Raw genomic sequence first — 55,539 nt, forward strand, 5'->3', positions numbered from 1 at the left:
CCTGCGTCCCCAAACGCGCCTCCTGCGCGCAACGCGGCGGATGCGTCTCCGGGGTGTCGATGTCGGCGAGGCGGTATTTCTAGCCCTCGAACCAGAAGGTGTCGCCATCGACGACGCAATTGCGCCCGCCTCCGGTATGACAAAATCCGAAATGCGCCGAATGCGGTTCCGGCGCGGCAGTGGGCCATGACAGCTCGGCGTGGGCCGGCGCGGATGCCTGCATCTGCAAGCCGCCAAAGTTCCCGCAAAGGCTCCGGCTGCCGCCACCAGCACCCACATCCCCCCAGATCGGCGGGCGCGGATACGGCGACGACACGAAGCGGAACGGATATCTGTCGGGTGCGGCATGCAGGCGAATTTGCCAGCGCAGGCATACCAAAGTAATGACGAGTGCGGTCCGAACCGCCAGCGACGACCGGCAGACGCCGCCACTGCGGCGCCACATTGATCAGGATCAATGCCGCCGCGCCGCCGCTCATTCATGTCAGGGCTTCCGAACCACCAAGGAGCCCCAGACATGACCGATCCCTTGACCCAAACCCCCGTTCTTCTTTTCGCGCTGATGATGGTGAGCTTCATCGTCGTCGTCGGCGGCCTCGCGACGGCGGATATGATGCGCAAACGGCGCGATTGACGGGCTCGCGGGCTGGTGCAGCCTGAAGCGGAACGGTAGGCTGCGCCATCAATCCCGATCCGAGAGGAACCTCACGATGTCACCGTCCCGCCCGCTCGCGCTTGCCTTCGCTGTTGCCGGCCTTGCCCTTCTGTCGCCGTTGCATGCCGCTGATATGGGTAAGGCGTCGCCCGACCCGATGGCATCTTTTCATAGCGGTACGGCCATCCCGGCGTTCGGCAAGGTCGCAAGTGTCACCGACGCCGATATGCGCATTCCCGCCGGAACCGAATTTCACATCGCGTTCGACGTTGCCACGGCGAAAGAGGCGACACTCAATCGCACGCTGGAATCGGCCGCCCGCTTTCTCAACATGCAGGTCGAAGCCGGGGTACTGGCGGAACGCATCCATCTCGCAATTGTCGTGCATGGCCCCGCAACCTTCGATGTGGCGGGCGCCGAAGCCTATGGGCGTAAGTATCCCAGCGCAGAAAATCCCAACGCCGCGCTTGTCGATGCCCTGATCAAGGCCGGTGTCCGTATTATCGTGTGCGGCCAAAGCGCGGCGGGACAGGGCGTCAAAAAGACCGATCTGCTCCCGGGCGTCGAACTGGCATTATCGGCGATGACCGCCCACGCGCTGCTTCAGCAGCAGGGCTATACGCTCAATCCCTTTTAGTACCGCCGATATTCAGGGAGCGCCGCGCGGTTCGTCGTCTTCTACCCCGCCCGGTCCCAATTCGTCATCCTCGTCATCGTCGCTGCGTTCGCCGCGATAGGCGTCCATGTCGATGCGGCCCGATCGTTCCATCTGCCGCATATGATCGACCAGATCCTGCGCGTCGTCGCCCTCGTCGCGCGCGGGCACTTTCCGGCTGTCTTCGAGGGGACGCGCCTGCCGCGCCGCCGCGGCGACAGTTTGCGCCTGTGCGGGTTCGTCATCCTGTTCGCGGTTGACCATTTCGGGGGCATCTTCGTCGGGGGAAGCGGGCATCGAACCATCTCCTTGATTGCGCCTATCGGCCCCAATAGCCTGTGCGGCGGGAATGGATCGAAAACGCCCGTGCGGCGGGGACAGTTCCTCAGGCGGCGCTCGCCAGAACCTTGTTTTCGATGACCCGAATGAAGGCTTCGGGATCCTGTGCACCAGGGATCAGCATGCGGCCGCCAAGGATGAAGGCCGGAACGCCGGTGACATTATTGTCTGCCCAATAAGCCTCTTCCATCCGCACCATCTCGGCATAGTCGTCGCCGTCCAGAATCGCGGCGGCGCGAGCCGCGTCGAGTCCGACCGAGGCCGCGACATCGATCAGGACGGCGGGATCGCCGACGTCGCGATTGTCGGTGAAATGGGCGCGGAACAGCGCGAGTTTCAGCGCGGTCTGAACGCCGGTCGCTGCCGCCTGATCGGACTCTTCCAACGCTCCGGCCCAGGTGAGCAAACGATGCGCATCGAAGCTGTTGCGCATCCGAAAACCCGGCCCCCGATTGAATGCAAAGCCGAGGTCGGCCGCAATCGCCGCCAGTCGCCCGCTATTGGCCCGGCTCTGTGCTTGGGTAATCCCGTATTTCCGGATGACGTGTTCGACCGCGTCTTCGCCCTCGGGGGGCATGTGCGGATTGAGTTCGAAAGGGTGCCATTGGACACGGAAGGCCAACCGTCCCTCAAAATGCGCCATGACCTTCTGAAACTTCAGCCAGCCGATAATGCACCAGGGGCACATCACGTCGGACACGATATCAACGCTGAGGCGCGGCAATTCTGTTCGGGTCACGGTCATTCTCCTGAACCGTGCCGCCAGCCTGCCCGATCGGTCAGCCCCCGGTACGGCGTTCCTTGCCCGACCGCCGGTCGCCCTGACGGCGCTCGGGGCCATTGTAGTCGGGATCGTCCGCGACGCGCCGATCGCTCTGGCGCCGGTCCGAACGGTCCCGCTTGTCGTCATCGGATGTCATGTGCGGCCCCTTTCACACAGGAAACAGAAGCGCGACCCGATATTAATTTACGCATAAACCGGCCCGCAACACAACAGGACCGAATTTCTCGTTACCGATCAGCTCATTATGACGAAATCTCGACCCCCGAAGCCGCAGCCGAGGCGCGCGAGAGCATATAATAGGCCGTGATCATCAGGCCGACCGACAAGGCTTCGATAATCATCGCCTGCACGATGCCGCCATTGACCATGTCGCCGCTCGCCACCCCGATCAGGCGGCCGACTAGCGCAGTGCCGTAAAGCGCAGCGGGAACCAGCAGCGCGCGCGACCAGCCGCGCAGCAGCCCCCCGAGCGCCGCGCCACCGGCGGCCACGAGGAAAAAGGCCGACATGTCGGCACGCACCGTGTTCGCGGCGACGCCATCGGCAATGATTCCGAAGGTTTCGGTAAAGCTGGCAGGGTTCAACACGCCGCGAATGCCGACGATGAAAAAGAGCAGCGCCCAGAGCAGGACCGCGCCGCGCAACACCCAATTGACCATGATCGTCTCTCCCCTTGCTTAGCGCCGAAGCTGCGGCATCGGGACAGAAAGTGCAATCTATTCCGTCGGCTCGGCCGCGAAGCTTTCCTCTATCCAGCCGCCGCCGAGTACGCGCGTGGGTTCGGCTGCATCATAGAGCACCGCCGCCTGGCCGGGCGCAACGCCATATTCGGGCGCGGCGAAGACCAGCCGGTCGCCGTTCATCTGCGCCGGCACGGGCTTCGCCATGCTGCGCACCTTTGCCAGAACCGGGCGACGATCGACCTCGGCAAGCCAGTTCGCTTCGCCGATCCGCGCGCCTGCGACGGCCAGCGCGCGGCGCGGCCCCACGATGACGCGCTTTGTCGCCGCATCGAGGCGTATGACATAAAGCGGTTCGGTCTGCCCGCCGATGTCGATGCCGCGGCGTTGGCCGACCGTATAATGGATAAGCCCCTTGTGTGCGCCCAGCACCGTGCCGTCGATATGCACGATCTCGCCGCGATCTTCCGCCTCCGGACGCAGCTTGCGCACCAGCGTCGCATAGTCGCCGTCGGGGACGAAACAGATATCCTGGCTGTCGGGTTTGCCCGCGACGCCAAGGCCGAGATCTCGGGCGATTTCGCGCACCACGCTCTTTTCGAGCCCGCCGAGCGGGAAACGCAGAAAGTCGAGCTGCTCCTGCGTGGTGGCGAAGAGGAAATAGCTTTGGTCGCGGGCGGGATCGACCGCCCGGTGCAGCTCGGCTCCGGCCGACCCCATGATGCGGCGGACATAATGGCCGGTCGCAAGGCAATCGGCACCCAGATCTCGCGCGAGCTGGAAAAGATCGGTGAATTTCACACCCATGTTGCAACGGACGCACGGGATCGGAGTCCGGCCCGCGAGATATTCGTCGGCGAACTGATCGATCACCGTATCGCGGAAGCGGCTTTCATGGTCGTGGACATAATGGGCGAAGCCAAGCCGGTCGGCGACCGCGCGGGCGTCACGAATATCCTGCCCCGCGCAGCAAGCCCCGACGCGCTTGGCCTTGGCGCCATGGTCGTAAAGTTGCAGCGTCACGCCGATCACCTCGGCGCCCGACCGCGCGGCAAGCGCGGCGACGACGCTCGAATCGACTCCGCCCGACATCGCGACCATGATTCGCCGATCCTTTAACGGACCGGCGAGCTGGAAGTCGGCCTGGGCGAGGCCCGCGGGTGAAATTACGGTTGCCATGATGCGCGCCATCTAGGGAGCGATCAGGCAAAATGCCAGCTTTTCCGCGGCGGGTGTCAAGATATTGACGCGAGTTAAGCTTCGCTAACAAGCGATGAAATGGGCATTTACTGGACCTTAGGCCGCACGCGCTAGACAGGCAGCATGAACTTGCTTCCCTCCGACCTTCCGCATCCAGCCGATGCGACGAGCCTGTCGAAGCCCGGCTTCGACATTTTGCTCGCGGTGTCGCGGGCGCGGCAGGCAGCGCTTCCGACCGTTCGCTTGCTGCGCGAGCGCGAGACCGACGAATCGCATGCCGCAGCGGTCGGCGCGGTGCGCGAAATGCTGGGCGGCGGGGTGCAGGCACTGGACGACGGAATGCTTCGTCCCGCGCGCTTCTTCGACTTGTCCGACGAAGCGAACGGGCTGCCCGAAACTGTGAACAGCGCGTTTACCAGAGGGTTTCAGCCGATGTTGAACCCCTCTTCTATAAAAGCACGGACGTCGGCTTTGCCGATCCCCCACGACGAAGATTTTATGGAATGAGCATGATCGAGAATCAGAAAATCCGGCCCGCCCAGGTCATCGGCCCCCTTGGGGAACCGCTGACGCTGGACAGTCTGCCGCCTGCGAACACCACGCGCTGGGTCGTTCGCCGCAAGGCGGAAGTGGTTGCAGCCGTCAATGGCGGCCTGTTGACCGTGGACGAAGCGTGCGAGCGCTATTCGCTGACGCTCGAGGAGTTTGCCGGCTGGCAGCGGTCGATCGACCGCAGCGGCATGCCGGGCCTGCGCGTCACGCGTATCCAGCACTACCGCGATCTTTACGAGCGCCAGCAGCGCTTCTGATCGCATCGCGTGCGATACATGATGAAGGGGGCGCCTGCGGGCGCCCCCTTTTTTGCGTCGGAGCGGGACAGGAGCGGCGTGGAATCAAAAAATAGCATTGCGAAAGCATAGGCTTGCAAATTTTGTTGCAACCGATGCCAGCGGCGCGGCGTTGCCCCCCCTGTAACAAGGGAGAACTGTTATAATGCGCAAGATTGCTCTTACCCTCACCGCCGCTTCGGCTCTCGCGCTCGGCGCTTGCCAGAGCCCCGCCGCCGACAGTGTCGAGGATCAGGCCGAATCGCGGGCCGACGCCATTGATGATCAGGCCGACACCATGCCCGATGGCCCCGCCAAGGAAGCCATGGAAAACAAGGCCGACCGGGTCGAAGAAATGGGCGAGGAAAAAGCCAACGCGATGGACGACAATGGCGAGGTTGCCCCGTCCGAAACCGGCGTCGGCGACACGCAGAAGAAGTAAGACTGTCCCCGACCTGCGCCCCCCGCGGGTCACGGACAGCCTGGAAAGGGCGCCAGCGCATGCCGCTGGCGCCCTTTCGCTTGTTCGCGACATAAAAGATTGGCCCCTGTGACGCCGGTCACGGTGACGTCATGGCAGCGCCGCTAGAGCGATGTGCGTGGGACACGGGAGCTCCGACACCCGCGTTCTTCACCTTCCCGCCGCCGGTCGCGACCCCCGGCGGCGGGGAGGACCACCGGCCTATCCGGCACCGAGCTGCTTCAGCACATCCTGAACCCCGCGTGCGTCCGCGTCGCTGCGCAGCGCCTCCAGCGCCGCCGCGACGTCGATCACATATTCGGCGACGCCGCGCGATTCCTCCTTGCGCGTGCCGCCCATCGCCTTGATCAGCCCCAGTGCGGCGTGATTTTCGGACAGGATATTGACGTCGAGCGTCGTCAACCCTTCGGCGAGACAATCGACGAGCAGCGCCGCGGTCATCATCCGGGCGAGGCCCTGGCCGTGAAAGGCGTCGAGGATTGCGATCGAATATTCGCCGACACGCATCTCGCCCCCGCCGGCCCCTGCCTTGTGCCGAACGGCATGAACCGCACCGATCGCCGGTTCGCCCTCGCATTCGGTGCAAATCGCGCCCCAGGCGATATGGTCGTGGCCATCGACATCGACCAGCCGCTCGATCACCGCATCGGGCATGGCCGGCGCAGGCGAAAAGAAGCGCAGATAGCGCGATTCGGCCGAGAGTTTCTGGATTCCGGCGCGGAGCAGGCCGGCGTCGTCGGGCCGGATCGTCCGCAGGCATACCGCGGTTCCGTCGTTGAGCACGCTGTGCACGACGATGTCGTCGATCGGCCTTGCGGGAGCGTGCACGCTTCGTCCTTTCCCGGCTGTCGTCGGTGTTCGGCAAGCTATCGCCGCCCGGGCCGAAAGACAATCGCTCCTGCCGGAGGGTGCAGCCCCTTATTTTTGCGTGAGAAGTTGAAAGTAGCCGGTGGCGGGCTTTGATATTCGGGGCGGCCAAAAAGCAAAAAAGGCCGGGTCGTGTATATTATGGATCTCAATCCCCTCAAAACGTCGGGGGCGGCAGCCTTTCCCGAAACGCTTGGCGGGCGGCTGGCGCAGTTGCGCAAGGCGCGGCAGCTGACGCAGCGGGATATTGCCCGCCAGCTTGGCGTTGCGGTGACGTCGGTCTGCTATTGGGAGCAGGACCGGTCGCGCCCCAAGCCGGCGCGGCTGCGCCGGCTCGCCGATGTGCTCGGCACCCCGCTTGCAGACCTGAACGGCCTCGGCGGTCCGCCTCAGTCGGCGCATCTTGGCCAGTTGGTCGCGCAGGCGCGCCGCGAGATCGCCGAGGCCGCCGGCACGACGCCGGCGAAGGTCAAGATCATCATCGAGATGTAGCGCGCACCCTCAGGCGTCGTCGCCCATTCGCAGCGCCGCGATGAACGCCTCCTGCGGGATGTTGACGTTGCCATATTCGCGCATCCGCTTCTTGCCCTCCTTCTGCTTTTCGAGGAGCTTTTTCTTGCGGGTCGCGTCGCCGCCATAGCATTTGGCGGTGACGTCCTTGCGCAGCGCCGCGATGGTTTCGCGCGCGATCACCTTGCCGCCGATCGCCGCCTGGATCGGGATCTTGAACATGTGGCGCGGGATCAGATCCTTGAGCCGCTCGCACATCCCGCGCCCGCGTGCCTCGGCGCTGCCCCGGTGGACGATCATGCTGAGCGCATCGACCGGCTCATTGTTGACGAGGATGCTCATCTTGACGAGATCGCCGGGGCGGTGGCCGATCTGGTGATAGTCGAACGAGGCATAGCCGCGGCTGATGCTCTTCAACCGGTCGTAGAAATCGAACACGACTTCGTTGAGCGGCAGTTCATAGGTGATCTGTGCGCGGCCGCCGACATAGGTCAGATTCTTCTGGATGCCGCGGCGGTCCTGACAGAGCTTGAGGATCGAACCCAGATATTCGTCGGGGACATAGATAACCGCCTCGATCCACGGCTCCTCGATTTCCTCGATCCGGTTCGGATCGGGCATGTCGGCCGGATTGTGGAGCTCCATCTCGGTGGGGCCGCCTTCCTTCGACCGGGTGAGCTTGAGCTTGTAGACCACCGACGGCGCCGTGGTGATCAGGTCGAGGTCATATTCGCGGGTCAGCCGCTCCTGAATGATCTCGAGGTGGAGAAGACCCAGAAAACCGCAGCGAAAGCCGAAGCCCAATGCGGCGCTCGTCTCCATTTCGAAGCTGAACGACGCATCGTTGAGCCGCAGCTTCTGGATGCTTTCGCGCAGCTTCTCGAAATCATTGGCATCGGTCGGGAAGAGGCCGCAGAAGACGACCGGCTGAACCTCCTTGAACCCCGGTAGCGGCGCCGCGGCGGGCCTTTTGGCGTCGGTGACCGTATCGCCGACACGCGCCTGCGCAACGTCCTTAATCTGTGCGGTGATGAAACCGATCTCGCCCGGGCCGATCTCGACAAGGTCGGTCCGCTTCGGGGTGAAACACCCGACGCGGTCGATCAGATGGGTCGTCCCCGCCTGCATGAACTTGATCTGCTGACCCTTTTTCAGCACCCCGTCGACGACGCGGACGAGAATCACGACGCCGAGATAAGGGTCGTACCAGCTGTCGACGAGCATCGCGACGAGCGGCGCCGCGGCATCGCCCTTCGGCGGCGGAATCCTGGCGACGATGGCTTCGAGCGTTTCTTCGATGCCGATCCCCGACTTGGCGCTGGCCAGCACCGCATCGTCGGCGGGCAGGCCGATGATATCCTCGATCTCCGCCTTCACCTTGTCGGTGTCGGCGGCGGGCAGGTCGATCTTGTTGATGACCGGCACGATTTCATGGTCATGCTCGATCGACTGATAGACGTTGGCGAGTGTCTGCGCCTCGACCCCCTGCGCCGCGTCGACGACGAGCAGCGCGCCCTCGCACGCCGCCAGGCTGCGCGAGACTTCATAGGCGAAGTCGACGTGGCCGGGCGTGTCCATCAGATTGAGCTGATAGGTTTCGCCGTCGTGCGCCTTGTACGTCAGGCGCACCGTCTGCGCCTTGATCGTGATCCCGCGCTCCTTCTCGATGTCCATATTGTCGAGAACCTGCGCCGACATTTCGCGCTCGGTCAGCCCGCCAGTGAACTGGATCAGCCGGTCGGCGAGCGTCGACTTGCCATGGTCGATATGCGCGATGATCGAGAAATTACGGATATGCGAGAGAGGAGTCGTCATCGCGCGCCGTTAGCAGGGGAATTGCGCGCTGTCAGCACCGCCGCGCAGCCGCGCGCAGCCACCGGCGCGAAAGGCGCAGAAAAGCGTGTAACTTCACACGCGATTGCAGCGCTCGCAGCGTCCCGAAGGCGCCGCAGGACCGGGCGATGCCCGCGGCGCGGTGCCATTCGAAAAATGGCGGAAAATTGCGCTACTTCACGCGCGATTGCACCGGGCAGGCCGTTTCGGGGCGGAGACGCTGCGGCAGTGCGTAGGGCGCGAAGCCGCAGCCGCCGCGATGGTCGCGCAGGAAAGGATGGCACGGAAGGCATGCGGCGAGGCTGACACGCCGGAACAATGCAGGAAAGCGATTTCAGGCCGCCGGGTGCGGCGGTTCAGCCCGTCGTGCCGCGGTTCAGGCGGTGCAAAGTGCTGAGCGCGGCTTCGAGCGCGAAGTCGATTTCTTCGTCGGCATCTTCGTTGGCGGCGACATCGGGCACCGGGACTGCGGCGGTTGCCGTCCTGGTTTCGCGGCGCCGGGCGAGCCCTGCCTCGAAGCGCGCAACCATCGCGCCGAGCGATTTGTCGGCGGGATCGGGCATCGCCGGTCCAGCAATCTTCGCGGGCTGAAGCCAGGGTTCGTCACCGGGTGTTTCAACCTCGACGGGCGCAAGATCGGCGAGGATCAGTTCATCCTCTTCGTCCGGCGCAGCGTCGGCTGCGGGCGGCGTGTAGGGTGCCACGGCCGCTTCGACGATCTCGACAGCGTCCACATCCTCGACGACATCGGCACCGGCGAGCGCGTCGGGTTCATATTCAAGAAGATAGTCCGCCGCGACCTCGGGCGCCGCATCGACCGGCCCCAGCCCCTGTTCGGGAAGGTCGCGTCCGGCGCGCAGCGGCGCGCGCGGCAGATCATCGGGGTGGAGGTCGGCGCGGCGGCGCACCGGAATATCATCGTCGACAGCCTCCTGGCGGCGGCGCAGACGGCGCCCGAGCGCGGCAAGGCCCGACGCCTCGGGCTCGGCGATCAGCAGCGCGACAAAGGCCGCAACCAGCGCGGCGACAAGCGCCATGCCAAGCGCCAGCGCGAGACGGGCGCCATTGCCGACCGGCGGCACGAACAGGTCCGACAGACGGTCGAGATAGAGATTCCAGCCAATGCCGAATACCCAGGCCATCGGCATGATCGCGGCGAAGAGGAAGGTCAGCGCCGCGGCGCCGATGACCGCCGGCATCGCCGGGCGTAGCGCGCGCATCCAGGCGGCGGCGCGGGCCTTGCGATGCGAAACCTTGTCGGAGCCGTCGGCGCTATCGTCCATATCGTCCAAATCCGTCGCTCCCGAAGAGGAGCCTGTCCTATATCATCAAGCCGCGAGCGATGCAGCGCCGCGGCGCAACAATCTCTGGTAAACGGGCTCGTAACGCAAAATGTTTGACGACCAGTTACGATCGGCCTCGACGAACGCCCGCGCGGTCCGGCGGCGTTCATCCCAGATGTCGCGATCGCGCAGCAGCCCGGCAAGGGCCGCGGCGATTGCCGGTGGGTCGTCGGGCGCGAACAGCGTGCCCGTGACGCCGTCGGCGATCAGTTCACGGTGGCCGCCGACATCGGATGCGGCGACGAGCTTGCCCTGCGCCATTGCCTCAAGCGGTTTCAGCGGCGTGACGAGATCGGTAAGCCGCATCTTCTTGCGCGGATAGGCCAGGATGTCGATCAGCGAATAATAGCGCTCGACCGCCTGGTGCGGCACCCGTCCGACGAACAGGATGCGGTCGGCGACGGGCGACGCCGCGGCCTGAGCCTTGAGCGCCGCCTCCATCGGCCCGCCGCCGACGAGCAGCAGCCGCGCGCCGGGTTCGGCAGCGACGAGCGCGGGCATCGCGGCGATCAGATCGTCGATCCCCTCATAATCATAGAAGCTGCCGATGAAGCCGATCACCGCGTCGCCCGGCATGAGGCCGAGGTCGGCGGCGAGCGCATCGTCGCGCGGCGGCGGGTCGCCGAACAGGTCAAGGTCGACGCCGTTGGGCGACACGACGATCTTGGCGGGATCCACCCCGCGCGCGATGAGGTCGCCGCGCAGCCCTTCGCAGATCACCGCGACGGCGTCGGCGGCGCGGACGGCATGACTTTCGAGCTGACGGGTCAGAAAATAGCGCGCGCTGCCCTCGCGGCCCGTGCCGTTACCGACCGCGGCATCCTCCCAGAAGGCGCGAATTTCGTAGATCACCGGAATTCCGAGCCGTTTGCCGACGCGCAGCGCCGCGAGCCCGTCGAGGACCGGTGAGTGGGCGTGGAGCAGATCGGGGCGCCATTCGTCGACCAGCGCCGCGACGCGGTCCGCCAGCGCGCCGATTTCGCGCCATTCGCGCCACGGCGAGCGCGCGGGCGCGATCGGCGGCGTGCGATAGAAGGTCAGCCCGTCGACTGTTTCGACGGGCGGTCCGGGGTCGGGATGGCGGACCCCCGTCACCCCAGCGACCGCCCACCCCTTCGCCGCCTGCGCCTTCATCAGCGCCCGGGTACGAAAGGTGTAGCCGCTGTGCGCCGGCAGGCTATGGTCAAGGACGTGCAGGATCCGGGTCATCGGCCAAGCCTTTGCCATACAAGCCTTAACGCCGCGTCAACCCCGATCGGGTAAAGCCGCCGAAACGGGCCTGCGGGCCGGAGGGGAAGCCAGGTGCGCAGCAGATGATCGACAATTTTGCGATTGCCCTGACGCATGTGCTGATGGCGATCGCCCTCTGGCGCCTGCTGCACCGCGACGACCTCGACCGTGAGGTCGGCCCGCGCATGCTGTGGCAGCAACAGCGCGACGCCGAACGCATGGCGGCGATGGCGGCCGAGGCCGCGGAGGATCGCCGATCCGATGCGTGACCTTGCCTTCGTCGCCTTTCTGTTCGCCTTCATCGGGGTCGGCTTTCGCAAGCCGTTCCTGTTCGTGCTGTGCTTTTGCTACATCGACATCGTCGCACCGCAGCGGCTCAGCTATTTCCTGATCAATTCGATTCCGATCTCGCTGATCGTCTTCATCCTCGCGATCATCGGCTGGCTCGCCTTCGACGACAAGCGCGACACGCGCTGGTCGGGGCGGCAGACGTTGATGCTAATCCTGCTCTTTTATTGCTGGATGACGACGATGAGCGCCGACTTTCCGGTCGAGGCGCTCGATAAATGGGGATGGGTTTGGAAGGCGCTGGTCTGGGCGATCTTCCTGCCGCTGACGCTGCGCACGAAGCTGCGCATCGAATCGCTGTTGCTCTTCATGCTGCTGTCGGCCGCGACGATCGCGATCGCGGGCGGGATCAAGACCGCGGCGGGCGGCGGCGGCTATGGCGAACTGCAACTGCTGCTGTCCGAAAATTACGGCCTGTACGAAGGCAGCACCATGTCGACGGTCGCGGTGTCGATCATCCCCGCGATCCTGTGGTTCCGCCGCCACGGCACCGTCTTTCCGCCCGACTGGCGCGTCTCGCTGTTCTGCTTCGCGCTCTGCTTTGCCTGCATGCTGCTGCCGGTCGGGACGCAGGCGCGCACGGGGCTGATCTGCCTCGGCGTGCTCGCGCTGCTGTCGCTGCGCGCAGTCAAGCACCGGCTGCTATATATCATGGGGGCGGTGCTGCTCGTCGCCGCGGCGATCCCCTTCCTGCCGCAAAGCTATACCCAGCGCATGGAAACGCTGCAGGATTATCGCACCGACCAGTCGGCATCGACGCGCGTCGCGGTGTGGGCGTGGACGTGGGACTATGCGAAGGACCATCCGTTCGGCGGCGGGTTCGAGGCCTATATGCAGAACCGTCTGCGCGTCGAAACCACCGGGTCGAACGCCGATGCGGGTCGTCCGGGCGCGGGCGATCCGGTGATCCATGACGAACAGTCGCGCGCCTATCATTCGGCCTATTTCGAAATGCTGGGCGAACAGGGCTATCCCGGCACGCTGCTGTGGCTGCTGCTCCACATCACCGGCATCGTCCAGATGGAGCGGGTGCGCCGCCGTTACCTCAAGACACGCCGCGCCGAGGAGCAATGGATCGCGCCGCTCGCGACCGCGCTCCAGCACGGCCATATCGTCTATATGGTCGGGTCGCTGTTCGTCGGAATCGCGTTCCAGCCTTTCATCTACATGATGCTGGCGCTCGAAATCGGGCTGTCGACCTATTGCCGCCGCCGCGAGCAGGAATCGGGACGCAACTGGATGCGGCCGCGCGCGCAGGGATTTGCCGCATGATCGCGGCGCAAAAGCCCCGCATGCTGCCGACGCTGACCGGGGTGCGCGGCTTTGCGGCGCTCGCGGTGCTGTTCTATCATATCCGGGGCGGCATGGCGGGCTATCTGCACGGCGCGGTCATCGACGGTTTCGCGCACGGCTATCTTGCGGTCGATCTCTTTTTCGTCCTGTCGGGCTTCGTGCTGTGGTGGAATTACGGTCCGGCGTTCGTTGCCGAGGGGACGCGCGCCGCGCCGCGCTTTCTGGTCCGCCGCATCGCGCGTATCTTTCCGCTGCATCTCGCGATCCTGGCGGCGATGGCGCTGTTCGCGGTCGCGCTGCTCGCCAGCGGGCGCGATCCGGGGCCGCATTACGGCTTTGCCACGCTGCCCGCGCACGCGCTGCTGGTCCAGAATTGGGGCTTCACCGCCGATCTGCGCTGGAACGACCCGGCCTGGTCGATCTCGACCGAATGGGCGGCCTATCTGCTGCTCGCCGCGACCGGCGGCTGGGCGGCGCGATTGCCCGCGGGGCGGTGGAGCTTTCCGCTCTTCGCGCTGCTGCTCGCGGCAGCGCTCGGCGGCTGGTTCGCCGCGACGGGGCGCGCGGGGATCGGCGACGATATCGCGGCGACCGGCCTCGTCCGCTGCCTCGCCGAATTCTTCCTCGGGGTCGCGCTCTGCCAGTGGTGGACGGCGCAGCGCGCGCGCGGCGACGGGAGCCGGGTCATATATGCGACCGCGGCGATCTTCGCGCTGCTCGCGGCGCTGATCCTGTTCGCCGGCCTGCCCCAGCCTGCGGCGATCCCGCTGGCGATGGCGGCGGTCGTCATCACCGCGCTCCAGGCGTCGCTCGCACCGCATCCGCTGCTGTCGGGACGGCTCGCCCAGTGGCTCGGCGACATCAGCTACGCTGTCTATCTGTCGCACTTCTTCCTGTGGATCCTGTTCAAGCTGGTCCTTGTCGACGATCCGGCGATGGTCGCGCCGATAAAGATCGCCGCCTTCGTCGCGCTGACGCTCGCCGTCTCACACCTGCTCCACCGCTGGCTGGAAGTCCCGGCGCGGCGGATCGTCCAGCGCGGCGGCGACGCTCTCTTGTCGCGGCTGGCGGCCGGGCGGCAGGCGCAAACCCGCCAAAGCTGACGCCTGCCCGCTGCGCCGGCGGAGGGAACCATCGCCCGGCCAGGACGCTTAACAAGGCATGCCGTCGCCGCGTGCCGCCCCCCGCCTGATCCATGTCGACGACAGCCTGCCCGGCATCCGCCGCGAACGGGCCGCATCGGGCTGGCGCTATCGCGACGCCGCGGGCAAGGTGATCCGCGACCGCGCCGAGATCGAGCGCCTCAACGCGATCGCGCTGCCCCCCGCCTATGAGGATGCCTGGTTCTGCCCGGCCGCGAACGGGCATATCCTTGCGACCGGCTATGACGCGCGCGGGCGCAAGCAATATCGCTACCACCCCGATTTCCGGGCCGCGCGCGAGGCGGACAAATATGATCGCTGCGCCAGCTTCGGCCAGGCCCTGCCGCTGCTCCGCGCGCGGCTGGAAAGCGATTTGCGCCGCCGATCGCTGTGCGCGGATCGCGTCGTCGCGGCCGTCGTCCGCCTGCTCGACCTCGCCGCGCTGCGCGTCGGCAACGAACAATATGTCGCCGCAAACAAGAGCTTCGGCGCGACGACGCTGCGCCGGCGTCACGCGCGACTGGAGGGGCAGCGCCTCCGGCTCCGCTACCGCGCCAAGGGCGGCGCGCGGCGCGAGGTGACGATCAGCGACCGCAGCCTGGCGACCCTGGTGCGCCGGTTGCAGGACCTGCCCGGCCAGCATCTTTTCCAATATGAGGATGCGGATGGCCCGTGCGCGGTCGGGTCCGACGAGGTCAACGCCTATATCCGCGAGGCGATGGGCGCCGATTTCAGCGCCAAGCATTTCCGCACCTGGTGGGCGAGCGTCGAGGCGTTCGCCTGTCTGTACGACGCCGAAGAGCCACCCTCGCTCAAGGCGATGCTGACGCGCGTCTCCGACCGGCTCGGCAACACGCCCGCCGTTGCGCGGCGCGCCTATGTCCACCCGGCGATGATCGCCGCTGCGCAGGATCGCGGAGATTTTGCCGCGGTCGCGGGGCGCCTGCCGCGCGCGACCAAATATCTTTCGCGTTACGAACGCGGATTTTTGACCTATCTGGAGCGCGCGCCCGATGCCGGCGCGCTGCTCCGTTCCGCCTGACCGACCGACCAGACCAAGAGGACCGACGTGACTTTGCCTTTCCTTGCCACCGCGACCGCCAACCCCGCCGCGCAGATCCGCGCCTGGTGGACCAGCAGCGTCGCGTGGGTCGATACGCACTGGCTGCAGATCGGCATCGCGATCGGCGCCGGGCTCCTCATCTATTTTGCGCTGTCGCTGATCCGCGGTTTCGCGCTCAAGAAAGCGCAGTCGGCGCCGGGGCAATTCACGCTGACCGACATTGTCGGGCGGGTGATCCACAAGACCAAGTCGCTGGTGCTGGCGATCGTCTCGGTCCGACTGGTCGCGGCATCGGCCAATCCGCCGGTCGTCGTCCTGCATATCATCCAGTTGGTCTTCACCGTCGCGGTGGTGCTGCAAGTCGCGATCTGGGCGCGCGAGATCGTCCTCGGGCTGATCCAGCGCCGCGCCGCCGATGGGCATAACGAGACGCTGGTCAACGCGATGGGCATCATCCGCCTGCTCATCAGCATCGCGCTGTTCGCGGTCGCGGCGATCGTCATCCTCGACAATATGGGGGTCAATGTCACCGGCCTGATCGCCGGCCTGGGCATCGGCGGCATCGCGATCGGCCTTGCCGCGCAGGGCATTTTTTCCGACCTGTTCGCGTCGCTGTCGATCATCTTCGACCGGCCTTTCCGCGTCGGCGAAGCGATCAAATATGACAATAGCGTCGCGACCGTCGAGCGCATCGGGCTGAAAAGCACGCATCTGCGGTCGGTCAACGGCGAGCTGCTGGTCATTTCCAACACCAATTTGCTATCGAAGGAAATCACCAACTATGCCCATCTCGAACGCCGCCGCGTCCAGTTCGCGATCGGTGTAATCTATCAGACCACGCCCGCGATGCTGCGCGCGCTGCCCGACCTGCTGAAGGCGCAGGTCGAAGCCGAGGGGCATGAGTTCATCCGGTCGAGTTTCATCGGCTTCGGCGCCTCTAGCCTCGACTTCGAACTGGTCGCCGACATTCCGAGCGCAGACTATAACGAGGTCATCGCGGCCCGCACCGCGATCGGCATCCGCGTCTTCGAAGAGATGATCAACGCCGGCTACGACTTCGCCTATCCGACGCAGACGACCTTCACCGCGGCGCCCGACGGGACGATGATTCTCCCCTATGCCGAAAGCGTCACGATGAAGACGCCGAAGTCCGCACAGTCCTGACGCTACGGCGCCGTAGCGCAAAGCCCTAGGCTCTTGTGCTACCCCGCCCCGCGGGCCTAGAACGCGCCCCTCGACAGACATAGAGGGGATAAAGGATGAGCGCGATGACGCCGCAGGAAATGAAGGAACTGGTCGGCAAGCCGCTCGGCACGTCGGAATGGGTGCTGGTCGATCAGGAGATGATCAACAAGTTCGCCGACGCGACCGGCGATCATCAGTTCATCCATATCGACGAAGAAAAGGCTAAGCTGACGCCCTTCGGCGGCACCATCGCGCACGGCTTTCTGACCCTCTCTCTTTTCCCCATGTTGATGGCCAAATCCGACTGCCCGCGCCCCGCAGGCGTCAAGATGGGCGTCAACTATGGCGGCAACAAAGTGCGCTTCCTTGCCCCCGTGCGCTCGGGCAAGCGCGTGCGCGGCCATTTCAAGCTGCTCGAGCTCGACGAAAAGCGTCCGGGCCAGTGGCAGCAGACGCTGGAATTCACGGTTGAGATCGAGGGCGAAGAAAAGCCCGCGCTGATGGCCGAATGGATCAGCCAGTTCTTCGTCTGACATATAAACCGGCATTCCGGCCGAACCTCCCCCGAAAAGACAACCGGAACCAAGCAGAAGGAAGTTTATCATGCGTGACGCCGTCATCGTTTCCACCGCCCGCACCCCGCTGACCAAGGCGGCGCGCGGATCGTTCAACAACACGACCTCGCCGACGCTGGGCGCCTATTCGGTCGCCGCCGCGGTCGAACGCGCCGGGGTTGAAGGAGGCGAGATCGACGACGTCCTGTTCGGCGCCGCAATGCAGCAGGGATCGCAGACGATGAACGTCGCGCGCCTGATCGGCCTGCGCGCCGGCCTGCCCGTCACCGTCCCCGGCATGTCGATCGACCGCCAGTGCTCGTCGGGCCTGATGACGATTGCGACCGCCGCGAAGCAGATCATCGTCGACCGCCAGGACATTTGCGTCGCCGGCGGCGTCGAAAGCATCTCGAAAGTCAGCGGCAGCGGCAAGACCTTCTTCGAGGCCGACCAGGAACTGCTGGCGATGCACAAAGACATCTACATGCCGATGATCGGCACGGCAGAAGTCGTTGCAAAGCGTTACAATATCAGCCGTGAAGCGCAGGACGAATATTCGCTCCAGTCGCAGCAGCGCACCGCCGCGGCCCAGGCCGCTGGCAAGTTCGACGACGAAATCGTCCCCTGCAAGGCGACGATGGCGGTGGTGAACAAGGAAACGAAGGAAGTCACCTTCAAGGATGTCGTCGCCGACAAGGACGAGTGCAACCGTCCCGACACCACGCTCGAAGGTCTGCAGAGCCTGAAGCCGGTGATGGGCGAAGGCCACACGATCACGGCAGGCAACGCCAGCCAGCTTTCGGATGGCTCGTCGGCCTGCGTCGTCATGGAGGCCAAGGTCGCCGAAAAGCGCGGGCTTCAGCCGCTGGGCCGCTATGTCGGCATGGCCGTTGCCGGCACCGAGCCCGACGAAATGGGCATCGGCCCCGTTTTCGCCATCCCGAAGCTGCTCGAACGCTTCGAGCTCAAGATGGACGACATCGGCCTTTGGGAACTCAACGAAGCCTTTGCCGTGCAGGTGCTCTACTGCCGCGACAAGCTCGGCATTCCGAACGACCTGCTCAACGTCAACGGCGGTTCGATCTCGATCGGCCACCCCTTCGGCATGACCGGCGCGCGCTGCGTCGGCCACGCGCTGCTCGAAGGCAAGCGCCGCGGCGTCAAATATGCCGTCGTCACCATGTGCATCGGTGGCGGCCAGGGCGCAGCAGGCCTGTTCGAGGTCTTCTGATTTGCGGCTGAAAGCTCCGCGTGTCGAGCCGGTCGATCTCGACCGGCTCGATGCCGACCAGCGCGCGGCGCTTGAACCCTTTCTTGCCTCCGATGGCGGCAAGGTGGGCGGCGGCAGGATCCTCAATATCTTCCGCACGCTGGCGCAGGCGCCCAAGGCGCTGACCGCTTTCCTCGGCTGGGGCAATTATATCCTGTCGAAGCGCAATGCGCTTACCCCGCGGGATCGCGAGCTCGTCATCCTGCGCACCGGTTATAATTGCCGGTCGGGCTATGAATGGACGCAGCATAAGCGCATCGGACTCGACTGCGGCCTGACCGAAGACGAGATCGAGCGGATCAAGGCCGGACCCGACGCTGCGGTCTGGAGCGATATCGACCGCGCGATGCTGCGCGCGGCCGACGAGTTGACCGCGAACCATTTCGTTGCCGACGCGACCTGGGCGGCGCTGGCGCCGCTCGGCGACAAGGGACGCATGGATCTGGTGATGACCGTCGGTCAGTACACACAGGTTTCGATGATGCTTAACAGCTTCGGCATCCAGGTCGAGGCGGGCTGGGAGGTCGATCCCGACCTGCACGCCTAACCATTTGAGCCTGACTATTTTCTGGGGAGAGACGATATGAGCGGAATCGGCATTATCGCCACGCTGCGCGTGCAGCCGGGCAAGGAAGCGGAATTCGAAGGCGTGTTTGCGGAGCTGGCCCCCGCGGTGCGCGCGAACGAGAAGGGTAACAGCTTCTACAAGCTCTTCCGTACCGCGGAAGCCGGCGTTTACAAGGTGCTCGAATGCTATGACGACGAGGCCGCGGTCGCCGCGCACCGCGCGTCGGACCATTTCCGCACCCTCGGCGCGAAACTCGGCCCCTGCCTCGCCGGAGCACCTGAAATCGAAAGCCTGCCGGGGGTCTGATCGCTCAGGGTCAGAGCGTCAGCCATCGTTCGCAATCGTCCCTGACCCGCGCATCGGCGTCGCGCCGGCCGAGCTCGAGCGCCGCCGTTCGCCCCCTTATCGTCTGCGACAGCAGCGAGCGCGGCGATGGCGCTGGCGCGCGCCCGCGGAACCGGATGGCTGACCGCCATATGGTCGGCGATGTCGCGGGCATTGTCGGTCAGGCGGATTGCGCAGCGGAGCAACGCTTTGGGGGGCGTCAGCGTCGGCCGGCTGGCGATCGTGCCCCACCGCGCGGCGTCGCGCCGGCGGCGGCGCGAACTTCGGGGCGCGGATCGGCGTCGGCCATCGCAGCGGCGTGCAGGGTGGCCGGTTCGAGCGCGACATGGCGTGCGATCCGGGCCGACGCAGAGACAGTACACCGCGTCAGCGCGCGGACAGTTGCAGCCGACCGTCGCGATGGTCACGGCGATGTCAAAGACCGACCCGTCGGCCGTCGATCCGTACAGGCCCGCCGCGGTGTCGAGCAGCGGGAGCGCGTCGATGGCAATGGGCGGAAATTCCATAACCTCTCCTGGCTGAAACGGCGGCGACGATGCCGCCGGCGACAGGGCTAGGAAGGCGACTGAGCGAAGCCCAATTAGCTTCGCGTAATCGCCGATGCGAGCCAGAGCGACAGGCCGGGGGGCGGATCGGCGGGCGGCGTTTCGGTGCAGTGTCGCACCGCATCGGCTCGCGCGCGGGCCAGGATCGCGGGCGGAGTCGCAGCGGGGTGGAAGATATGATCGGCCTCGCCCAGCAGGCGCGCCGCGCGCAGCGTCAGATCGTCGGGATCGTCGCTGGCGAGCGCGATCATTTCAAGGCGCGCGGGCGCCGCCAGATGATCGGCGGCGAGCCAGGCAGCGACAGCGCCTTGGTCCGGCCCGGCAACCGGATCTAGCGCGCCGCCGGGCGCAAGCGCGGCATCGATGGCGCGGCGGCGGTCGGCGGCATCGGGCCAGCGCGCTTTCATCGCACCGCGCGCCGCGAACAGGGCGGCGGCGAGATTGCCGAGGGTGGCGGGCAGCAACGCCTCAATCCGCTGGCGCACCGCCTTGGCAAGCCCGGCGGACGCGCCGCCGGTGCCGACCGCGATCGTCACCGGCGCGCGATCAACGATCGCGGGGGTGGTGAAATCGCAAAGATCGGGCCGGTCGACGACATTGACGAGGAGGCCGCGCGCGCGCAGCTCCGCCGCCGCTTCTTCAGCTCCCTCGTCCAGCGCAACAAAGGCGATCGCCGCGCCGTCTTCCCACTGCGGCACGATCCGCCCGCCGGCGCGCGCAATCAGCCGCGCCTTCGCATCCGCAGCCTCCCCCTCCCCGACCAGCACGACCGTGCGGCCTGCAAGGTTCAGGAAGAGAGGAAACTGGCGCATCAGTCGATCCAGTCGGGGACGCGTTCGGCCGCCATGATCGTACCGGCGGCGATGCGATCGGCGACGACGATATAGCGGTCGCCGTCGACGAGCACTTCGGGAACCAGGCTGCGGCTGTTGTAGGTCGATGCCATCGTCGCGCCATAGGCGCCCGCGGTACGGAAAACGGCGAGATCGCCCGCCGCAACCTTGTCGATCACGCGGTCGCGCGCGAAGGTGTCGCCGGTTTCGCACACCGGGCCGACGATCGAGGCGGTCATCGTCTCGCCGCTCGGACGCACTGCCTGGAAATCGTGCCACGCATCGTAGAGCGCCGGACGTGCCAGATCGTTCATGGCTGCGTCGACGATGACGAAATCGCTCTGCGCTCCCGGCTTGACCCACAGCACTTCGGTGAGCAGCACGCCCGCGTTGCCGGCGATGACGCGCCCGGGTTCGAACATCAAGGTGACGTCCCAGTCGCGGGTGACGCGCGCGACCATCGCGCCATAATCGGCGGGGCTCGGCGGGTTGTCGCCCTCCTTGTAAGGAACCCCGAGCCCGCCGCCGAGATCGACATGGGTGATGTCGTGTCCCGCCGCTCGCAGATCGGCGATCAGCCGCCCGACGCGGACGAACGCCGCCTCGAGCGGGTCGAGGCTGGTGAGCTGACTGCCGATATGGAGTGCAATGCCGCGCAGCTTGAGGCCAGGTAGCCGCGCAAGGCGGTCGAATATTTCGGGCGCGACGTCGATGCCGACGCCGAACTTGTTTTCGGCCTTGCCGGTCGAGATCTTGGCGTGGGTGCCCGCATCGACGTCGGGATTGACGCGCAGCACTGCCTGCGCGGTCATTTCCTTTCGTGCGGCGATCTCTGCGAGCGCGACACCTTCGGGTTCATGTTCGATGTTGAACTGGCCGATGCCGCGGTCGAGACCGAGCGCCAGTTCGGCCCGCGTCTTTCCGACGCCCGAAAAGACGATATCTTCGGGCGCCATCCCCGACGCGATCGCGCGTTCGAGCTCGCCGCCCGACACGACGTCGGCGCCATAGCCCTGCCGCGCGAGGACACGCAGCACGCCGAGGTTGGGGTTGCACTTGATCGCAAAGGCAATGTGCTTGCGCGGAATGTCGGCAAGCGCGTCGCGAAACACCTGCGCATGGCGTTCAAGCGTCGCGCGCGAATAGACATAGACGGGGGTGCCGATTTCCTCGGCAATGCGCGGCAAGGCGATGTCTTCGGCGTAGAGAACGCCGTCACGATAAGCAAAATGATCCATGGAAAAGGTCCTGAACTCAGCCCGGAGGCGGCAAGTCGAAATCGTCGGGTTCGCGCTTTTCGGATCGTTTAAGAAGGTCGTCGCTGCGCGCGGGCCGGGCCTGCGCGTCAGGCGTCGTGAGCTCCTCCGTGGTCGGCTGGCGCTGTGCCCCGATGGGTAGCGCGGGCGGGGCCGAACCCGCCACCGGCTTCAGATCTTCCTTCTTGCCGCACGCGCCAAGCGCCACGAGCGCAGCGCCCGAGGCGGCCAGCAAAATCGTCGTGCGGATCTTTGCCATCACCTAAATCTCCAGCGCCGCGCGCGCCGCGGCAACAGCCTGCCTTACCCGTTCGGGCGCGGTGCCGCCATAGCTCATGCGGCTGGCGACCGACGCCTCGACGGTCAGCGCCGCGAGCGCGGCGGGCGTGACCGCGGCATGGATCGCCGCCGCTTCGTCCGCCGGAAGCGCCGACAGTTCAACGCCGAGCTCTTCTGATCGTTTCACGCAGGCACCGACGATATGGTGCGCGTCGCGGAACGGCACCCCCGCCTCGCGCACCAGCCAGTCGGCCAGATCGGTCGCGGTCGAAAAGCCCGATGCGGCGAGCGCGCGCATCCGGTCGGTGCGAAAGGCCAGCGCGTCGACCATGCCGGTCATCGCGGCGAGCGAAAGCGCTAGCGCGTCGAAGGCACCGAAGACCGTTTCCTTATCGTCCTGCAAATCCTTCGAATAGGTGAGCGGCAGCCCTTTCACGATCACCGAAAGCCGCTGGAACGCACCGAGCAGCAGGCCTGCGCGGCCGCGCACCAGTTCGGCGGCATCGGGATTGCGCTTTTGCGGCATGATCGAGCTGCCGGTCGACCAGGCGTCGGGCAGACTGACGAAACCGAAGGGCTGGCTGGCCCAGATCACGATCTCTTCGGCGAGGCGCGAGAGGTGAATCGCGGCAATCGAGGCGGCGGCACAAAATTCGAGCGCGAAATCGCGGTCCGATACGGCATCGATACTGTTCGCCATCGGCCGGTCGAAACCGAGCGCCGCCGCGGTCGCCGGACGGTCGAGCGGGAAGCTGGTGCCCGCAAGCGCCGCGGCGCCGAGCGGCGATTCGTTGAGCCGCGCGCGCGCATCGCGGAAACGGCCGCGATCGCGGCCGAACATTTCGACATAGGCGAGCAGATGGTGGCCGAGCGTCACCGGCTGTGCGACCTGCAAATGGGTGAAGCCGGGCATGATGCTGTCCGCATGTTCATCGGCGCGCGCGAGCAGGGCGCCCTGAAGCGCCTTCAGGCCGGAATCGATACGGTCGCAAGCGGTGCGCACCCAGAGCCGAAAATCGGTCGCGACCTGATCGTTGCGCGAGCGCGCGGTGTGGAGCCGCCCGGCGGCTTCGCCGACCAGTTCCTTGAGGCGCGATTCGACCGTCATGTGAATATCTTCGAGCGCAAGATCGACCGGCACACCGTTCGCGGCGAACTCGTCGGCGATCTGCGCCAGCCCGCGATCGATGGTCGCCGCGTCGGCGGCGGCAATGATCCCCTGCGCGCCGAGCATCGCGGCATGCGCGCGGCTGGCGGCGACATCCTCTTCCCAAAGACGTTTGTCGACGGGGATCGAGGCGTTTATCTCTTGCATGATCGCCGCAGGTCCGCCACCGAAGCGGCCGCCCCACATGCTGTTGCTATCGGGAGTATTCGCCATCCGCCGCGTTCCAAATCTTCGTCTTGCCGTGCTGGCCCTGCTGATCGCCGGTTCCTTCGCGGGGTGCGATAGGCAAAAGGAGGCCTCGGAGCAAGCAGGCGCGGGGCAAGCAAATATTTCGCCCGGCGAAGCGGCGCATGGCCGCGACCCCGCCACCTTTCAGCATGTCGTCGAGCGCGGCAACGCCGGCAAGGCCGGACCGGCCGCCGTCTTTCGCGGCCCCGACGACGCACCGGTGACCGTCGCGTCGTTTCGCGGCAAGCCGCTGCTGGTCAATCTGTGGGCGACCTGGTGTGCGCCCTGCGTCGCCGAAATGCCGACGCTCGATGCGCTTGCCGCGCAAAAGGCAGGCAAGCTGACGGTCGTCGCGGTGGCGCAGGATCTGCAAGGCGCTTCGGTCGTCGATCCCTGGTTCCAGAAGGCGGGGCTGAAGGCGCTGCAACCCTATCTCGATCCGCAGAACACTTTGTTGGACGCAGCGAATACCGCGCTGCCGACGAGCATCCTCTACGATGCGAACGGGCGCGAACTGTGGCGCGTGGTGGGCGCCATCGACTGGCAGGGCGAGGAAGCGAAGGCGCTGCTGGCGGAAGGCGGAGTGTAGAATGAAGACGGCGGACGCATAGCGCCCGCCGCCTTTTGAAACTCATTTCGACGATCAGCCTTCGATCGAGACGCGCCCCACAGGGTAGCCCTTCTTGCGCATCACCTTGGTATAATCCTTGTCGGCGTCGACGACTTCGGTCGCCCACTCGTCCCATGCATCCCAGCGATCCTCGCGATCGGTTGCGCGGCCCAAGTCACTCTTGAGCTCCTTTTCAGCCTCCAGAATATCGGTGCGATAATTGTACCAATATTTATTATAGACACCCGCAATCGGCACGCTGCGAACCGGTGGGCGATCGAAACCCGGCGGAATCGACCCATAGGGAACCGTCGCCATTGCAGCACCGGCGGGAAGAGCCATAAGCGCCGCCAAAGTCGTCCTTTTTTTCATCGTTCGTCTCCTTGGTGGACCCTGCTGGTCAGGAGAAAGAACGAAAGAGAACCGGCTTTTCTTCACGGACCGACGAGGATTCGACACGCCTTGCGGCGGAACCGTCCACGGCCGTCCCCGCAGGCAAGGCGGCGCTTTCATCCGACGCCGAAGCTGACGGCGGCATCGACGATTGCCCCTACCCCGGATGCGCCTCGTCACCGACGCTCGATTTGAGCAGCCCGCGGAACACATCCTGCGCGGTCCGTTTGCCCTGCGTCACGTCGAAGACGTCGCGCGCGATCGGCATCGCGATGCCGTGACGGTCGGCGAGCGCCATCACCGTGGGGGCGCTTTTGACGCCTTCGGCGACCATGTGCATGTCGGCGATGATCGCGTCGATATGGCGCCCCTTGCCGAGTTCGACCCCGACGTGGCGGTTGCGCGACAGCGGGCTGGTGCAGGTCGCGATCAGGTCGCCCATGCCCGTCAGACCGGCGAAGGTTTCCGGGCGCCCGCCCATCGCGACGCCGAGCCGGGTGATTTCGGCCAGCCCGCGCGTCATCAGCCCGGCGCGCGTATTGTCGCCCGCGCCGAGCCCGTCGCCCATGCCGACCGCAATCGCGATGATATTCTTGAGCACCCCGCCGAGTTCGCAACCGAGCAGATCGGTGTTGGTATAGACGCGGAACAGCCCCGAATGGAAAAGCGGGTGCAGTGCGCGCACGACGATTTCATCCTCCATCGACAGCACGCTCGCCGCCGCCTGGCCGCTCATGATCTCACGCGCGAGATTGGGGCCGGTGAGCACGCCGACGGGGTGGCCGGGCAGCACCTCCTCGATCACCTCGGTCATCCGCTTGCCCGTCGCGAGTTCGAGCCCCTTGGTCAGGCTGATCACCGGCACCCAGGGACGCAGATGATCGCGCGCCTCCTCGAGCACCGCGCGAAAGCTGTGCGACGGCACGCCCATGACGAGGACGTCGGCGCCCGCCACAGCTTCGCCGAGATCGGCCGTCGCGCGCAGCGCCGCGGGCAGGCGGATGCCGGGCAGATATTTGCGGTTTTCCTGATCGCGGTTGATGCCATCGACCATTTCGGCGTCGCGCGCCCACAAGGTGATCGGCGCGTTGCGCGATACCGTCGCGGCGACCGTCGTCCCCCAGCTCCCCCCGCCGAGCAGGCCCACTTTCAGGCGCATAGCCCCTCCTTCTCCCTGCCCGTCATTGCGAGCGAAGCGACGCAATCCAGTGCTGGCTCGAGCCAGTCTGGATTGCTTCACCCGGCTTTGCCGGGTTCGCAATGACGCATGGTTTGACCAGCGGATCAAGTCCGACGTAATCGGCGGCTAATCGAGCGGCCCGAGAAAATCCTTCATCAGCGCGGCGGTGGCCTTCGGATCCTCGACCATCGGGACATGGCCGACATGATCGAGGACATGCGCGCGGCTGTTTGCGATACCCGCTTCGAGCACGGGGACGCAGCTGATGTCGATCAGCCGGTCGTGGCGGCCCCAGATGATCAGCGTCGGCACCGTCACCTCGCCGAGCCGGTCGTTGAGCGGGCGGTCGCGCATCTCGGTCGCAATGACCCAGAAGGCGGTGTCGAGCTGATCGCGATATTTGAGCGCGTCGGCATAGAGCACCGGCTTCAATCGCGACGGCACGAAGGGCGGTTTGTGGACGACCATCGCGACGAGGCGGTCGGCATCCTCGATACCGGCCAGGACGAGCGGGTTATAATCCTCGTTCGCCGCCTGTTTCTGAAGGTCGCTCTCGTTCGCGCCCGCCACCCCGGCATTGTCGATCAGGATCAGGCTGGCGAGCGCATCGGGAAAGTCGAGCGCGTAGCGCAGCGCGATCCAGCCGCCCATGCTATTGCCCGCGATATGCGGCTGCCGCAGTCCGAGCGCATCGACGAATGCCTTCAGCCGCGCGGTCTGCGCTTCGATGTCATACGCAAGATCGGGGTTGCGTTCATTCTCGCCAAAACCGGGGAGATCGGGTGCGACGACGTAATAGTCGCGCGTCAGAAAGGGCGCGAGAAAGGACCAATTATCCTTGTCGCCCGAAAAGCCATGGACGAGCAGCAGCGTAGGCTTGGCGGGATCGCCGCCCTCCAGATAGGGCCAGGCGCGGCCGTCGACGGTAACGCTTTTCTGCACCGTGCCGCCGCGCCGGCGGAGCAGCGCGCGACCGATCGCGACCAGGCGGCCGGGGAATACGAAATAGAAGATCGCCAGAGCGATCAGCGGCGCAAAAAGCAGAATGAGGAGGAGCTTCATGACGTGCGGAATTTCCCTGTCGATCCGTTGGCTTCAGGCTGACACATGCGCATCGAACCAGCCGATCAGATCGTCCAGCACCGCATCGCGTTCGGGCTCGTTATAGATTTCGTGGAACAGGCCGGGATAGATTTCGAGCCGCTTGTCGGTCGATGCGACATGGTCGAACAGATAGTGCGAGCCCGCCACCGAGGCGAGGCTGTCATGGTCGCCATGCTGGAGCAGGATCGGCAGCGTGATTTTCGGTGCGCATGCCTGCGCAACCGCCATCGCGTCCATGAATTCCTTGCCGAGCCGCGCGCCGATCTTTCCCGTATAGACAAGCGGATCGGCAAGATAGGCGGTGACCACCGCCGGATCGCGGCTGACCCCGTTGGGATCGAGCGCCAATACGCCGAGGCGCGGAAAAAAGCGTGACAGAAAGCGGCTGATCCAGACGGTGAAGCGCGAAGGCGGCGTACCGGGGACAATCGCCGGGCCGGACAGTGCGGCGGCGACAAAGGCGTCCTGCCGATCGATCAGGAACAGCGTCGCGATCAGGCCGCCCATGCTGTGTCCGAGCAGCAGGCGCGGCGCGCCCGGATGGTTGACCTCGACGAGCGTGAGCAATTCGGCCATGCCGTCGGTGAAAGCCGAGAAGCGCGGCACATAGCCCCCCTCGCCATCCGACTTGCCATGGCCCCAATGGTCGACCGCATAGACGGCATAGCCGGCGTCGGTCAGCCGTTTTGCCACATGGGCGTAACGCCCGGCGTGCTCGGCATAGCCGTGCGCGAGGAGCACCACGGCCTTGGGCGCCGCAGCAGGAAGCCAATGGGTGACGTGCAGCGTCGCGCCCGCGCCCGCCGATCCCGGCGGCAGCATCACGCCCGCCATGCTCACCGGACCGGCTTTTTCAGCGCCGCGCTGCGGTGGCCGGGGCCGTCGTCGCCGCCCTTGTCGATGCGCGCCAGGATGGCGTCGAGCGCGCGGCTTATCGCGGTCTGGGTGCGCACCATCTCGATCTTCGGCCAGGCGGTGCGCATGCCGGTGTCGATCAGCTCGTCGATGTCCTCCTGCGACAGATCGGACAATATCTTTGTGGGCGACCAGAATTTGGGCGGCCGGATGATGTTGATGTCGCCGGTATATTCCTGATTGATCAGCGAGCGCGCCATATTGGCGAGGCTGTTGAGCGGCGGCACCAGTTCGAGGGGCTTCTGGAATATCACCATATTGGCGTTGAGCCATGCCTTGAAGGTCGCCATCGAGGCATGCTGAATGGCCTCTATCGGCGCCATCTGCTTGCGCGTGTCGGTCGCGAAAGGCAGCGCGAGCGGGTTCGCCTGGCTGACGATATGATGGTTGACGCCGTAGAGGCGTTCGAGCCGCTTGGTCGGGATGTCGTGCGTCACCGACCCGTCGACCCAGCGCCGGTCGGGCTGATAGGGCACGCGCTTGCCCGCTTCGTCGCGCGCCATCAGCATCACCGGCGGAAAGACGCCCGGCACCGCGCACGAGGCGAGCACCGCTTCACGGATCAGCACATTGGGCGCGGTGATCGCGTTGAGCAGGCGGCCGTTCTGATATTTTTCGGCGGGCGCGACTGACACGTTGAGATGTCGGCCGCTGACCTCATAGGCTTCCTGAAAGGTCAGGTCGGGGATGAGCTCGGCGAGGCGCGCGGCGACCTCGTCAGGGGCGAGGCGGCGCACTTCGGGATCGCGGTCGGCGCTGGCAAGCTTGTCGCTGGCCAGGAAGGCGCCGACCTCGGCATCCTTGCGCGTGCAGACGACCGCGGCGACGATCGAACCGCCGCTCGATCCCGCGAGGATCGTCGGCAGCACGCCCTCCTCCCACAGCGCTTTCACGACGCCGACATGGAAATAGAGAAAGCTGCCCGACCCCGACAGCAGCAGCGCCGAGCGGCCGTAGCAATGCTGGGCGCGGCGGAAGAAATCGCGCTTTTCGTCGCGCGGGATGCTGCGCGCCGCAGCGATCTTGCCCAGCGCGGAGACGACCTCTGCCACATAATTCTCAATCAGCCTTTTGGTGCCGAAACGCGCCTTTTGATAAAGGCGTTCGTGGCCCATGCCGTCGATATTGCCGTGAATGCCTTCGTTGAGGACGAAGAGCAGCCCCTTCACATCGCCCGCCGCCGACAGATTGCGCAGCCGTTCGAGACGGGCGCGGATCGCGCGATAGTCGAAATGCTTGCTTTCGTCGGCGTCGCGCCACGCCTGCATCCCCGATTTGCCGTCGGCGGCGATTGCGGCTCTGGTCCAGGCGGCATAGTCGGGCGCCTTCGCCAGATCGGCGTCCACGCTGAGCGTCGGGGAAAAGATCATTCTGTGGTCCTGCAACATCGCCTATTTTTTGCGATTCTTGCCGCTGTCGGCGGCTTTGGCAACCGGTTTCGCCTTGCCCTTTGCGGCAGGTTTGGCCTTCGGCTTTGCCCTGGCGGCGGACCTCGCCGCTACTTTCGGCTTTGCCGTAGCGGCTTTGGGCCTGGCGGCCGCCTCTTCGGGTTTGGGCTGCGCGGCGAGCAACTCGGCGAAACTTTCGTCGATGCACGTGCGGAAGAAGGCGATGTCGGGCATGATCGCGCGTTCGGAGATGATCGAGAAGCCAACCTGACCGTTATAGCTGGGGGTCGCGATGAACAGCCCCATATTGTTGGCGAGCGGGCCTGCGCCATATTGCTGCACTAGCTGCGCCCCCGCGAGATAGAGCGGCACCTGCGCGCCCGGCACGTTCGAGATGAAAAGATTGGTGCCGCGCACCGCGAAGCGCTCACTCGTCAGGATGCGCGCAACCGCCGCCATCGTCGCGCCCGGAATATGCTGCGACAGGTCGGTCATGATCCGCGCGCTGACGCCCGCCTTTGCCTCCTTCGCTTCCACCGTATAGTCGCGAATCGCCGCGAGGCGCTTCAGCGGATCAGCAATGTCGGTGCGCAGCGGCACGCTCATCGCGGTCACCTGATTGCCGGGACTGTCGGCCTTGCCGCCCTTGCCGCGCCGGTTGATCGGGGCGACCGCGACGACGCTTTCCTTGGGCAGTTCGCCATGCGCCTGAAGATATTTGCGCAGCGCGCCCGCGCAGGTCGCAAGAATGACGTCGTTGACCGTCGCACCGGGCACCTTTGCCCGCACCTTCGCGATATCGGCGAGCGCCACCCGGGTCGCGTCGAACATCTTGTGCGGGCCGACGGGTGCGTTGAAGCGCGTTTCGGGGACGCCCGCGGTCATCCCCTGATCGCTGAGCATCGACTTGCGCGCCGCGGTCATCAGCGAGGGTGACACCTTGAGCAGCGCGTTCATGAATTTGACCGGCGATTGCATCGACGCGGTCCAGGCGCGCGTGGCGACCTCCGCGCTCGACGGCGCACGCCCGAGATCCTCCACCGGCGCGCCGGGGATTGCCGGTGTGCCCTTGGCGTCGATGTCGCTCATCGCGATGAAGGCATGCGCGCCCGATGCGCCGTCGACCGCGGCGTGATGGACGCGGTGGAGCATCGCGAAGCTGCCCTTCGGGATGCCGGGGATGCGATCGAGCCCCTCGATGATGTAAATGTCCCAAAGCGGCCGGTTCATGTCCATCGGCTTCGAGAAATAGCGCGCGACCGCGATGCAGAATTGCCGCCAGTCGCCGGGTTCGGGCAGGCGCGCGTGGCTCATGTGCGCTTCGATGTCGAAATGTTCGTCCTCGACCCAATAGGGGTGGTCGAGATCGAGCGGCAGCCGGTGGAGCCGGCGCTTGAACAGCGGTGAGGTGTCGACGCGCGACTGGACGTGCGCGATGATGTCCTTGAACCGCACGAAGCCGCCCGGCGCCGTCGAGGGATCGTAGATGTAGATACCCATGATGTGCGTCAGATTGTTCGCGGTCTGGGTATAGAGGAACTGGGCGTCCTGGGCGCTGAGTTGCTTAAGCATGCGAACCTCCATCCAACATCGATGATCCCGTCATTGCGAGCGGAGCGAAGCAATCCCCCGTCATCGACCGGGCGCAGGGGCGAAGGCGTGAGATTGCCGCGTCGCCTGCGGACCCTCGCCATGACGGAAGCTGAGTCATGTCATTCTCCCGGCCCCGGTAATCGGTCGGCGAGCGCAAGCGTGGCGAGCCGCATCGATTCCATGACGTTGGCGAGCCCGCGGAGCTCCACGAGCAGCGCGCGGCGCGCGCGCAGGCCGTCGGGGGTCGCGGTTTCCGCCAGCCCCATATGGCGCATCTGCGACAGGGCGTTGGCGAAGAGCAATTTGCCGATCGACGCCTCGCTGCTGATCCGGCGCAAGAGCCAGGCCTGCCGCCCCTCGATCAGCGCGGCGTCGAGCAGCATCTTTTCGTCGACCGGATCGCCGGGCCGCGCGCGCGCCAGAATGTCGGCGACGACCGAATACGCCTCGGCAAAGGGTAGCAGGATCGCATGGCCGACCATCGGCTGACAGCGGCGGATGAGCTGCGCAACGCCGCGGTCCCCGCTCGCCAGCCGTTTGGCCCAGGCGGGATCGATGCGTTCAAGTTCGGCCTCCAGCGCGGCAAGATGTTCGCCGCGCGGCGGGTAGAAGAATTCGAATTTGAACAGATCGCGCAGCCGGTCGATCCGCGTCCAGAAGGCGGCGGTCGAATCCTTGCTGTCGGCATCGCGCAGTTCGAACAGCGCCAGCTCGATCATCGCGCGGTCGAGGAAATGATGCGCGATGATATTGCGATAATAGCTCGCCATCGGATGCTTGGCGGGGTCGATCGAATAGACGGTCTCGCTGCCGGCCTCGAACCGCGTGAGCAGGCCGCCCTCGACGAGCGTGTCGAGCGTCGCCGCGAGCGCCGCGGCGTCGCCACCTTCGAGCTCGCGACTGAGGCGGATGCCGCGCTCGCGTGCCCAGGCGGTGATGCGCGCGATCGTCGCGATCATCTCAGCCTCGGTCACGCCGCGCGGCGCGGTGCCGAGCAGGATGAGGCACATGACCGAAGTGACGGTAAGCGGGGTGACGCGGTTCGCCTCGACCGCGACGGCGAAGGCGATACGCTCCAGCGCGCGCCGGTCGTCGGGGGCCGGCGCCTCCGGAATGAGGACGGGCTCGCCGATATCGAGACGGATGCGCCCCGACGGTTCCTTTAGGCTCTTCATATAGCCGATGAACCAGGCGAGGCTTTCGGGTTTCTTGGTCCGCCCGGTCTGTTCGGCGGCATATTCCTCGACATCGCGGATCAGGTCGAAACTGGTCACGAAGGGTACGAAATGCACCCCCTGCGTCCCGGTCGCATGCGCGGCGTCGAGGACATATTTCATCAGGCCATATTTGGGCGGCATCAGCTTGCCGAGGCGCGAGCGCGTCCCTTCGAAGGCCCAGGACAGCGGGAATCGCTTGGCGAGCAGCCAGGCGATATAGTGGCGCAGCACCAGCTTGTAGACCGGCTGATCCTGAAAGCTGCGGCGAATGAAAATCATTCCCGAGCGGCGGAAGAACTGGCCCATGATCGCGAAGTCGAGGTTGGCGCCGCCAAAGCTGTGCAGCATCGGCAGGTCATTTTCATAGGCGAGGCGGCTGGGGGTCGCGCCGTCGATATAGGTTTTGTGTGTGAACAGGATCGCGGTCGGATGTTCGCGCAGCACCGAGCGCAGCTTTGCAAGCTCGGCCGCGTCGACCTCCATCTCGGGCGCATAGCCGCCGAACATCATCCGGTCGAGCCGCGCGCGCAGGTCGAGGAACAGCGCACTGGGGGTCGCGATGACCTCCTTCATCAGCGGGCGCGCCTCGCGGTAGAGATCGGCGACGGGACGGCCGAGCTGGCCGGCAAGATCGGCAAGCGCGGCGCGAAATTTGGGGTTGGTGCGCAGCGAGTCGGCAACGAAGCGCGGCACCTTGTAGCGGCTGCCGCGGATGCCGCGTTCAGCGACGTCGAGCGCGAGCCCCGCCTGCCGCGCGACGAAGCCGGCAAATTCGCTGCTCCCCTCCTTGCAGCCGTCACCGCCACCGGTCTGCGCGAGATAGCGTGCCTTCAGCTCTGTCTGCGTTGCCGCTTCGCCGACCAGGATCTGCGCCCGGCGCCGGTCGCGCCACAGGATGAACCGCGCGCGCAGCGGCCCCGGACGGCGCGGGTCGCCGAAGATCAGATGCCGGAATTTCAGCGCGCGATCGCGCTCGAAACCAGGGATGCGCCACGCGACGCGCAGCGGCACCACCGTGCGCGCAGGATCGCCCGCCAGCCGCGCCTTGAGCGCATCGAGGTCGAGGGCATGATCGTCATCGGCGATCGCGAGGCTGACCCACATCGGCGCGCCCTCCCCGCCCGGATCGACCGAGGTCGCGTGGATCCAGTCGAGCAATATCTGCCGCTCGATCCGGTTGCGCGCGTCGATGATGTAGAGTCGGTCGGCCAGCTGCTCCGCGACGAATTCGCTGCGGGGCGTGCCGTCGGCCATGGCCTTAAACCACCGTCATTGCGAGGAGCGTAGCGACGCGGCAATCCAGCGCGGCGTAACCCGCCCTGGATTGCTTCGCTTCGCTCGCAATGACGAGGTGAAACATGGGCTAGGCCTTCTTTACCTTTCGGGGCGTCGGCTTCTTCTTGGCGGCAGGCTTCTTGGTAGCCGCCTTCTTCGGCGCCTTTTCGGGGTTTGCCGCTGGCGCCGCCTCCTTCGCAACCGATTCCGCGACCGTCTCCTCGGGCTGGCCGAGGGTGCGCAGGAACATGTTGCGCACGTCGCGGACATGGGTGTTCAGCGTCTTCACCTGCCATTCGGACGTATCGACGGGCGGCAGGACGGTGACGCGCACCGTCGCGGGGCGCATCACGAATTCGTTCTTCGGCGCGACGTCGGTCGCATTGTGGATGACGATCGGGACGATCGGCACGCCCGCCTGCATGGCGAGGTGGAAGGCGCCCTTCTTGAAGGGTTCGAGCTTCGGGGTCAGGCTGCGCGTCCCTTCGGGGGCGATGCAGATCGACTTGCCTTCCTTCTGAATGGCTTCGACCAGCGGTTCCATCGCCTTGATCGCGCTTTTGCCGTCGGCGCGGTCGACGAAGACGGTGCCGCCCCATTCCATCAGCTTCCCCAAGATGGGAATGTCCTTGATCTCCTTCTTCCCCACCCCGCCCATGTCGCGGCGGATGAGCTTGGCAAGGATCATGACGTCCGCCTTGCTCTGGTGGTTGAAGATGAAAATGCACGGGCGCGACGACCAGAGGTGGCGTTCGTCCTCGACCTCGAGCTCGACGCCGGTGATCGCGGTCGCGAAGTCGCCGAACAGCCCCATCGAGAAATTGACCGCCTCGCGCTGTGAACGCGTCAGCGCCCAGATCGGCAGGCCAGCCGCGAAGGCGCCGATCAGCGAGCCGGTGGCGTAGATGGTGCGCGTATAGTCGACCCACGACGGCGTGCCGCGGCTCGCGAAGCGCTGCACCGGCCAGCCCCGCTCGTCGGCGATCGCCTTCAATTTCATATTGGGATTGAGCGGCCGCGGCTTGCCGACGCGTTCCAGCAGTTCGATGTCGTCGTCGCTGTCCGAATAGAAATAGCTCTGATCGAGGTCGAGGCCATAGTCTGCGGCAAGCTCCTCGGCGGCAAGCACCTTGCCTTCGCCGAAGCAGAGCGGGCGGATGATGTCGCCGGTGAACACGCCATCTTCGATTTCATAGGCGGAGCATTTGATGTCGGATATGCCGAGGTCGCGCGCGGTCGGTTCGATCTGGTAAATCGTCGCCGACGAGATGATCGCGACGCGGTGCCCCTTGGCCTGATGCGCCTCGATGATCGCGCGCGTCTCGGGATAGATTTTGCGCGCGATATGCTTCTTGTAGAGTTCTTCGCCGAACTGGACGAAGCTTTCCTCCTCGACGCCTTTCATGAATTTGGCGGCGCCGCTCATCAGCCCCGAAAAGCCAATCGCGCCCAGACTGTGCTGCGCGATGACATTCGCGGTCTCGGCGATTTCCTCGACCGACATTTCGCGGCGCTGCAGCTTTTCGCGCAGCATCGCCGTCGCCGAATAGCCGGCGATGATCGTTCCGTCGAAATCGAAGAGCGCGGCGATATGCGATCCGGGTTCGGACGCGAGAACTTCTTCCAAATGCGGCTGCGGCCTTGGCACGCGCATCTCCCCCACTGGCGGCTGTACCGCCTTATCCCTGCACGATGACAGGTAAAATGGGGTTAATCAATGGCGCGAAAGCGCCGACGCCTCGCGCGCGAGTGTCTCGATCCGGGCCGGATCGAGCGGCCCCGCGGGGACGACCCAGCTGCCGCCGACGCACAGCACCGCGTCCAGCGCGAGCCATTCGGGTGCGGTCACGGCGGTGATGCCGCCGGTGGGGCAGAAGCGCGCCTGCCCGAACGGCCCCGCGAGCGCCTTGAGCGCAGGGATGCCGCCGCTCGTCGCGGCCGGGAAGAATTTGAAATGCGAGAGGCCAAGATCCATGCCGCGCATGATGTCGCCGGCATTGGCGGTGCCGGGGAGGAAGGGAATGCCGCTCGCGACCGCCGCCTTGCCGAGATTGTCGGTCAGCCCCGGCGAAACGATGAATTCGGCGCCCGCATGGATCGCGCCCGCCAGCATCGCGGGATCAAGGACGGTCCCGGCGCCGACGACCGCACCCGGCACCGCCTTCATCGCCGCGATCGCAGCGAGCGCGGCAGGGGTGCGCAGCGTGACCTCGAGCACTGGCAGGCCGCCCGCGACGAGCGCCTCGGCCATCGGGACAGCGTCCTCGACGCGGTCGATGACGATTACCGGGATGACGGGGGCTAGCGCCATGATCTGGTCGATGGACTTGTCGGACATCTTCTAACTCCGTTCGCCCTGAGCTTGTCGAAGGGCTGTTCTATTCCGGATCCGTTGAAACGAAGAGCGGTCCTTCGACAAGCTCAGGACAAACGGTTTTCGCATCAGACGACGGTTTCCATCGCCGCGAGCATCGCCGACCCGCCCTTTTCGGCTTCGTCGGCGTGGTGACGGAACAGCGCAAACAGCTCGCGCCCGACGCCGAGTGCGGGCGGCGGGGCGATGGCGGGCGACCGCGCGGCCCATTCAGCGGGATCAACGAGCGCCGTCACCTCGCCGTTTACCGCGCAGACGCGCACCATGTCGCCGTCCTGCAGACAGGCGAGCGGGCCGCTGACCCCGTCGGGGCCGGGCAGCGCCTCGGGCGAGAGGTGGATCACCGCAGGCACCTTGCCGCTCGCCCCCGACATGCGGCCATCGGTGAGCAGCGCGACGCGGTAGCCGCGGTCCTGCAGCACGCCGAGCGCCGGGGTGAGCTTGTGGAGTTCGGGCATGCCGTTGGCGCGCGGCCCCTGGAAGCGCACGACGACGACGCAGTCGCGGTCGAGTTCACCCGCCTTGAATGCAGCGAGCACCTGATCCTGATCGTCGAAGAGGCGAGCCGGGGCTTCGATCGTCCAGCGATCCGGGGCAACCGCGCTCGTCTTGATGATCGCGCGGCCGAGATTGCCCGACAGCAGCCGCATGCCCCCGTCGGACGAAAAAGGCGCGGAAACGGGACGCAACATCGTGTCGTCGCGCGACGTCTCGGGTGCGGCCTCCCAATGAAGCGCATCGTCGACCAGCACCGGCTGTCCCGAATAGTCGGCCATTGACCCGCCCACCGTGAGCACATCGCCGTGGAGCAGTCCGGCGCCGAGCAGTTCGCGCACGACATAGCCGATCCCGCCCGCGGCGTGGAAATTGTTCACGTCGCCCGCGCCATTCGGATAGACGCGCGCGAGCAGCGGCACGGCGCGGCTCAGCTCGTCGAAATCCTGCCAGTCGATGATGATCCCCGCCGCCCGCGCGATGGCCGGCAGGTGGATGGCATGATTGGTCGAACCGCCGGTCGCGAGCAGGCCGATCGCGGCATTGACGATTGCCTTTTCATCGACGCAGCGCGCGAGCGGGCGATAGTCGTCACCGGTCCAGCCGATTTCGGTCAGCCGGTGCGTCGCGGCACGCGTCAGTTCCTGCCGCAGCTTGGTGCCCGGATTGACGAAGGCGCTGCCGGGAATGTGCAGCCCCATCAATTCCATCATCATCTGGTTGGAATTGGCGGTGCCATAGAAGGTACAGGTGCCCGCGCCATGATAGCTGGCCGCCTCCGCCTCGAGCAGCGCGTCGCGGCCGACCTTGCCTTCGGCATACAGCTGACGGACGCGGACCTTTTCCTTGTTCGCGAGGCCCGACGGCATCGGCCCGGCCGGAATGAGGATCGTGGGCAGATGGCCGAAACGCAGCGCGCCGATGAGTAGGCCGGGAACGATCTTGTCGCAGATGCCGAGCAGCAGCGCGCCCTCGAACATCGCGTGGCTGAGAGCGATCGCGGTGCCCTGCGCGATATTGTCGCGGCTGAACAGCGACAGGTCCATGCCCGCCTGTCCCTGCGTCACCCCGTCGCACATCGCGGGAACGCCGCCCGCGACCTGCGCCGTCGCACCGGCTTCGCGCGCGAAAATCTTGATCTGTTCGGGGTAGCGGCCATAGGGCTGATGCGCCGACAGCATGTCATTATAGGCGGTGACGATGCCGATATTCATCTCGGCGCCCGCGCGGATCGCGGGCTTGTCCTCGCCCGACGCCGCGAAGCCATGCGCAAGGTTGCCGCACGACAGATTGCTGCGATTGGTTCCGGCCTCGCGCTGCCGCTGCATCAGATCGAGGTAGGCGGCGCGGCGCGGCGCGCTACGGCGGGTGATGCGGTCGGTGACGGCGGCGATCGTGGGGTGGAGATCAGTCATGGCTATTCCCGTCAATCATGCCAGCTCGCTCCGTCGCGTTCGATGAGCGCGATCGCGCTCGACGGGCCCCAGCTTCCCGCGGTGTAGGTCTGCGGCGCCAGATCGACCGATGCCCAGGCGTTGCGGATCGAATCGATCCATTCCCACTGCGCCTCGACCTCGTCGCGGCGCACGAACAGCGTCTGATCGCCCTCGATGAAGTCGAGCAACAGCCGTTCGTAGGCGATGCGCCGCCGCTCGCCCTCGAAACTGTGCGAGAGCGACACGTCGAGCGTGACCTCTTTGAGCTTTACCCCGTCGCGGTCGAGTCCCGGCTGCTTCGCCATCACCTTGACCCGGATATTCTCTTCGGGCTGCAGGTTGATGATCATGCTGTTGGCGTCGAGCCGGCCGGCGCCGACGCGCGCGAAGATATTATGCGGCACCGGCTTGAACTGGATCAGCACTTCCGACTTGCGCTGCGGCATCCGTTTGCCGGTGCGCAGGTAAAAGGGCACGCCCTTCCAGCGCCAATTGTCGATATAGGCCTTGAGCGCAACGAAGGTTTCGGTGTTCGACGGATGGCCCAGCTCGTCGGCATAGCCCGCGACCGCGGCGCCGTTCACCGCGCCGCTCGTGTACTGACCCTTGACGCTGTGCGCCTTGACATCGTCGGCGCGCATCTTGCGCAAGGACCGCAGCAGCTTGACCTTTTCGTCGCGCACCGCGGTCGCCGAGACGCTCGCCGGCGGCTCCATCGCGATGATCGCGAGGAGCTGGAGCATATGGTTCTGCACCATATCCTTCAATGCACCGACGCCGTCATAATAGGACACCCGGCCTTCGAGGCCGACGGTTTCCGCCACGGTGATCTGGACATGGTCGATCGCCTGCGCGTTCCATAGCGGTTCGAACAGCATATTCGCGAAACGCAGCGCGAGCAGGTTCTGGACCGTTTCCTTGCCCAGATAATGATCGATGCGGAAAACGCGATCCTCGGCAAAGGCGCTGCCGACCTGTTCGTTGACCGCACGCGACGAGGCGAGATCGTGGCCGATCGGCTTTTCCATCGCGATCCGGCATTCGGCGCAGGCAATCCCGGCCGCGGCGAGCCCCTGCGCGATCGGGCCGAACATCGATGGCGGGGTCGACAGATAGGCGCCGATCGGGCGGTTCATCCGGTCACCGAGCATTTCGGCAAGCCGGTCGTACCCCGTCGCTGCACCGGCATCGACCGCGCAATAGTCGATCCGCTCGAGGAAAGCGGCAATCACCGCTTCGTCGATGCGATCGCCCGCGAGGTGATCGTCGAGCGCGGCGCGTACCATCGCGTGCGCCCCTGCCCGGTCCATCTGCGATCGGCCCGAGGCGACGATCGTCATCGCATCGTCGAGCAGCCCGTCCATGTGCAGATTGTAGAGCGAGGGGAAGAGCATGCGATGGGCAAGATCCCCCGTCGCCCCGAACAGCACCAATGTTTCGACTTTGACGCTCACAAATATCCCCTTGGATAACGGACAGGGACGGTGGCGAAAGCCCCTGGCGATTGCAACGCGCATACGTAAGCCGCATAGCTTTGCATCGCCATTGGCAAGCCGCCCGCATCTGGCATAGGAACGCGCCATGACCGACGCGCCCATCCCCTATGATGTCATCGTGATTGGCGGCGGCGTCAATGGGGCCGGCGTCGCGCGCGATGCCGCGGGGCGCGGCGCGCGCGTGCTGCTGATCGAACAGGGCGATCTGGCGCAGGGCACCTCCTCGGCCTCGACCAAGCTGATCCACGGCGGGCTGCGCTACCTCGAGCATTATGAATTCGGCCTGGTGCGCGAAGCGCTGGCCGAGCGCGAGATATTGTGGGGCATCGCGCCGCACATCATCTGGCCGATGCGCTTTGTCCTCCCCTATCGCGACGGGCTGCGGCCGCGCTGGCTGCTGCGGCTCGGCCTGTTTCTCTACGACCATATCGGCGGGCGCCGGAAATGGCCGCCGACGCGGTCGATCGACCTGGCGCGGCATCCGGCGGGCGCGCCGCTGCAGCCGCAATATGCCAAGGGTTTCGAATATTCGGATGGCTGGGTCGACGATGCGCGGCTGGTGATGCTGAACGCGCGCGACGCCGCCGACCGCGGGGCGCGGATCAAGACGCGCACCCGCGCCGACCTGATGCGGGTCGAGGACGGGCTATGGGTGGTCGAGGCGACGGGCGCGAACGGCCAAGCCTATCGCTTTACCGGCCGCAGCCTTGTCAATGCCGCCGGCCCCGCCGTGCTCGACCTGCTGCGCCGCGCCGCCGCGCCGCCCGATTATCAGATGCGGCTGGTGCGCGGATCGCACATCGTGGTGCGCAAGCTGTTCGACCATGATTTCGCCTATTTCTTCCAGCTTCCCGACGGCCGCATCTTTTTCGCCATCCCCTATGAGCGCGATTTCACGCTGATCGGGACGACCGACCAGGATCATGAGGGATCGCTGGCCGACGTGCATGCAAGTGCCGAGGAAATCGCCTATCTGTGCGAGGGAGCGAACCAGTATTTCGCCGCGCAGATCGGCCCCGACGATGTCGTGTGGACCTATTCGGGGGTGCGGCCGCTGGTCGAGGACGGATCGGGCAAGCCCGAGGCGGCAACGCGCGGATACCGCATCGACCTCGACATGGAGGAAGGCGCGCCGCTGCTCACCATCTATGGCGGCAAGATCACCAGCTATCGCCATGTCGCCGAACATGCGGTCGACGATCTGGCGGCGCATGTCGCCGCGCTGACCGGCGCGCGCTGGACCGCCAGCGCGCCGCTGCCCGGCGGCGATTTTCGGACCGACAGCGCGGCGACGCTGAAGGCCGACTATCGGCTTGCCCACCCCTTCCTCTCCGCCGCGACGGTCGACCGCATCGTCAAGGCCTATGGCACCGACGCGCGGGCATGGCTCGGCACAGCCCAAAGCTGGGACGATCTGGGCGGCGAGATCGCGCACGGACTGTCGGCCGCCGAAATCCGCTGGATGATCGACCGCGAATGGGCGCAGACGAGCGACGACATATTGTGGCGGCGCAGCAAGCTGGGGCTGCATTTCACCGCCGAGGACATCAAGCGGATGGATGCCTTTCTGGACGGCATCGCCGTCAAGCCCGCGCTGCCCGAATAGATCAGGCTTTGACGCGGCGGTTGTGCGGCGGCCGCTTTTCCCTTTCGCCCGCTTGCTCGCGCAGCCGGTTCTCGCGCTCGGCCAGTTCTTCGAAGCGGCAGAGCGGAATTGGTGCGGGCGGTTTCTTCTTGTCGGTCATTCTTCTCTCGTCACCCCGGACCTGATCCGGGGTCCATGCGAGCTTGCGCCGCGAATGGATGCCGGATCAAGTCCGGCATGACGAAAATATGGCGTTCACGCCGCTTCGGCTTCCGCATCCGCCGGCAGGCGGATCATATAGTCGAAGGCCGACAGCGCCGCTTTCGATCCTTCGCCCATCGCGATAACGATCTGCTTGTAGGGCACGGTCGTGCAATCGCCCGCGGCGAAGATACCGCGCTGGCTCGTCTCGCCGCGATGGTCGACCTCGATCTCGCCGTGGCGCGACAGGGTGACGATGTCCTTGAGCCATTCGTTGTTCGGGACGAGGCCGATCTGAACGAAGATGCCTTCGAGTTCGACCTGGTGCGGCGCGTCCGAATTGCGGTCCTTATAGGCAAGCCCCGTCACCTTTTCGCCGTCGCCGAGCACTTCGGTGGTCAGCGCCGAGGTGATGATCTTGACGTTGGGCAGGCTCGCGAGCTTGCGCTGGAGGACGGCGTCGGCGCGGAGCTGGCTGTCATATTCGATCAGCGTGACGTGCGCGACGATGCCGGCGAGGTCGATCGCCGCCTCGACGCCCGAATTGCCGCCGCCGATCACCGCGACGCGCTTGCCCTTGTAGAGCGGGCCGTCGCAGTGCGGGCAATAGGCGACGCCCTTGTTGCGATAGGCATCCTCGCCCGGCACGCCGAGCTGGCGCCAGCGCGCGCCGGTCGAGAGGATAACGGTGCGCGCCTTGAGCGACGCGCCGTTTGCCAGCACGATTTCGTGCAGACCCCCTTCGGCCTTCGCCGGGATCAGTTTCTCGGCGCGCTGCAGGTTCATGATGTCGACGTCATAGTCTTTGACGTGGCTCTCGAGCTGCGCAACGAGCTTCGGCCCTTCGGTGTGCTGGACCGAGATGAAATTCTCGATTGCCATGGTGTCGAGCACCTGACCGCCGAAGCGTTCGGCGGCGATGCCGGTGCGGATGCCCTTGCGTGCCGCGTAGATCGCAGCCGCGGCGCCCGCGGGGCCACCGCCGACGACGAGCACGTCGAACGCCTCCTTGGCGGCGATCTTTTCCGCCGCCTTCGCTTCGGCGCCGGTGTCGAGCTTGGCGAGGATCTGTTCGAGTTCCATGCGGCCCTGACCGAAATTCTGCCCATTCAGGAAAATCGTCGGCACCGCCATGATCTTGCGCTCCTCGACCTCGGCCTGGAACAGCCCGCCGTCGATCGCGGTGTGGGTGATGCGCGGGTTGACCACGCTCATCAGGTTCAATGCCTGCACGATGTCGGGGCAATTCTGGCACGACAGCGAGAAATAGGTTTCGAAGTGGAAGTCGCCATCGAGCGCCGCCACTTGCCCGAGCACCTCGGCGCTCACCTTCGGCGGGTGGCCGCCGACCTGGAGCAGCGCGAGAACGAGCGAGGTGAATTCATGGCCGAGCGGGATGCCCGCGAAGCGCACCGCGACACGGGCGTCGCTCGCGCGGCGGATCAGGAAGCTGGGCCGGCGCGCATCGTCGTCGGTGCGCGTCACGCTGACCTTGTCCGACAGCGCGGCGATATCGTCGAGGAGCGCCGCCAGCTCGGCCGACTTCGCATCGTCGCCGAGCGACGAGAGCAGTTCGATCGGTTCACGAAGGTTCGTGAGGAGGCCCTGAAGCTGCTGCTTCATATTGGCGTCGAGCATGGGGAGAGTTCCTGCCTGGTTTCAAAGAAAATCCGTGTGCTCCCGCGAAGGCGGGAGCCCAGGGCTGTAGAGCGCAAGTGTAGCGACCTAACGCTCTGGGTCCCCGCCTTCGCGGGGACACACGGACGATTATACCTTAGATCTTGCCGACGAGGTCGAGCGAGGGCGCGAGCGTTTCGGCGCCTTCTTCCCACTTCGCGGGGCAGACTTCGCCGGGGTGGCTGACCCAATATTGCAGCGCCTTGATCTTGCGGAGCAGTTCGGCGGCGTTGCGACCCACGCCTTCGGGAGTGATTTCCAGAAGCTGGATTTCACCCTGCGGATCGAGCACGAAGGTGCCGCGGTCGGCAAGGCCGACGCCCTGGCGCAGAACTTCGAAATTGTTCGACAGATTGTGGTTCTGGTCGCCGACCATATAGTAATTGATCTTGCCGATCGCTGGCGAGGTGTCGTGCCATGCCTTGTGGCAGAAATGCGTGTCGGTCGACACCGCGAACACTTCGACGCCCATGTTCTGCAGCGTCGGATAGATGTCGGCGAGGTCTTCGAGTTCGGTCGGGCAGACGAAGGTGAAGTCGGCCGGATAGAAGAAGAAGACGGCCCACTTGCCCTTGACGGTTTCGTCGCTGATGTCGACGAACTTGCCGTCCTTGTACGCGGTCGCGTTGAAGGGCTTGATGGTGGTGTTGAGCACGGACATGGAGAGCCTCCTTTTGTTTGTGGAGCCCTCCCCTAGCGATTTATGTTGCAGTGCGGAAATTGGAAATCCGCACAGCTATAATCGATTTAATCGATCAAAAACGCCTTGAATTGTCAATCTTTCGAACACATGTCGCGCCGCTTGCATCATCGTCAGGACCAGCTGCGCGCCAGCTTCTCCGCCGTCGCGTCGATCGCGCCCGGCCCGGTATTGCCGACCAGCGCATAGGACATGTCGCCGCGGCGCCAATAGGCCACCGATTGCGCGCCTTCACGCACCGCATCGGGGCGTTCGGGCGCCCCGGAACGCTGGTGCAGCGCAAAGAGCGACAGCGGATCGCCAGCCTGGGTGCGGACCGCGACGAGCAGGGCCGGGCCGCGCTCGGTCGGGAAAAGCTGAACGTCGGTGATCTTCCAGCTCTTCGGCACGCTGGGGATCGCGATATTGGTAGTGCTCGCAATCTCGCGCGCGTCGTAATGCGGGGTTTCGGCCTGCGAATCGAGCCCGGCGCGCATCATCGCGATGCGGTGCGAAGAGATGGCATAATCGACGTAGGCGGGCGGTCCCTGGGTTGCGACGAACAGCAGCGCAACCACCGCCGCGGCGACAGAGGTGCCGCCGACCGACATCCAGCGACCCCAGCGCCGCACCGGCTCTGCCAGATCGCGGCCGAGCGCCGCGACCGCGGCGGGCATCGCGCGCTTGTCCTGCGCCAGAAGCTGCAAGGCGCTGCGTGCGCCGAGATCGCCCATCACGCGTGCAGCAAGGTCGGGGTTACGGCGCAGATGATCCTCGACGGCGAAACGCCCTTCGACATCGAGTTGCCCGTCGACATAGGCGGCGAGTTCACTTTCGTTCGGCCCGTCAGTCATCCTGTCCTCCAACCAGTCGCAGCGGCGCGGCGCGGCGCCGTCCGTCCGTGTCCTCGCGTCCATTTTCGAGATCGCGGAGCGCCGCGCGCGCGCGCGCAATGCGCGACATCACCGTTCCGATCGGGACGGCCAGAAGGTCGGCGCATTGCTGATAGCTGAGGCCTTCGACCGCGGTCAGGTGCAGCACCGCGCGATGATGGTCGGGAAGCGCGGCGAAACTGTGCGCGATCTCGCGCAGCCGCGCATGATGTTCCTGCGCCGCGTCGGCCTGCGTCGCCAGCGTATCGGCGAAACGATCGTTGCGCCGCGCCTCGGCCGCGCGGCGCCGGGTGCCCGATACGAAGACATTGTGGACGATCGCGAGCAGCCAGCCCCGGCGGTTGCCCTCGGCCCGAAAGGTGTCGCGCCGTTCGATCGCGCGCAGCAGCGCATCCTGCACCACATCGTCGGCATCCTGATCGTCGCGCGCGAGCGAGCGCGCATAGCGCCGCATCGCGGCGAGATCGCCGTCGATATCGAGGTCGGCGTCGCGGCCCTTGCGCATCGAAACTCCTCAGGCGACTCTCGCCAGCGCCGCGATAGTAGCGGTTCCGGCGAGCCGGCCATAGAGCGCCGCGACCCCGGCGAGAATATCGTCCCAGCAATAGCGGTCCGCGGCCGCCGCAGCAGCGCGGCGCAGCACCGCGAGCTGCGCGGGTTCGTCGATAAGCTGCGCGATCGCATCGGCATAGGCCGCGGCGTCGTGCGGCGGGACCAGCAGGCCGGTGCCGCCATGCACGATCAGCGACGAGGCGCTGGAAACGTCGGCCGACACCACCCCGATCCCCGATGCCATCGCCTCCAGATTGACGTTGCCGAAAGCCTCGGTCACGCTGGGATTGACCAATATGTCGGCGCTCGCCACCGCGCAGCCAAGGTCGGCGCCGGCCAGATGGCCCAGGAAGGCGACATTGGGCAGTCGCCGCGCGAGCCAGTCGCGCGCCGGTCCTTCGCCGACGATCATCGGGCGCACATTATAGCCGCGCGCGCGGAGCGCCTCGATCGCGTCGGCAAAGACGCCGAGCCCCTTTTCGAGCACCAGCCGCCCGAAAAATAGCGGCACCACATCGCCGGGTGCATAGCCGAGCCGGGCGCGAAAGGCGTTGCTGCGCAGCGCGGGATGAAAGGCGGTACGGTCGACCCCGCGCGACCAGATCGACACATTGTCGCGGCCGTAGAGCGCCGCGAATTCGTCGAGGATTGGCGGCGTCGGCAGAAGGATATGATCGGCATCGCCGTAGAAGCGCCGCAGATAGGCCTCCATCGGCCGGCGCAGAAAGCCGAGATGATAATATTCAGGGTAGGTTTCGAAGCGCGTGTGGAGGCTCGCGACTACCGGAATGCCGGCGGCCCGCGCATATTTTTGCGCCTGGCGGCCCAAGATATCGGGCGCCGAGAGATGGACGATATCCGGGGCAAATGCCTTGAGGTCGGCGCGGGCAGCGCCCGTGAAGCCAAGCGCGAGGCGATATTCGGGGCGCCCCGGGATGCTTGCAGAGCGCACCGAGACAATATCGCCGACCGATTCGAACGCCTTCGTCGGCGCGGTCGGCGAATAGATACGTACCGCCATTCCTGCGCGATCGAGCAGATAGGCGACGAGGCGGTTGAGCGCCCGATTGGCGCCGTCGCGCACGCAGTCGTAATTGCCCGAGAAGAGCCCGATGCGCAGCGGCCGGCCGGCGGGCGAACGCCCCGCGACCCGGCTCGATTCCAGATCATGCTTCATGCCCGGTTTACGCCCCCGCGGCGCGGCTTATTCCATCGGCGCGCTCGGCGCGCTAAGATTATGGCTACAAAGGAGAGACGGACATGATCGGACTGTTCGCGGCGATTTCGGCGGCACTGGCGGTCGCGGCGGGTGCCTTCGGGGCGCATGGCGCGGCGGGACCGCAGGAGGCCGACTGGCTGCGCACCGGCGGCCTGTATCAACTGGTCCACGCGGTTGCGGCGCTCGCGATCATGGGGACCGCACGGGGCCCGGCGATCATGCTGCTGATCGGCGGCGGGCTTTTTGCCGTCACCCTCTATGCGATGGCGCTCGGCGGACCGCGCTGGCTGGGCGCGGTGACACCCGTGGGCGGCACCCTGCTGATCGCCGGCTGGCTGTGGGCCGCGTGGCTCTACTGGCGCGGCTGATCGTCAGGCGACGAACCAGTCCTTGACGGGCGTGCCCGTATCGGCGCGTCGATCGAGGGGCCAGGCCGCAGCCCCCCCTTCGGCTATGGCGCTAGGGTATGAACCATTGCAGCCCGTCGGCGCGCCGGCGCTGCATGCGGGCTTCGTGAAATTCGAAGGTGCCGGGAAAGGGATTGCGTTCGAGTAGCGGACGATCGGCGAAGCGCATGGCATATTCCTGGCCGCCGTAGGGACGCCAGCGGGCTGCCGACGGCGCGACCGGCTTTCCGGTCGCGGCAAAGCTGGTCCAATAGTCGATCATCTGCTCCGCGGGCCGCACCTCGGCCGGTCCCTCCGCCGCAGGCCAGTTGCGCGACCCCGCGACCGGACGCCCGGCAATGCCGAAGACGAACGGTAGCTCGCTCGCATGAAAGGCGCAAAGATCGCGCGCGCGGGCCGCCGGGTAGCAATGATCGAAGACGTAAAGATAAGCCGGCGCTCCGGCCGCGGTCTGCGCGCGGACCAGCCGTTCGGTTGCCCATCCGTAGATGGTGTCGCGCGTCGCGGCGAGCATGCTCTCCGTCCCGCCCGACGCCGGATACAGCTTGAGATAGGCGGCGGCGAGATCGCCGTAACGCTTCGCGGCCGCCGCCGCATAGTCCGCCGGGTCGCCCGGCATGGCCGGCACGAGCCGCCGCTGCGATCGCACCTCGCCGCTGTTGAAGCCGGCGAGCAGCGGCACCTTCATCTGCGCGCCGCGGTCGAGGATGTTGACGAGCTGGTCAGGGACGACCACGCCATCGACCACCGGCTGCGCGGGGAAACGGGCGCGCACCGCCGCCGCCAGCAAAGCATCGGGATCGACGGCGCGCAGCGCGGCGATGTCGGCAGCGCCCAGCGCTTCGCCCAAAGCCTGCCCGCTCGCTTCGGCGGATGGCAGACCGAACGCCGCTTCGCGCAGGCGCAGCATCGCGCGCATATTGGTGCTCTGGACGATCGCCTTCGCGAACAAGCCGCGGGCTGGCGGGCTGGCGAGAAGATAGGAGACGCTGAGCGCCCCGGCCGATTCCCCCATCGCGGTCACATTGGCGGGATCGCCGCCGAAGGCCGCAATATTGCGCTGCACCCAGCGGAGCGCCGCCATCTGGTCGAGCAAGCCGTAATTGCCCGAGACATTTTGCGGCGATTCGGCGCTCAGCCCCGGGTGCGCAAACCAGCCGAAGACGCCGAGGCGATAGTTGATCGACACGAAGACGATCCCGCGCCGGGCGAATTCGCGTCCGTCGTACATCGGGCTCGCGCTGCCGCCGAATTGCAGCGATCCGCCGTGAATCCACACGATCACCGGCGCCTTCTTCGCCCCCGCCGGCGCCCAGATGTTGAGCGTCAGGCAATCCTCGCTCTGGGGGCGGGGCGCTTCGAAATAGACGCTGTCGGCGGGATAGGCGGGCTGGACGCAGTCGGGTCCGAACTCGGCCGCCTGTCGCAGGCCCGACCAGGATGGCGGCGCTTCGGGCGGCTGCCACCGCCGCTCGCCCACGGGCGGCGCGGCATAAGGCAAGCCGCGGAATATGCGCACATTGTCCTGCCATGTGCCGGCGACGCGTCCTTCGCCGACGGTCGCCGTCGGCGCCTCGCGGGGGGCGGGTGCGGCCCCCGACAGACCAAGGACGGCGCACAGGCCGATGACGATCTTTCCAAGCGGCGACAGGCTCATCAGCGCATTTCCTCTTCCCGGCGGCGATGCTTGCCATCGTCTATCCGAGTATCTACGCTCACTTGTGAGTGAATATCAAGCCGTCAGCCGGCATTGACCGGCACGGGCGCCGCGTCACAATGTCCCGCCGTCTGAAAACAGCGGCGGGAACAGCCGCAAGGGAGAGCCGATGACCGATCCGACGAGGCGCCATTTCATCACCGCCGCGACCGCCCTTCCCGTCGCCGTCAGCGCCGTGAGCGCGGGCGCCACCATGACCGACACGATCGCGAGCGACCTCGCCGCCTATATTGGTTTCGGCAACAAGCGCGCAGGCGGCGCCGGCGACAATGCGTGCGGCCACTGGCTCGCCGATCAGCTCGCGCGCGCCGGCTACGCGGTCGAAAAGCCGGCCATCTCTGTTCCCCATTTCGACGCCGGAACGTGCGACATGGTCGTCGGCGACACCCGCGCCGCGCTGATGCCGCAGCCGATCGTGACACCGACCGCCGCCGGGGGCGTGACGGGGCCGCTGGTGCGCGTGGATGCGCAGGGCCGCGCCGACGCGCCGTTGGCGGGCGCGATCGCGCTCGTCGACCTGCCCTATGGCCGCTGGTCGTCGGCGCTTGCCAAGCCGATTCGCGCGCCCGTCGAGACCGCCTTCGCGGCGGGCGCCAGAGCGGCGGTGATCGTCACCAACGGGCCGACGGGCAAGATCATCGCGCTCAACGCCGATGGCCGCGCGCCGATGTTTGCGGGTCCGGTCGGTCTGCTCACGCCTGCCGACGCCGCACCTTTTTGGGAGGCAGCGATGCGCCATGCCGCGGCGACGGTGCGCCTGACCGGCGATGGTGGACGGCGGGCCGCCTTCAACGTCATCGGGCGCCTCGACCGCGGCAAGGCGAAATGGGTGGTCGTATCGACGCCGCGTTCGGGCTGGACCGACTGTGCGGGCGAGCGCGGCGGCGGCATTGCCGCATGGCTGGACCTGGCCCGCGGCATCCCGGCGCTGCTTCCCGACCACAACCTCGCTTTCCTGTGCAACAGCGGCCATGAATATGAAAATCTGGGCGCCGAGGAGGCGCTGAAGGCGGTGGCCCCCAAGCCCGACGCGACGCATTTCTGGCTCCACCTTGGCGCCAACCTCGCGGCGCGTGACTGGCACGAAGGCCTGTTCGGCCTCGCCCCGCTGGCTGGCACCGATTCGCAGCGCTATCTGGTCGTCAGCCCCCCGCTGCTTGCGACCGCGCGGCGCCTGTTCGCGGGCTTTGCCGGACTTGAAAGCCCTTACCCCAGCGACAAATTGTCGGCCGGCGAACTCACCGCGATCATCGCCGCAGGCTACCCATCGGTCGCAGGCATTTTCGGCGTCCATCGTTTCCATCATGTCGAAGGCGACGATGCGCGCTGCGTCGATGCGGGTGCGGTCGCGGCAACCACCGCCGCCTTCCGGAAGCTGCTCCTTGCCGCGGCCGCGCCGGGCTAGTGTAGGATTCTAGATCCGGTTCGCGCGCGCGATCGCGCCGAAGTGATGCGCGCTGGGTCGCGGGGTGCGGACGAAAGTGTCGCGATCGACCGCGGCCAGCCCGAAGGGCACCGAATAGCCCGACGTCCATTCGAAATTGTCGAGCAGCGACCAGTAGATATAGCTGTGGACGGCAATGCCTTCGTCGAGACAGGCGCGGACGCCGTCGAGCGCCGCGTCGATGAAGGCGATGCGGCGCGCATCGTCGGCGACGGCGACCCCGCTTTCGGTGACATAGATGGGCTTGCCGATCGTCCGGTGCGCCCAGCGGATCGTATTCGCCAAGGCCTGCGGATAAAATTCATAACCCGACAGCGTCTTTTCGGCGTCCTTCGGGGGCGGCACCATGCCCTTTTCGTCGAAGACGAGCCGCGTGTAGCATTGCACCCCGAAGAAGTCGGCGTGGTCGCGGGCGACATCGATCCAGTTGCCGTAGAGCCGCCGCTCATAATCGGCGACGAGCGACGGCGCGCCCGCCGACTGGATATCCTGAGTCGTAAGCGTGATGCCGACCGGAAGTTCGGGCCGCGCTGCCTTGATCGCCGCATAGGCCCGACGATGCGCCTCCTGCATCAGCGGGGTGGTAACCGCAGGATCGGCGAAGGCGAGGCGCGAGAATTTGGGCGATCCGGTTGCGGCGACCGCGGCCGCCTGCGCCGCCCGTTGCAGCTCCGCACCGGCTTCCGACTGGGGGAACAGCGACACGAGCAGGCCGATATTGGCTTCGTTGAAGGTGGTGACGAGATGCATCAGCCCGCCGAGCCGCTCGGCGACCCTGGCGCAATAGCGCGCGAAGAGCTGCGGCGCGTCGGCGACCTCGAACCCGCCACGCTTCGCGAACCACAGCGGCACGGTGAAGTGGCTCAGCGTCACGACGGGGGCCAGCCCCCGCGCGCGGCAGGCAGCCAGCACCCGAGCATAATGGTCGAGTTCGGCGTTCGAGAAATGCCCCTCGCTCGGCTCGATCCGCGCCCATTCGATACCGAGCCGATAGCAGTTCAGCCCCAATTGCTGCGCGAGCGCGAAATCCTGATCGTAGCGGTGATAGCTGTCGCACGCGTCGCCCGACCGCTCCTTGAACAGCGTCGGTTCGATATTCTCGGCAAGCCAGGCGTCGCTGTTGGTGTTGTTCCCTTCGCTCTGATGCGCCGAGATGGCCGCGCCCCACAGAAAGCCCTTCGGCGCGGGCTTGCGCCGCGCCGGCGCCGGGGCGTTGCCAAGCAGCACCGGCGCGGCGGCGGCGCCGACCGCCCCCTGAATCAGCGCGCGGCGCGCAATGGCATCGCCCCCGCTCATGCCTCGATGTCGCGCTTGTAGGTTTCGGGCAGGAACAGGATGCCGACGACCGCGGTCACCGCCGCAATGATGACTGCATACCACAGCCCCTGATAGATATTGCCGGTCGCCGCGACCATCGCGAAGCCGATCGTCGGCATGAAGCCCCCGATCCAGCCGTTGCCGATATGATAGGGTAGCGACAGCGAACTGTAACGGATGCGCGCCGGGAACAGCTCGACGAGCAGCGCGGCGAGCGGGCCATAGACCATCGTCGCGAGCAGCCCGAAGACGCAGAGGATCAGAATCACTTTCGTCTTGTTGACCTGCGCCGGGTCGGCTTTGTCGGGATAGCCCGCCGCATCGAGCGCCGTTTTCGCCTCGCGCCCGAAGGCGGCGACCACCGCCGCCCGAGCATCCTTGTCGAGCCCCACCGGGTCGGCGACGGCGATCACGCGGTCGCCGACGCGCACCGACGCGGCGCTTCCCGCCGGCGCATCGCGGTTGGCATAGTTGATGCCGTTCTTTGCCAGATAGGATTTGGCGATGTCGCAACTCGATTGGTCAAAGCTGTTCTTGCCGATCGGGTCGAACTGGAACGAGCATTCGCCGGCATCGGCAACGACCGTGACCGGCGCGCGCTCGACCGCCGCGGCCATCGCGGGGTTCGCGGCGACAACGAGCGCCTTGTAGAGCGGAAAATAGACGAACACCGCGATCACGCAGGCGGTCATCATGATCGGTTTGCGGCCGATACGGTCACTGAGCCAGCCGAAGAAGACGAAACTTGGAATGATGATGAGGAGCGCCGTCGCGACCAGGAAATTGGCGGTCGCGCCGTCCACCCGCGCGATACGTTCGAGGTAGAAGAGCGGATAGAGGTGCGCGGCAAAGCCGATCACCGCCTGCCCCGCCACCGCCCCGAACAGCGCAATGAGCACGATCTTCAAATTGCGCCATTCGCCAAAGGCCTCCTTCAGCGGCGCCTTCGACGTCGCGCCGGCCGCCTTCATCCGTTGGAACACCGGGCTTTCCTCAAGCTGCAGGCGTATCCACAGCGCGACCGACAACAGCACGATCGAAAAGATGAAGGGAAGCCGCCAGCCCCAGGCGTTGAAGGTATCGGCATCCATGAACAATCGCAGCGACACGACAAAGGTCGACGCCAGGATCAGCCCGATCATCGCCGTCGTCTGGATGAAGCTGGTGTAGAGGCCGCGTTTTCCGGGCGGGGCATGTTCGGCGATATAGACGGCGGCGCCGCCATATTCGCCGCCGATCGCCAGTCCCTGCAGCAGACGCAGCAGCATCAGGATGATCGGTGCCGCGACCCCGATCGTATCATAGCCGGGCAGAAAGCCGACCGCAAAGGTCGACAGTCCCATGATCGCCATGGTGACGAGGAAGGTATTCTTGCGGCCGACGATGTCGCCGACGCGGCCGAACACGAGCGCGCCGAACGGCCGCACCGCAAACCCCGCGGCAAACGCCATCAGCGCAAGGATGAAGCCCGTCGTTTCGTTCACCCCCGAAAAGAAGTGATGCGAAAGCGCCGTAGCGAGCAGGCCATAGAGATAGAAGTCATACCATTCGAACACTGTCCCCAGCGACGAAGCGGCGATCACCAGCTTCTCATTCTGCCCCTTGCCCGCTTCGGGCGCGGCCTGGCTGTCGGTCGTCATATCCTTCTCCCTTCATCCCGGCAGCGACGGCGGGCTCTTGACCGGCCCGTCCGCCACGCCCCGGGGATTGTCAGCGTTGCACCGCCATCGTCGGCGCCGTGAAACCCGCATTCGCCAGTTCGCGCTCGGCCTGCGTGAAGCCATAGGCCGGCACGACCTCGCCGCGGCGATCGGTGATGCGGTCCCATTCCGAAACCACGCGCGCGGCCGCATCCTCGCCGCGGCCCACGAACAGCCCGTCGGTCAGCGTGACATGCGCGCTCGCGAAATGCCCGGCCCCCGCACAGAGGATGGCGCGCGTCGGTGCGGTATCGCCGACCAGCGCGAGCAGCCCGGGGCTCACCGCCTCGGGCGCCAGCCGCGCCAGCGCTTCGGGCGCGAGCACGCCGTCGGTCATCGCCGTCGCCGCGGTCGGCGCCAGACAGTTAACCCGGATATTGTGCCGTTCGCCTTCGAGCGCGAGCGTCTGCATCAAGCCGACGAGTGCCATCTTTGCAGCGCCGTAATTGGCCTGGCCGAAATTGCCGTAGAGCCCCGACGAAGAGGTCGTCATCACGATGCGTCCGAAGCGCCGCGCGCGCATCTGGTCCCACACCGCCTTCGAACAGATGGCGGCGCCCATCAGGTGAACGTCGACGACCAGGCGGAAATCGTCGATGTCCATCTTCGCAAAGCTCTTGTCGCGCAGGATGCCGGCATTGTTGATCAATATGTCGATCCCGCCCCATGCCGCGGTCACATCATCAACCATCGCCGCGACCTCAGCGGTGTCGGTAACCGAAGCGGGCGCCGCGATCGCTTGCCCGCCCGATGCGACGATCTCGGCCGTCACGGCTTCGGCGGCGGCGGCGTCGCGATCGTTGACGACGACGCGCGCGCCATGGCCTGCCAGCATCAGCGCGTGGGCGCGGCCCAGCCCGCCGCCCGCCCCGGTCACGATCGCTACCCGGTCCTGCAAGTCCTTCTTCATCGCCGCCCTCTCGCTTTCAAATCATAACTCACTTGTGAGTGAATTTACTCTGGTGCGCTGTGAGCCGCGGTAGACACGCAGCGCACGCTGGCTTTAACCCCTGTCCTGCTTTCGCTGCTCGCAAATTTCGCGGAAACCCGCCGCCATGAAGCGCGCCATCCGGTGCTTTACCGCTTCATAATCGTCCGACAGGCACAGGCCGTGCGACAATTTGTCGATACGCCCGGTCCGCGCGAGCGTGAGCATCAGCGCGCCGGTCACGAAGTGATAGCCCCAGAAAATATCTTCCTCGGCCGCGTCGGGCAGCGCCTTTTTCAATATGTCGATCAGCCGCAGGACCACGGGATCGAAATATTTGTCCATGAATTCCGCGCCTTCGGGGCTGTTCGACGCCTGCGCACCAAAGGCCCCGTAATTCTTCCACCCCTCGCCGCCCTGGATGTAGAGATCGAGGTCGGTGTCGAGAAAGGCGTGCAGCGCACCTTCGACCGTCGGCTTGCCGGCGGCGGCGCGCTCATAATCGTCGAGCGCCTGCATCCGCCGATCGATCGTAACGACGGCGCGGCGCGCGAAAACGGCATCGAACAGCGTCTGCTTGTCGTCGAAATAATAGTTCAGCAGCGTGTGGTGGACGCCGACCTGCTTTGCGACATCCTTCAGCGTGACGCCGTGAAAGCCATGCTTCGAAAACAGAAGTTCGGCGACGTCGAGAATCTGCTCCATCATTTCGGCGCGCTGCTCCGCCTTCGATGGCCGCTTTGCCGCAGTCTTTGCCTTCGACGCCAAATTCACTTCCTTCCGGGGCTTCGTTCAATCGGGTGCGACCGCGTGGGCCTACACCTGTCCATATTCCGCCCGCAATTGCATTTTGTCGATCTTGCCCGTCGGCGCGAGCGGCATCGCGGCCAGACGCACGACGGCGTCGGGAACCCACCAGGATGCGACGCGGCCATCGAGTGAACCCAGCAGATCGGCATCGCTGATCGCATCGTCGCAGGTTTCGACGAGCAGGATCGGCCGCTCGCCCCATTTGGGATCGCTGCGCCCGATCACCGCGGCGAGCGACACTTGCGGCAGCCCTGCGACGATCGCCTCGATCTCGGCGGGATTGATCCACTCACCGCCCGATTTGATCAGATCCTTGGCGCGCCCGGTAATGGTCAGATTGCCCCCGGCGTCGATCCGCGCGAGGTCGCCGGTGTCGAACCAGCCGTCGGCATCGGTCGCCGGCTCGCTCTGCCCAAAATAGCGTTCGACGACCGAACCGCCGCGCACGCGCAAATGCCCCTCGGCACCGCGCTGCTCGGCGAGCGCCCGCCCGTCGCCGTCGGTGAGCAACAGGTCGATCCCCATCGCGGGGCGCCCCGACAGATCCGGTCGCCGCGCCGGGTCGCCCGGCAGCGCCGCCGTCCCCAGCGGCGACAACTCCGTCATGCCCCAGCTCGTCTGCACCTCGACACCCAGCCGCCGTTCGATCCGGTCCATCAGCGCCGGCGGCATCGACGACCCGCCGACCAGGATACGCTCAAGCGTCGGTACCTCGCCGCCCTCGGCCTCCAGATGCTCGACCAGCCCCAGCCACACCGTCGGCACGCCGACCGCCGCGGTAACGCCTTCGGCCCGGATCAGCCGGGCAAGATGCGCGCCGTCGCTGTGCCGTCCGGGCAGCACCAGCTTGGCGCCGACGGCGGGTGCGGTGAAGGGAATTCCCCACGCATTGGCGTGGAACATCGGCACGACAGGCATCACCGCATCGCGCGCGGTAATGCCGAGAACGTCGGCCTGAAGCTGGCGCATCGTGTGAAGATAGCAACCACGATGCGTATAGGTGACGCCCTTTGGCGCGCCCGTGCTGCCCGATGTAAAGCACAGCCCCGACGGGGTATTCTCGTCGAAATCGCCCCACGGCACATCGGCGGCCGCGCCGACGATATGCGGTTCGAGCGCATCCTCCCCTTCGGCCTCGTCGAGCAAAAGGATGCGCGGCGGCGCGCCGAGGCCGCGCGTCGCATCGCGCGCCAGCCCCAGAAGGTCGGCGCTCGCCAGCAGCACCGACGCTTCCGACTGGCGCAGCATCGACCCGAGCTGCGCCGGGGTCAGGCGCGGGTTGAGCGTGTGACAGATCGCGCCCATCCCCATGATGCCGTACCACGCCTCGACATGGCCCTGCGTATTCCAGGCCAGCGTCGCGACGCGCGCGCCCTTTGCGATCCCGAGCGCCGCCAGCGCCGCTGAAACGCGCAGCGCACGGTCCCGCAGCGCCGCATAGGCGATGCGCCGG

The 55,539-nt window shown here is 66.0% G+C and carries 54 protein-coding genes and 2 pseudogenes (2 of these 56 running past the window's edge); 18 read left to right on the forward strand and 38 right to left on the reverse strand.

Annotation, left to right across the window (positions count from 1 at the left end; translation table 11 throughout):
* Nucleotides 1-64 (reverse strand): annotated as a pseudogene (locus ACT17R_RS04735) (thermonuclease family protein) (its annotated part extends 185 nt beyond the left edge of the window); the annotation flags it as partial.
* 15 nt (nt 65-79) lie between these two features.
* Nucleotides 80-445 carry a hypothetical protein gene (locus ACT17R_RS04740; protein WP_263587719.1) on the reverse strand — a complete coding sequence of 122 codons (366 nt, stop codon included), beginning with the start codon at nt 443-445 and terminating at the stop codon, nt 80-82.
* Nucleotides 446-812: 367 nt separating this feature from the next.
* Between ACT17R_RS04740 and ACT17R_RS04745 the strand changes: the two genes are divergently transcribed.
* Nucleotides 813-1,292 carry a DsrE family protein gene (locus tag ACT17R_RS04745; protein WP_260834172.1) on the forward strand — a complete coding sequence of 160 codons (480 nt, stop codon included), beginning with the start codon at nt 813-815 and terminating at the stop codon, nt 1,290-1,292.
* A gap of 12 nt (nt 1,293-1,304) precedes the next feature.
* Here ACT17R_RS04745 and ACT17R_RS04750 read toward each other — a convergent pair whose 3' ends face one another.
* From ACT17R_RS04750 to mnmA, 5 genes are all read right to left on the reverse strand, one after another.
* A complete protein-coding gene (locus ACT17R_RS04750; protein ID WP_062900747.1) occupies nt 1,305-1,607 on the reverse strand; it encodes a hypothetical protein in 303 nt (100 codons plus the stop codon).
* 88 nt (nt 1,608-1,695) lie between these two features.
* The gene (locus tag ACT17R_RS04755) at nt 1,696-2,394 is read right to left on the reverse strand and encodes a DsbA family oxidoreductase (protein WP_186402971.1); all 699 of its coding nucleotides are present in this window, start codon (nt 2,392-2,394) and stop codon (nt 1,696-1,698) included.
* 34 nt (nt 2,395-2,428) lie between these two features.
* Nucleotides 2,429-2,569 carry a hypothetical protein gene (locus ACT17R_RS04760; RefSeq protein ID WP_186402970.1) on the reverse strand — a complete coding sequence of 47 codons (141 nt, stop codon included), beginning with the start codon at nt 2,567-2,569 and terminating at the stop codon, nt 2,429-2,431.
* A gap of 106 nt (nt 2,570-2,675) precedes the next feature.
* A complete protein-coding gene (locus tag ACT17R_RS04765; protein ID WP_062900749.1) occupies nt 2,676-3,092 on the reverse strand; it encodes a hypothetical protein in 417 nt (138 codons plus the stop codon).
* Nucleotides 3,093-3,149: 57 nt separating this feature from the next.
* Nucleotides 3,150-4,292, reverse strand: a complete 1,143-nt coding sequence (mnmA, locus tag ACT17R_RS04770) for a tRNA 2-thiouridine(34) synthase MnmA (RefSeq protein ID WP_412072791.1) — start codon at nt 4,290-4,292, stop codon at nt 3,150-3,152.
* A gap of 216 nt (nt 4,293-4,508) precedes the next feature.
* Between mnmA and ACT17R_RS04775 the strand changes: the two genes are divergently transcribed.
* From ACT17R_RS04775 to ACT17R_RS04785, 3 genes are all read left to right on the forward strand, one after another.
* Nucleotides 4,509-4,820 (forward strand): hypothetical protein, encoded by a 312-nt coding sequence (locus ACT17R_RS04775; RefSeq protein WP_217372674.1) that lies wholly within the window; start codon nt 4,509-4,511, stop codon nt 4,818-4,820.
* 2 nt (nt 4,821-4,822) lie between these two features.
* Nucleotides 4,823-5,122 (forward strand): CtrA inhibitor SciP, encoded by a 300-nt coding sequence (gene sciP / locus ACT17R_RS04780; protein ID WP_003038785.1) that lies wholly within the window; start codon nt 4,823-4,825, stop codon nt 5,120-5,122.
* Between the two features lie 184 nt (nt 5,123-5,306).
* On the forward strand, nt 5,307-5,582 hold the full coding sequence (locus tag ACT17R_RS04785; protein ID WP_062900750.1) for a hypothetical protein: 276 nt from the start codon (nt 5,307-5,309) through the stop codon (nt 5,580-5,582).
* Between the two features lie 240 nt (nt 5,583-5,822).
* Here the strand turns inward: ACT17R_RS04785 and ACT17R_RS04790 are convergent, their stop codons facing one another.
* The gene (locus ACT17R_RS04790) at nt 5,823-6,449 is read right to left on the reverse strand and encodes a GNAT family N-acetyltransferase (protein WP_062900751.1); all 627 of its coding nucleotides are present in this window, start codon (nt 6,447-6,449) and stop codon (nt 5,823-5,825) included.
* A 180-nt stretch (nt 6,450-6,629) separates the two neighbouring features.
* On the opposite strand from ACT17R_RS04790, the gene ACT17R_RS04795 reads away from it, so the two are divergent.
* Nucleotides 6,630-6,980 (forward strand): helix-turn-helix domain-containing protein, encoded by a 351-nt coding sequence (locus ACT17R_RS04795; RefSeq protein WP_186402968.1) that lies wholly within the window; start codon nt 6,630-6,632, stop codon nt 6,978-6,980.
* 9 nt (nt 6,981-6,989) lie between these two features.
* Here ACT17R_RS04795 and lepA read toward each other — a convergent pair whose 3' ends face one another.
* The 3 genes from lepA to ACT17R_RS04810 all read right to left on the reverse strand — a co-directional run bounded on the left by lepA (nt 6,990) and on the right by ACT17R_RS04810 (nt 11,383).
* Entirely contained in the window at nt 6,990-8,813 is a 1,824-nt protein-coding gene (gene lepA, locus ACT17R_RS04800) for a translation elongation factor 4 (RefSeq protein WP_058812482.1), read from the reverse strand.
* 374 nt (nt 8,814-9,187) lie between these two features.
* The gene (locus ACT17R_RS04805) at nt 9,188-10,114 is read right to left on the reverse strand and encodes a hypothetical protein (RefSeq protein ID WP_062900753.1); all 927 of its coding nucleotides are present in this window, start codon (nt 10,112-10,114) and stop codon (nt 9,188-9,190) included.
* Nucleotides 10,115-10,159: 45 nt separating this feature from the next.
* Complete coding sequence (locus tag ACT17R_RS04810; protein WP_062902982.1) at nt 10,160-11,383, reverse strand: TIGR04063 family PEP-CTERM/XrtA system glycosyltransferase; 1,224 nt, start codon at nt 11,381-11,383, stop codon at nt 10,160-10,162.
* 104 nt (nt 11,384-11,487) lie between these two features.
* Between ACT17R_RS04810 and ACT17R_RS04815 the strand changes: the two genes are divergently transcribed.
* The 9 genes from ACT17R_RS04815 (at nt 11,488) to ACT17R_RS04855 (ending at nt 19,133) form a co-directional block, all read left to right on the forward strand.
* Entirely contained in the window at nt 11,488-11,673 is a 186-nt protein-coding gene (locus ACT17R_RS04815) for a hypothetical protein (protein ID WP_003038799.1), read from the forward strand.
* A complete protein-coding gene (locus ACT17R_RS04820; RefSeq protein ID WP_062900754.1) occupies nt 11,666-13,024 on the forward strand; it encodes a putative O-glycosylation ligase, exosortase A system-associated in 1,359 nt (452 codons plus the stop codon). Before ACT17R_RS04815 ends, ACT17R_RS04820 begins: the two co-directional genes overlap by 8 nt.
* The gene (locus tag ACT17R_RS04825; protein WP_062900755.1) at nt 13,021-14,148 is read left to right on the forward strand and encodes an acyltransferase family protein; all 1,128 of its coding nucleotides are present in this window, start codon (nt 13,021-13,023) and stop codon (nt 14,146-14,148) included. The genes ACT17R_RS04820 and ACT17R_RS04825 overlap by 4 nt, the downstream gene beginning before the upstream one ends.
* Before the next feature lie 58 nt (nt 14,149-14,206).
* A complete protein-coding gene (locus ACT17R_RS04830; protein WP_062900756.1) occupies nt 14,207-15,229 on the forward strand; it encodes a DNA topoisomerase IB in 1,023 nt (340 codons plus the stop codon).
* A 33-nt stretch (nt 15,230-15,262) separates the two neighbouring features.
* Nucleotides 15,263-16,414, forward strand: a complete 1,152-nt coding sequence (locus tag ACT17R_RS04835) for a mechanosensitive ion channel family protein (protein ID WP_444809392.1) — start codon at nt 15,263-15,265, stop codon at nt 16,412-16,414.
* Between the two features lie 95 nt (nt 16,415-16,509).
* Entirely contained in the window at nt 16,510-16,968 is a 459-nt protein-coding gene (locus tag ACT17R_RS04840) for a MaoC family dehydratase (protein WP_082813397.1), read from the forward strand.
* Nucleotides 16,969-17,038: 70 nt separating this feature from the next.
* Nucleotides 17,039-18,220: an acetyl-CoA C-acyltransferase gene (locus ACT17R_RS04845; RefSeq protein ID WP_003038814.1), complete on the forward strand. Its 1,182-nt coding sequence runs from the start codon at nt 17,039-17,041 to the stop codon at nt 18,218-18,220.
* A 1-nt stretch (nt 18,221) separates the two neighbouring features.
* Nucleotides 18,222-18,806 carry a carboxymuconolactone decarboxylase family protein gene (locus tag ACT17R_RS04850; protein ID WP_444809061.1) on the forward strand — a complete coding sequence of 195 codons (585 nt, stop codon included), beginning with the start codon at nt 18,222-18,224 and terminating at the stop codon, nt 18,804-18,806.
* Between the two features lie 36 nt (nt 18,807-18,842).
* Nucleotides 18,843-19,133: a putative quinol monooxygenase gene (locus ACT17R_RS04855; RefSeq protein WP_062900759.1), complete on the forward strand. Its 291-nt coding sequence runs from the start codon at nt 18,843-18,845 to the stop codon at nt 19,131-19,133.
* Between the two features lie 619 nt (nt 19,134-19,752).
* On the opposite strand, the gene ACT17R_RS04860 is transcribed toward ACT17R_RS04855, so the two are convergent.
* Genes ACT17R_RS04860 through argH form a run of 4 tightly spaced genes read right to left on the reverse strand, consistent with a single transcriptional unit; the run spans nt 19,753 to nt 23,466 of the window.
* A complete protein-coding gene (locus tag ACT17R_RS04860; protein ID WP_062900761.1) occupies nt 19,753-20,529 on the reverse strand; it encodes a precorrin-2 dehydrogenase/sirohydrochlorin ferrochelatase family protein in 777 nt (258 codons plus the stop codon).
* Complete coding sequence (lysA, locus tag ACT17R_RS04865; RefSeq protein ID WP_062900762.1) at nt 20,529-21,788, reverse strand: diaminopimelate decarboxylase; 1,260 nt, start codon at nt 21,786-21,788, stop codon at nt 20,529-20,531. Before lysA ends, ACT17R_RS04860 begins: the two co-directional genes overlap by 1 nt.
* Before the next feature lie 16 nt (nt 21,789-21,804).
* The gene (locus ACT17R_RS04870) at nt 21,805-22,065 is read right to left on the reverse strand and encodes a hypothetical protein (protein WP_062900763.1); all 261 of its coding nucleotides are present in this window, start codon (nt 22,063-22,065) and stop codon (nt 21,805-21,807) included.
* A 3-nt stretch (nt 22,066-22,068) separates the two neighbouring features.
* A complete protein-coding gene (argH, locus tag ACT17R_RS04875) occupies nt 22,069-23,466 on the reverse strand; it encodes an argininosuccinate lyase (RefSeq protein ID WP_234178532.1) in 1,398 nt (465 codons plus the stop codon).
* Between argH and ACT17R_RS04880 the strand changes: the two are divergent.
* A pseudogene (locus tag ACT17R_RS04880) lies at nt 23,438-23,968 on the forward strand (TlpA family protein disulfide reductase); the annotation flags it as partial. The gene argH and the pseudogene ACT17R_RS04880 sit on opposite strands and share 29 nt — an antisense overlap.
* A 156-nt stretch (nt 23,969-24,124) precedes the next feature.
* Here ACT17R_RS04880 and ACT17R_RS04885 read toward each other — a convergent pair.
* The 11 genes from ACT17R_RS04885 to zwf all read right to left on the reverse strand — a co-directional run bounded on the left by ACT17R_RS04885 (nt 24,125) and on the right by zwf (nt 38,855).
* Nucleotides 24,125-24,463, reverse strand: coding sequence for a hypothetical protein (locus tag ACT17R_RS04885; RefSeq protein ID WP_082819802.1), 339 nt, complete (start codon nt 24,461-24,463; stop codon nt 24,125-24,127).
* Nucleotides 24,464-24,641: 178 nt separating this feature from the next.
* Complete coding sequence (locus ACT17R_RS04890; protein WP_062900767.1) at nt 24,642-25,643, reverse strand: NAD(P)H-dependent glycerol-3-phosphate dehydrogenase; 1,002 nt, start codon at nt 25,641-25,643, stop codon at nt 24,642-24,644.
* A 147-nt stretch (nt 25,644-25,790) separates the two neighbouring features.
* Nucleotides 25,791-26,726: an alpha/beta fold hydrolase gene (locus ACT17R_RS04895; protein WP_062900768.1), complete on the reverse strand. Its 936-nt coding sequence runs from the start codon at nt 26,724-26,726 to the stop codon at nt 25,791-25,793.
* Between the two features lie 33 nt (nt 26,727-26,759).
* Nucleotides 26,760-27,602, reverse strand: coding sequence for an alpha/beta hydrolase (locus ACT17R_RS04900; RefSeq protein WP_062900769.1), 843 nt, complete (start codon nt 27,600-27,602; stop codon nt 26,760-26,762).
* A gap of 2 nt (nt 27,603-27,604) precedes the next feature.
* The gene (locus ACT17R_RS04905; RefSeq protein WP_444809062.1) at nt 27,605-29,053 is read right to left on the reverse strand and encodes a DUF3336 domain-containing protein; all 1,449 of its coding nucleotides are present in this window, start codon (nt 29,051-29,053) and stop codon (nt 27,605-27,607) included.
* A 21-nt stretch (nt 29,054-29,074) separates the two neighbouring features.
* Nucleotides 29,075-30,643 carry a wax ester/triacylglycerol synthase family O-acyltransferase gene (locus ACT17R_RS04910; RefSeq protein ID WP_444809063.1) on the reverse strand — a complete coding sequence of 523 codons (1,569 nt, stop codon included), beginning with the start codon at nt 30,641-30,643 and terminating at the stop codon, nt 29,075-29,077.
* A gap of 140 nt (nt 30,644-30,783) precedes the next feature.
* Entirely contained in the window at nt 30,784-33,135 is a 2,352-nt protein-coding gene (locus tag ACT17R_RS04915) for a glycerol-3-phosphate 1-O-acyltransferase (protein ID WP_444809064.1), read from the reverse strand.
* 109 nt (nt 33,136-33,244) lie between these two features.
* Nucleotides 33,245-34,783: an HAD-IB family hydrolase gene (locus tag ACT17R_RS04920; RefSeq protein WP_444809065.1), complete on the reverse strand. Its 1,539-nt coding sequence runs from the start codon at nt 34,781-34,783 to the stop codon at nt 33,245-33,247.
* Between the two features lie 87 nt (nt 34,784-34,870).
* Nucleotides 34,871-35,494 carry a bifunctional 4-hydroxy-2-oxoglutarate aldolase/2-dehydro-3-deoxy-phosphogluconate aldolase gene (gene eda, locus ACT17R_RS04925; RefSeq protein WP_444809066.1) on the reverse strand — a complete coding sequence of 208 codons (624 nt, stop codon included), beginning with the start codon at nt 35,492-35,494 and terminating at the stop codon, nt 34,871-34,873.
* A 104-nt stretch (nt 35,495-35,598) separates the two neighbouring features.
* A complete protein-coding gene (edd, locus tag ACT17R_RS04930; protein WP_444809067.1) occupies nt 35,599-37,440 on the reverse strand; it encodes a phosphogluconate dehydratase in 1,842 nt (613 codons plus the stop codon).
* A gap of 11 nt (nt 37,441-37,451) precedes the next feature.
* Nucleotides 37,452-38,855 carry a glucose-6-phosphate dehydrogenase gene (gene zwf / locus ACT17R_RS04935; protein WP_444809393.1) on the reverse strand — a complete coding sequence of 468 codons (1,404 nt, stop codon included), beginning with the start codon at nt 38,853-38,855 and terminating at the stop codon, nt 37,452-37,454.
* 187 nt (nt 38,856-39,042) lie between these two features.
* Here zwf and glpD point away from each other — a divergent pair, with 187 nt between their 5' ends.
* Nucleotides 39,043-40,563 carry a glycerol-3-phosphate dehydrogenase gene (gene glpD, locus ACT17R_RS04940; RefSeq protein WP_444809068.1) on the forward strand — a complete coding sequence of 507 codons (1,521 nt, stop codon included), beginning with the start codon at nt 39,043-39,045 and terminating at the stop codon, nt 40,561-40,563.
* 1 nt (nt 40,564) lies between these two features.
* Here the strand turns inward: glpD and ACT17R_RS04945 are convergent, their stop codons facing one another.
* The 6 genes from ACT17R_RS04945 to ACT17R_RS04970 form a co-directional block, all read right to left on the reverse strand.
* Complete coding sequence (locus tag ACT17R_RS04945; protein WP_287938914.1) at nt 40,565-40,702, reverse strand: hypothetical protein; 138 nt, start codon at nt 40,700-40,702, stop codon at nt 40,565-40,567.
* A gap of 95 nt (nt 40,703-40,797) precedes the next feature.
* On the reverse strand, nt 40,798-42,381 hold the full coding sequence (ahpF, locus tag ACT17R_RS04950) for an alkyl hydroperoxide reductase subunit F (RefSeq protein ID WP_444809069.1): 1,584 nt from the start codon (nt 42,379-42,381) through the stop codon (nt 40,798-40,800).
* Nucleotides 42,382-42,517: 136 nt separating this feature from the next.
* The gene (gene ahpC, locus ACT17R_RS04955; protein ID WP_003038877.1) at nt 42,518-43,081 is read right to left on the reverse strand and encodes an alkyl hydroperoxide reductase subunit C; all 564 of its coding nucleotides are present in this window, start codon (nt 43,079-43,081) and stop codon (nt 42,518-42,520) included.
* A 152-nt stretch (nt 43,082-43,233) separates the two neighbouring features.
* On the reverse strand, nt 43,234-43,953 hold the full coding sequence (locus ACT17R_RS04960) for an anti-sigma factor family protein (protein WP_444809070.1): 720 nt from the start codon (nt 43,951-43,953) through the stop codon (nt 43,234-43,236).
* Entirely contained in the window at nt 43,946-44,497 is a 552-nt protein-coding gene (locus ACT17R_RS04965; protein ID WP_444809071.1) for a sigma-70 family RNA polymerase sigma factor, read from the reverse strand. The genes ACT17R_RS04960 and ACT17R_RS04965 overlap by 8 nt, the downstream gene beginning before the upstream one ends.
* A gap of 9 nt (nt 44,498-44,506) precedes the next feature.
* On the reverse strand, nt 44,507-45,721 hold the full coding sequence (locus tag ACT17R_RS04970) for a glycosyltransferase family 4 protein (protein WP_444809072.1): 1,215 nt from the start codon (nt 45,719-45,721) through the stop codon (nt 44,507-44,509).
* An 83-nt stretch (nt 45,722-45,804) separates the two neighbouring features.
* On the opposite strand from ACT17R_RS04970, the gene ACT17R_RS04975 reads away from it, so the two are divergent.
* The gene (locus ACT17R_RS04975) at nt 45,805-46,131 is read left to right on the forward strand and encodes a DUF423 domain-containing protein (RefSeq protein ID WP_003038888.1); all 327 of its coding nucleotides are present in this window, start codon (nt 45,805-45,807) and stop codon (nt 46,129-46,131) included.
* Nucleotides 46,132-46,222: 91 nt separating this feature from the next.
* Here the strand turns inward: ACT17R_RS04975 and ACT17R_RS04980 are convergent, their stop codons facing one another.
* Nucleotides 46,223-47,827, reverse strand: coding sequence for a carboxylesterase/lipase family protein (locus ACT17R_RS04980; RefSeq protein ID WP_444809073.1), 1,605 nt, complete (start codon nt 47,825-47,827; stop codon nt 46,223-46,225).
* A gap of 169 nt (nt 47,828-47,996) precedes the next feature.
* Here ACT17R_RS04980 and ACT17R_RS04985 point away from each other — a divergent pair, with 169 nt between their 5' ends.
* On the forward strand, nt 47,997-49,292 hold the full coding sequence (locus ACT17R_RS04985) for a PA domain-containing protein (RefSeq protein ID WP_444809074.1): 1,296 nt from the start codon (nt 47,997-47,999) through the stop codon (nt 49,290-49,292).
* A gap of 9 nt (nt 49,293-49,301) precedes the next feature.
* On the opposite strand, the gene ACT17R_RS04990 is transcribed toward ACT17R_RS04985, so the two are convergent.
* The 5 genes from ACT17R_RS04990 to ACT17R_RS05010 form a co-directional block, all read right to left on the reverse strand.
* Nucleotides 49,302-50,627 (reverse strand): glycoside hydrolase family 1 protein, encoded by a 1,326-nt coding sequence (locus ACT17R_RS04990; RefSeq protein WP_444809075.1) that lies wholly within the window; start codon nt 50,625-50,627, stop codon nt 49,302-49,304.
* Nucleotides 50,624-52,288: an MFS transporter gene (locus ACT17R_RS04995; protein WP_062900787.1), complete on the reverse strand. Its 1,665-nt coding sequence runs from the start codon at nt 52,286-52,288 to the stop codon at nt 50,624-50,626. Before ACT17R_RS04995 ends, ACT17R_RS04990 begins: the two co-directional genes overlap by 4 nt.
* 70 nt (nt 52,289-52,358) lie before the next feature.
* The gene (locus ACT17R_RS05000; RefSeq protein WP_444809076.1) at nt 52,359-53,258 is read right to left on the reverse strand and encodes an SDR family NAD(P)-dependent oxidoreductase; all 900 of its coding nucleotides are present in this window, start codon (nt 53,256-53,258) and stop codon (nt 52,359-52,361) included.
* Between the two features lie 93 nt (nt 53,259-53,351).
* Nucleotides 53,352-54,044, reverse strand: coding sequence for a TetR/AcrR family transcriptional regulator (locus ACT17R_RS05005; protein WP_003038903.1), 693 nt, complete (start codon nt 54,042-54,044; stop codon nt 53,352-53,354).
* A gap of 48 nt (nt 54,045-54,092) precedes the next feature.
* Nucleotides 54,093-55,539: the 3' portion of an AMP-binding protein gene (locus ACT17R_RS05010; protein WP_341681523.1), read on the reverse strand. The gene runs 113 nt beyond the window's last position; 1,447 of the gene's 1,560 nt are visible here — the last part of the coding sequence; its start codon lies beyond the right edge, outside the window; it ends in the stop codon at nt 54,093-54,095.

The sequence above is a fragment of the Sphingopyxis sp. Q841 genome (genome assembly GCF_052384365.1).
In the GTDB taxonomy this organism is placed as follows: Bacteria; Pseudomonadota; Alphaproteobacteria; order Sphingomonadales; family Sphingomonadaceae; genus Sphingopyxis; species Sphingopyxis terrae_A.

Excerpts from the sequence above, each read along its gene's own strand:
- ACT17R_RS04965 (WP_444809071.1), bottom strand. The coding sequence starts at position 44,497 with ATGCGCAAGGGCCGCGACGCCGACCTCGATATCGACGGCGATCTCGCC.
- lysA (WP_062900762.1), bottom strand. The coding sequence starts at position 21,788 with ATGGATCATTTTGCTTATCGTGACGGCGTTCTCTACGCCGAAGACATC.
- ahpC (WP_003038877.1), bottom strand. The coding sequence starts at position 43,081 with ATGTCCGTGCTCAACACCACCATCAAGCCCTTCAACGCGACCGCGTAC.
- sciP (WP_003038785.1), top strand. The coding sequence starts at position 4,823 with ATGATCGAGAATCAGAAAATCCGGCCCGCCCAGGTCATCGGCCCCCTT.
- ACT17R_RS04895 (WP_062900768.1), bottom strand. The coding sequence starts at position 26,726 with ATGAAGCTCCTCCTCATTCTGCTTTTTGCGCCGCTGATCGCTCTGGCG.
- ACT17R_RS04970 (WP_444809072.1), bottom strand. The coding sequence starts at position 45,721 with ATGAAGCATGATCTGGAATCGAGCCGGGTCGCGGGGCGTTCGCCCGCC.
- ACT17R_RS04815 (WP_003038799.1), top strand. The coding sequence starts at position 11,488 with ATGATCGACAATTTTGCGATTGCCCTGACGCATGTGCTGATGGCGATC.
- ACT17R_RS04760 (WP_186402970.1), bottom strand. The coding sequence starts at position 2,569 with ATGACATCCGATGACGACAAGCGGGACCGTTCGGACCGGCGCCAGAGC.
- argH (WP_234178532.1), bottom strand. The coding sequence starts at position 23,466 with ATGGCGAATACTCCCGATAGCAACAGCATGTGGGGCGGCCGCTTCGGT.
- ACT17R_RS04905 (WP_444809062.1), bottom strand. The coding sequence starts at position 29,053 with ATGATCTTTTCCCCGACGCTCAGCGTGGACGCCGATCTGGCGAAGGCG.
- ACT17R_RS04980 (WP_444809073.1), bottom strand. The coding sequence starts at position 47,827 with ATGAGCCTGTCGCCGCTTGGAAAGATCGTCATCGGCCTGTGCGCCGTC.
- ACT17R_RS04885 (WP_082819802.1), bottom strand. The coding sequence starts at position 24,463 with ATGAAAAAAAGGACGACTTTGGCGGCGCTTATGGCTCTTCCCGCCGGT.
- ACT17R_RS04755 (WP_186402971.1), bottom strand. The coding sequence starts at position 2,394 with ATGACCGTGACCCGAACAGAATTGCCGCGCCTCAGCGTTGATATCGTG.
- ACT17R_RS04975 (WP_003038888.1), top strand. The coding sequence starts at position 45,805 with ATGATCGGACTGTTCGCGGCGATTTCGGCGGCACTGGCGGTCGCGGCG.
- ACT17R_RS04860 (WP_062900761.1), bottom strand. The coding sequence starts at position 20,529 with ATGCGCCAGTTTCCTCTCTTCCTGAACCTTGCAGGCCGCACGGTCGTG.
- ACT17R_RS04825 (WP_062900755.1), top strand. The coding sequence starts at position 13,021 with ATGATCGCGGCGCAAAAGCCCCGCATGCTGCCGACGCTGACCGGGGTG.
- ACT17R_RS04810 (WP_062902982.1), bottom strand. The coding sequence starts at position 11,383 with ATGACCCGGATCCTGCACGTCCTTGACCATAGCCTGCCGGCGCACAGC.
- zwf (WP_444809393.1), bottom strand. The coding sequence starts at position 38,855 with ATGCTCTTCCCCTCGCTCTACAATCTGCACATGGACGGGCTGCTCGAC.
- ACT17R_RS04900 (WP_062900769.1), bottom strand. The coding sequence starts at position 27,602 with ATGGCGGGCGTGATGCTGCCGCCGGGATCGGCGGGCGCGGGCGCGACG.
- ACT17R_RS04785 (WP_062900750.1), top strand. The coding sequence starts at position 5,307 with ATGCGCAAGATTGCTCTTACCCTCACCGCCGCTTCGGCTCTCGCGCTC.
- ACT17R_RS04890 (WP_062900767.1), bottom strand. The coding sequence starts at position 25,643 with ATGCGCCTGAAAGTGGGCCTGCTCGGCGGGGGGAGCTGGGGGACGACG.
- eda (WP_444809066.1), bottom strand. The coding sequence starts at position 35,494 with ATGTCCGACAAGTCCATCGACCAGATCATGGCGCTAGCCCCCGTCATC.
- ACT17R_RS04820 (WP_062900754.1), top strand. The coding sequence starts at position 11,666 with ATGCGTGACCTTGCCTTCGTCGCCTTTCTGTTCGCCTTCATCGGGGTC.
- ACT17R_RS04840 (WP_082813397.1), top strand. The coding sequence starts at position 16,510 with ATGAGCGCGATGACGCCGCAGGAAATGAAGGAACTGGTCGGCAAGCCG.
- ACT17R_RS04910 (WP_444809063.1), bottom strand. The coding sequence starts at position 30,643 with ATGCTTAAGCAACTCAGCGCCCAGGACGCCCAGTTCCTCTATACCCAG.
- ACT17R_RS04990 (WP_444809075.1), bottom strand. The coding sequence starts at position 50,627 with ATGAGCGGGGGCGATGCCATTGCGCGCCGCGCGCTGATTCAGGGGGCG.
- ACT17R_RS04795 (WP_186402968.1), top strand. The coding sequence starts at position 6,630 with ATGGATCTCAATCCCCTCAAAACGTCGGGGGCGGCAGCCTTTCCCGAA.
- ACT17R_RS04985 (WP_444809074.1), top strand. The coding sequence starts at position 47,997 with ATGACCGATCCGACGAGGCGCCATTTCATCACCGCCGCGACCGCCCTT.
- glpD (WP_444809068.1), top strand. The coding sequence starts at position 39,043 with ATGACCGACGCGCCCATCCCCTATGATGTCATCGTGATTGGCGGCGGC.
- ACT17R_RS04805 (WP_062900753.1), bottom strand. The coding sequence starts at position 10,114 with ATGGACGATAGCGCCGACGGCTCCGACAAGGTTTCGCATCGCAAGGCC.
- ACT17R_RS04740 (WP_263587719.1), bottom strand. The coding sequence starts at position 445 with ATGTGGCGCCGCAGTGGCGGCGTCTGCCGGTCGTCGCTGGCGGTTCGG.
- lepA (WP_058812482.1), bottom strand. The coding sequence starts at position 8,813 with ATGACGACTCCTCTCTCGCATATCCGTAATTTCTCGATCATCGCGCAT.
- ACT17R_RS05000 (WP_444809076.1), bottom strand. The coding sequence starts at position 53,258 with ATGAAGAAGGACTTGCAGGACCGGGTAGCGATCGTGACCGGGGCGGGC.
- ACT17R_RS04870 (WP_062900763.1), bottom strand. The coding sequence starts at position 22,065 with ATGGCAAAGATCCGCACGACGATTTTGCTGGCCGCCTCGGGCGCTGCG.
- ACT17R_RS04915 (WP_444809064.1), bottom strand. The coding sequence starts at position 33,135 with ATGGCCGACGGCACGCCCCGCAGCGAATTCGTCGCGGAGCAGCTGGCC.
- ACT17R_RS04855 (WP_062900759.1), top strand. The coding sequence starts at position 18,843 with ATGAGCGGAATCGGCATTATCGCCACGCTGCGCGTGCAGCCGGGCAAG.
- ACT17R_RS04960 (WP_444809070.1), bottom strand. The coding sequence starts at position 43,953 with ATGACTGACGGGCCGAACGAAAGTGAACTCGCCGCCTATGTCGACGGG.
- ACT17R_RS04745 (WP_260834172.1), top strand. The coding sequence starts at position 813 with ATGGCATCTTTTCATAGCGGTACGGCCATCCCGGCGTTCGGCAAGGTC.
- ACT17R_RS04830 (WP_062900756.1), top strand. The coding sequence starts at position 14,207 with ATGCCGTCGCCGCGTGCCGCCCCCCGCCTGATCCATGTCGACGACAGC.
- ACT17R_RS04995 (WP_062900787.1), bottom strand. The coding sequence starts at position 52,288 with ATGACGACCGACAGCCAGGCCGCGCCCGAAGCGGGCAAGGGGCAGAAT.
- ACT17R_RS04945 (WP_287938914.1), bottom strand. The coding sequence starts at position 40,702 with ATGACCGACAAGAAGAAACCGCCCGCACCAATTCCGCTCTGCCGCTTC.
- edd (WP_444809067.1), bottom strand. The coding sequence starts at position 37,440 with ATGACTGATCTCCACCCCACGATCGCCGCCGTCACCGACCGCATCACC.
- ACT17R_RS04765 (WP_062900749.1), bottom strand. The coding sequence starts at position 3,092 with ATGGTCAATTGGGTGTTGCGCGGCGCGGTCCTGCTCTGGGCGCTGCTC.
- mnmA (WP_412072791.1), bottom strand. The coding sequence starts at position 4,292 with ATGGCAACCGTAATTTCACCCGCGGGCCTCGCCCAGGCCGACTTCCAG.
- ACT17R_RS04750 (WP_062900747.1), bottom strand. The coding sequence starts at position 1,607 with ATGCCCGCTTCCCCCGACGAAGATGCCCCCGAAATGGTCAACCGCGAA.
- ahpF (WP_444809069.1), bottom strand. The coding sequence starts at position 42,381 with ATGCTCGACGCCAATATGAAGCAGCAGCTTCAGGGCCTCCTCACGAAC.
- ACT17R_RS04845 (WP_003038814.1), top strand. The coding sequence starts at position 17,039 with ATGCGTGACGCCGTCATCGTTTCCACCGCCCGCACCCCGCTGACCAAG.